This is a genomic window from Polynucleobacter sp. MWH-UH35A, from assembly GCF_018687075.1.
Classification (GTDB): Bacteria; Pseudomonadota; Gammaproteobacteria; order Burkholderiales; family Burkholderiaceae; genus Polynucleobacter.
Window position 1 is genome coordinate 1 of sequence record NZ_CP061285.1, and the last position, 57,671, is coordinate 57,671.

Below are 57,671 nucleotides of genomic sequence, written 5' to 3' on the forward strand. Positions count from 1 at the left end.
AGCATCGCTACAATGGATCCTCCAAAAATATGAGCAACTTACACAATCCCCCCGCCTTGAATTCAATTAGCCCACTGGGATTTTGGGATGATGCTATTGGCATTTTATCCCGTGAACTGTCGCCCCAACAGTTTAAAACATGGATTCAACCCCTTACATTATTGTCTTTTGTTGAGAGTGATGACTCACTAACAATTGGAGCTCCCAACCGCTTTAAGCTCGATTGGATTAAAAAGACATTCGCTGACCGCTTTCAAGAGCTGGCATCCCAGTATTTTGGGCGCCCCATTAACGTCGGCTTTACCTTAGCTGAGGGTGTCACCAACAACGTGGTGGCAGCCATAAGTGTTGGTGAGCCCATAGAAAAAGTTGTCTTGATCGAGGCCAATGAGCCCAATATTTCGGTTGAAGAAAGTGCTTTTGAGATTGAGGATCACTCAAAACTAAACCCAAACCTCACCTTTGAGACTTTTGTAACCGGTAAGGCCAATCAATTGGCTAGAGCGGCCTCTATTCAGGTAGCGCACAACCCGGGAACATCCTATAACCCCATGTTTTTGTATGGGGGTGTTGGGCTAGGCAAAACCCACTTAATTCATGCTATCGGCAATCACCTTTTAAAAGAAAAGCCAAACGCCAGAATCCGTTATATCCACGCAGAACAGTATGTGTCTGATGTGGTGCGCGCCTATCAACAAAAGGCTTTTGATCGTTTTAAGCGCTACTACCACTCCCTGGACCTATTGTTAATAGACGATATTCAGTTTTTTAGTGGTAAATCCAGAACGCAAGAAGAGTTTTTCTATGCTTTTGAGGCTTTATTAAGCAATAAGGCTCAGGTCATCATTACCAGCGACACCTACCCAAAAGAGATGGCGGGAATTGATGATCGCCTCATTTCTCGGTTTGATTCAGGTTTAACGGTTGCTATTGAGCCACCCGAACTTGAAATGCGTGTAGCTATTTTGATGAAGAAAGCTATTAACGAGGGGATTCCAATGAGCGAGGATGTTGCCTTCTTTGTAGCAAAACACCTGCGATCAAATGTTCGTGAATTAGAGGGGGCTTTAAGGAAAATTTTGGCTTTTGTGCGCTTTCATGGGCGCGAGGTAACGATTGAGGTTGCAAGGACCGCATTGAAAGATCTCCTCTCTATCCAAAACCGTCAAATCTCGGTCGAAAATATCCAAAAAGCTGTAGCCGATTTTTATAGCATCAAGGTTGCGGACATGTACTCCAAAAAACGTCCGGCCAATATTGCAAGGCCCCGTCAAATAGCTATGTTTATGGCTAAAGAACTCACTCAAAAGAGTCTCCCAGAGATTGGAGAGTTATTTGGGGGTAGGGACCACACTACCGTTTTGCATGCCGTTCGAAAGATTGCTGATGAACGCGCTCACGATGGACAACTAAACCATGAAATTCATGTGATTGAGCAAACTTTAAAGGCGTAATTTTTGTTTGTGGATAAGTTTGTGGACAACCCCTAGGATAAGTTTGTGAATTAGATGTGGATAAATTGTGGAAACCGTCGGCTTCATGCAAAAATAGGGTGTTAGTAAAAAGTTATCCCCTTTTTATACAGCGTTTATACAAGAGTTTTCCACAGGTTTTTTGGTCTTCAAGATTTTGTTTTATAGGGAGTTTTTGACTTATCCACGGAACTTCAAACCCTTATTACTATTACTACTAAGATATATACAAGGATTTAAAAGCAATGCAACTCGTTAACACTTCTCGCGATAGCCTACTTAAACCACTTCAGGTTGTTAGTGGAATTGTTGAACGTAGGCATACGCTACCTATTTTGGCGAACTTGTTGTTTAAAAAAGTCGGTGAAAAGGTTTCGTTTATCTCTACCGACATTGAAATCCAGATTACAACAAATGCTAATTTTGGTGTTGGTGCTGAAGATGTCACCACTACTGTTGCTGCAAGAAAATTACTTGATATCTTGCGCGCTTTACCAGAGGGCCCGGTATCTTTAAATCTTAAAGACAATAAGATGGTTGTTCAAAGCGGTAAAAGCCGCTTTTCTTTACAAACCCTGTCTGCAACTGAATTCCCTGTGATGCAAAGCGTTGGTGAAGTAACTGCTGCATGGAAGATGTCTCAAAAAAGCTTCCGACAATTAATTAGTCAAGTGCATTTTTCAATGGCCCAACAAGATATTCGCTACTACCTTAATGGTATGTTGCTAGTGATCGAGGGTAAGGAAGTTGTTGCGGTTGCAACTGATGGTCACCGCCTTGCTTATTCTCAGGTGGAGCTGGCTGAGGCCCCATCTGGCTCTGGTCAAAAACAAGAAATTATTATTCCCCGTAAAACAATTCTAGAGTGCCAACATTTATTGGAAGATTCTGATGAGCTGCTAGAAATTAGCTTGACTGCAAATCAAGTGAAACTTTCATTTGGCGATATTGAGTTAATTTCAAAATTGGTTGAAGGAAAGTTCCCTGACTTTCAGAGGGTGATTCCAAAGGGACAAAAAAATGCATTAGTGGTTGGTCGCGATACTTTGCAATCTGCCTTGCAGCGCGCCGCAATCCTGACGACTGATAAATTTAAAGGTGTTCGTTTCTCTTTGTCGCCCAATCGCATCACAATTCAGTCAACCAACGCCGAGCAAGAAGAGGCGCAAGAGGAGATTGAAACCGAGTATGCCGGCGATGCTGTGGAGATAGGGTTTAACGTTAGTTATTTGTTGGATGTTTTATCAAACCTCAAAAACGAAAAAATTCAAATTAGTTTAGGTGATGCAAATAGCAGCGCTGTAATTACTCTGCCTGGCTCAGAGAGCTTTAAGTATGTTGTTATGCCAATGCGTATTTAACTTAGAAAAAAATGACTGAAGAAAAAAAAGTAGTAGAGCAGTATGGCGCCGCATCGATTCAAATCCTAGAGGGTCTTGAAGCTGTTCGTAAACGTCCTGGCATGTACATTGGAGACACCTCTGATGGAACTGGCTTGCATCACCTTGTGTTTGAAGTTTTAGATAACTCCATTGATGAGGCTTTAGCGGGATATTGTTCTGAGATTACGGTAGTTATTCAAACCGATAATTCCATTTCTATTGTTGATAACGGCCGAGGCGTTCCCACAGGCATTAAATATGATGACAAGCACGAGCCAAAACGCAGTGCTGCTGAAATCGTAATGACAGAGCTTCATGCAGGTGGTAAGTTTGACCAAAATAGTTATAAGGTTTCTGGTGGACTACATGGTGTAGGTGTGAGTTGTGTAAATGCACTATCCAAATGGCTCAAGCTAACTATTCGTCGGAATGGTAAGGCGCATTACATGGAATTTGCGCGCGGGGTTATTCAAAACCGTAATGTTGTCGATGAAGACGGTGTCTTAGTTTCTCCTATAACGGTTACTGGTGATACCGAGCTTTCTGGAACTGAAGTTCATTTTTTAGCTGACGAAGAAATTTTTGGAAACGTTGAGTTTCATTATGAAATCTTAGTTAAGCGTATTCGTGAGCTGTCATTTCTTAATAATGGTGTTCACATCAAACTCATTGATCAACGTACTGGTCAAGAAGAGGATTTCGCCTTTTCTGGAGGTGTTAAAGGGTTTGTTGAATACATCAATCAAACCAAAAACGTTTTACACCCAAACATTTTTTATGCTGAAGGTGTTCGTTCCTCTGATTTGGGCGGGCAAATTACCGCTGAAGTATCAATGCAGTGGAATGACAGTTTTAGTGAGCAAGTGCTTTGTTTTACCAACAATATTCCCCAGCGCGATGGTGGTACACACTTAACCGGATTGCGTGCGGCAATGACCCGGGTCATTAATAAATATATTGATGAAAACGAGGTTGCTAAAAAAGCAAAGGTAGAAATTTCCGGTGACGACATGCGTGAAGGCTTAGCATGTGTTTTATCTGTAAAAGTACCTGAACCAAAATTTTCCAGCCAAACCAAAGACAAATTGGTATCCAGCGAGGTTCGGGGACCGGTTGAGGAAATTGTTGCTGAAGCTTTGAGTACATATCTCCAGGAGCGCCCAGCAGACGCCAAAATTTTGTGCGGGAAAATTGTCGATGCTGCCCGCGCTCGTGAGGCAGCTCGCAAAGCGCGCGATATGACTCGCCGTAAGGGCGCATTAGATGGTTTGGGTCTACCCGGTAAGTTGGCGGATTGCCAAGAAAAGGACCCATCCAAATCCGAATTGTTTATTGTCGAGGGTGACTCTGCGGGGGGTTCTGCAAAACAGGGGCGTGATCGCCGTTTTCAAGCAATTCTTCCATTAAAAGGAAAAATTCTGAACGTTGAAAAGGCGCGCTTTGACAAAATGTTGGCCAGCCAAGAGGTGGTTACTTTAATTACTGTTCTTGGCACCGGTATTGGAATTGAAGAATATAAGGCGGATAAGTTGCGCTATCACCGCATCATCATTATGACCGACGCGGACGTCGATGGCAGCCACATTCGAACGCTGTTATTAACTTTCTTCTATAGACAAATGCCAGAATTGATTGAGCGCGGACACATTTATATTGCTCAACCACCCCTTTATAAAGTGAAGTTTGGCAAAAGCGAGCAGTATATTAAAGACGACAATGAGTTAAATCAATTGCTATTAAAAATTGCCTTAGAAACTGCATCTTTGCAGACACCAGCGGGTGAGGTGATTGAGGGTGAAGCGCTAAATGAGTTGGCAAAACATTACCAAGTGATTCAATCTATTGTGGACCGACTATCGCGGACTATAGATGAAGACGCTTTGCGTGCCATTGCCTCGGGAACACCGCTAAATTTAGATACAGAAAAATCAGCCAACGAATCTGCTAATCGTTTAAGGCAGGCGCTAGCGGACTCTTTAAATCCTCTAGCTTTGCCACCAGAAATTATTGTGCAAAAAGAGGATCGTACGGAACGATTCCGCCTGTTATTGTCACGTCGCATCCACGGAAACCTAAAGTTGTCCACCATTAACTCTGACTTTGTTCACGGCGATGACTATCAAAGCCTTGCGAATGCTGCGGCAGTTTTATCTGGCAAAGTGGTTGCGGGCTCCAAGATCCGTCGCGGTGATCCAGATAAAAATCAAAAAGAACAAACGGTTAGTGACTTTAGGGCTGCCTTTGCATGGTTGTTGTCTGAAGCGGAGCGTGTATTAAGTCGTCAGCGTTACAAAGGCCTTGGTGAGATGAATCCATCCCAGTTGTGGGAAACCACCATGGATGCAAACTCTAGAACGTTATTGCAAGTCAAAATTGAAGATGCAATTGCTGCCGACCAAGTCTTTACAACACTTATGGGGGATGAGGTTGAGCCTCGTCGTGCGTTCATTGAACGGAATGCCCTTATTGCTCGCAACCTAGACGTTTAAAAATGACAGCTAAAAAACTAAAGCCACCAAAGGTGGATCGCTCTTCTATTGTTGTTAAATCCTCCCCCATTCATGGCAAAGGAGTTTTTGTTGCAAAGCCAATTAAAAAGGGCCAAGCAATCATTGAGTACAAAGGGGAGCGTATTAGTTGGAAGTTAGCCCAAAAGCGCCATCCACACGACCCCAAAGACCCAAATCACACCTTCTATTTTTCACTAGAAGATGGCCGTGTGATTGATGCGAAATACGGCGGAAACGCTGCGCGCTGGATTAACCACTCTTGTAAACCTATTTGCGAAACTCGTGAAGATAGTTTTGATGGTGAACCAAGGGTGTTTATTTATGCTAAACGCGCCCTCAAGGTTGGGGAAGAGTTGTTTTATGACTACTCTCTCGATATTGAGGGAAAAATTACCAAGCAAATGAAAAAAGATTACGAGTGTCGTTGCGGCGCTAAAAAATGCCGCGGGACCATGCTAGCAATTAAAGAAAAATAAAAGCAGTTTCTATGTTGTTTGTAACAATCCAAGAATTGGAAGCTGCGATTAATTACTGGCGCAGCCAGTCTCCCTCGGCGGGTGATGAGCTACGCCTCTGTCCAGAGGCGGCGGCGCTAGCTAAACCATATGCACTCATGATTGTTCAAGGCGCCCAGCGAGTGCCGGTGGATGTATTGGATGAATTGGCTCGATCGGCAATCCAACAATTTCAAAAAATCTCCCAATAAGCCGTCTTTCGTAAGTATTAATTGTTTAGGGTTATTGCTATATATAGCAAAGCTATCTTGGGGTATCCTCATATTCTTGCTCCCAATTAGGAGCTAGAGGGTATGAGATTGCAAGAAACAATATTAAAAACAATAGGACTAGGAAAATCCTTTAAGGGGTTTTCTGCTGTTACCGATGTGAACTTGAATGTCACGCGGGGAACTATCCACGCTTTGATTGGGCCTAATGGGGCGGGTAAGACCACCTGCTTTAATTTGCTAACCAAATTCTTGGAGCCAAGTAGTGGACAAATCTTGTTTAATGGGTTTGACATTACCAATGAGGCCCCTGCCCAAATTGCCCGTCGTGGGGTTATTCGCTCTTTTCAAATTTCAGCTGTATTCCCGCACTTGACCGTCCTTGAAAATGTTCGTGTTGCACTGCAGCGAGGATTGGGCACAGAGTTTCATTTCTGGAAATCTGGCAGTTCATTAAACATACTTAATGAGCGTGCTTTGGAGCTCCTACATGAGGTTGGCTTAGAGGGTTTTGCCAATGAGGAAACCTTAAACCTGGCTTATGGCCGTAAAAGGGCGCTCGAGATTGCGACAACTTTGGCAATGGAGCCCGAGTTGATGCTTTTAGATGAGCCCACACAAGGCATGGGCCACGAGGATGTGGAGCGCGTAACCGAATTGATTGATCGTGTAGCCAAGGGCCGTACTATTTTGATGGTTGAGCACAATATGAAGGTGGTTTCTTCAATTGCTGATCGCATTACTGTTTTGCAGCGAGGTTCGGTTCTTGCTGAGGGCTCTTATCACGAGGTTTCAAACAACCCATTGGTTGTTGAGGCTTATATGGGTAGCCATGGGGGAGACAACCTATGAGCACCATGGCGCTAGAGGTTAAAAATTTAGAATCTTGGTATGGCGAATCTCATATATTGCACGGCGTGAATTTTGCAGTGCGTGATGGTGAGGTTGTTACTCTGTTAGGAAGAAATGGTGCTGGACGAAGCACTATTCTAAAAACGATTTTGGGTTTAACCAGCAAGAGAACTGGTTCGGTAGAGATTTACGGCACACAAACAATTTCAATGCCCACTTACAAGATTGCGCGCTTGGGTGTTGGGTTTTGCCCAGAAGAGCGTGGAATTTTTGCTAGCTTAAGTACCGAAGAGAATTTATTGCTTTTGCCGGAAATTGCTCCTGGTGGTATGGGCTTGGATGAGATTTATGAAATGTTCCCCAATCTCTACGAGAGAAGAAATAGCCCGGGTACACGCTTATCTGGCGGTGAGCAGCAAATGCTCGCAATGGCTCGAATCCTAAGAACTGGTGCCAAATTATTGTTGTTGGACGAGATTACTGAAGGCTTGGCCCCTGTGATTGTCCAAAAACTCGGCGAGGTTGTTACCAGCTTGCGCAACAAAGGCTTCACAATTGTGTTGGTTGAACAAAATTTCCGTTTTGCAGCGCCTTTGGCTGATCGACATTATGTGGTTGAGCACGGAAATGTGGTTGAGGTGGTAAATCAAAGTGAGTTAGCTGAAAAAGCGGCTTTATTAAATGAGTATCTTGGTGTTTAGTGGATTTCTATAGGAGACAGCAATGAAGTTAAAGCAGATAACCGCAGGTCTGGTTGCAGCGACCATGTTCGCTTCAAACCCAGTGTTTGCACAAAGCGCACCAAAAGTTAGTGGTGATGTGATTAAGATTGGTGTCTTAACCGATCTTTCTTCCACTTATTCTGATTTAGCCGGTCCCGGCGCTGTAATTGCCGCAAAGATGGCAATTGCCGATTTTTCCAAAGATGGAACGGTGATTGGCAAAAAGATCGAGCTCGTTAGTGCTGACCATCAAAATAAAGCCGACATTGCTGCTAATAAAGCGCGTGAATGGTATGACAAAGACGGCGTAGACGTTATTGTTGAATTGGTTTCAACCAATGTTGCTTTGGCTGTAATGGAAGTTGCCGAACAAAAGAACAAGATCACCTTGGTTTCTGGTGCGGCCTCTTTGCCAATTACCAACGAGAAATGCACTGCCAATAACGTTCATTGGACCTATGACACCTATGCGCTATCAAATGGTACGGCGAAGGCTGTTGTAAAACAGGGCAAAAAGAACTGGTACTTTATTACTGCTGACTATGCCTTTGGCGCTGCGCTTGAGAAAGACTCAACTAACGTTGTTAATGCCAATGGCGGTAAGGTTTTGGGAACCAGCAAGCACCCATTTCCAAATAGCGACTTTTCTTCCTACCTCTTGAAGGCTCAAGCCAGTGGCGCTGATGTTGTTGCATTGGCAAACGCCGGTCAAGACACGATTAATAGTGTTAAACAAGCCTCTGAGTTTGGTATTAACAAGAAACAAACCGTTGTGCCTTTGTTAATGTTTATTACTGATGTTCACTCACTAGGTTTGAATGCCGCCCAAGGTATGTACCTCACAGAGGGCTTCTACTGGGATAAAGATGACAAGACTCGCGCTTTTGCAAAACGTTTCATCTTGCAACACAAGCGTATGCCTTCTAGCGTTCAGGCTGGCGTTTACTCATCCGTTCTTGCCTATTTAAATGCTGTGCAAAAAGCGGGCACTGATGATACCCAAGCTGTTATGAAGGCTTTGAAGTCTACCAATATTGATGACGGTCTTTTCAAAGGCAAGATTCGTGCTGACGGTAAGTTTGAGCATGACATGTATTTGCTAGAAGTGAAGAAGCCAGCGGACTCTAAGAGCCCATGGGACTATTACAACGTTAAGGCTGTGATTCCTGCTGCCGAAGCAACACAACCACTTTCATTGTCACGATGCAAGTTGGTTACTAACAAGTAATTGATCTCTATCTAGTATGTTTGAACTTCTTGGAATTACCCCTCAAGGGCTGGTTGCCCAGCTCTTGGTGGGGCTTATTAATGGCTCTTTTTATGCCATATTAAGTTTGGGATTGGCCATCATTTTTGGCCTTCTCAACATTATTAATTTTGCACATGGCGCTCAATACACCATGGGCGCATTTATTGCCTGGATTGGGCTTACCCAGATTAGCCAATGGCTTGGCTTTCCAGAGCTATCTATTAATTATTGGTTTGCGCTTATTGTTGTGCCGCTAGTGTTGGCGGGATTTGGTTTGATCCTCGAACGCACTATGTTGCGCCGCTTGTATCACCTGGATCACTTATATGGCTTGTTGCTGACATTTGGTTTGGCGCTCATTATTGAGGGCATGTTCCGTCACTGGTATGGAATTTCTGGCGAGAGCTATCCAGCCCCAGAGATTTTGCAGGGCGCCATCCCGCTAGAGTCTATCGGCATTATCTTGCCAAAGTATCGTGTTTGGGTTGTGATTGTTTCTTTGGTGGTTTGTTTCTCAACTTGGTATGTTATTGAGCGAACCAAATTGGGCGCCTACCTTCGCGCTGGAACCGAAAACCCCAAATTACTTCAGGCATTTGGCATTAATGTTCCGCTCATGATTTCTTTGGCCTATGCCTACGGCGTTGGTCTTGCTGGTTTTGCTGGTGTTTTAGCCGCCCCAATTTTTCAAGTTAATCCATTGATGGGTTCGAACTTGATCATCGTAGTTTTTGCGGTGGTGGTGATTGGTGGAATGGGCTCTATTATGGGCGCCATTCTTACTGGTCTGGCTTTGGGCCTTGTTGAAGGTCTCACTAAAGTCTTTTATCCAGAGGCATCTGGAGTCGTGATTTTTGTGATCATGGCAATTGTTTTATTGATTCGTCCTGCTGGACTATTTGGGCGGGAGAAATAAGCATGAATCCAAAAACAAAACTTCTATATGGCATTTTGGTTTTAATTGCTCTGTTGTTGCCGTTTCAGGATTTCATCTATTTAGTGTTTGCAATGAAGGTCTTATGTTTCGCCCTTTTTGCCTGTGCATTTAATTTACTCCTTGGGTTTACCGGCCTATTGTCTTTTGGACACGCTGCTTTTTTTGGAACCGCAGCCTACATCACCGCTTATCTTTGCAAAGAAGCGGGTCTTTCCCCTGAGTTGGGAATTGTGTTGGGCGTTGTTGGTTCTGGCGTTCTCGGATTCTTAATTGGTTCATTGGCCATTCGCAGACAAGGTATTTATTTTGCGATGGTAACTCTGGCCCTCTCCCAAATGGTTTACTTCTTGGCTGTTCAACTTCCATTTACTGGCGGTGAAGACGGTATTCAGGGTGTGCCGCGTGGCATGTTATTTGGCCTGATTGATTTAAAGAATGACGTTGCAATGTATTACTTTGTTCTGGCCATTTTCCTTTTTGGTTTCGCCTTGATTATGCGTGCGGTGCACTCCCCCTTTGGGCAGGTTCTCAAGGCAATTCGCGAGAACGAGCCCCGCGCAATTTCTTTGGGCTACGACGTTGATCGATTCAAGTTAATGTCCTTTGTTATCTCTGCTGCACTTTCGGGTTTGGCTGGATCCATGAAATCTTTGGTGTTCCAGTTGGCCACCTTGACTGATGTTCATTGGCATATGTCTGGCGAGGTGGTGTTGATGACTTTGCTTGGCGGTATGGGAACCATTTTGGGTCCGGTGGTTGGCGCAGGTATTGTTGTTGGCTTGCAGAACTATTTGGCAAACATTGGATCTTGGAGCACGATTGCAACGGGATTCATTTTTGTGATTTGCGTTTTAGCATTCCGTCGCGGCGTTGTTGGCGAAGTTGTTGCGTACTATAAAAACAAAAACTAGTTTTTGTTTATCTTTTATTATTTGGTTTTTGGTGTGGCGCGTTTAGCGCCACACTCATTTAAATAAAAAGAAAACAAAGAGACTCTCATCGAATTTTCAATTTTCATTTGGCCGTTGCTTTTAGCAATGGCTTTCTTTGCCGGCTTAGTGGACGCTGTAGCTGGCGGTGGCGGCTTGATTCAAGTGCCTGCGCTGTTTGCCGCTTACCCCGAGGCCCCGCCAGCAACACTGCTTTCTACCAATAAGGTTTCTGCGGTTGGCGGAACCTTAAATGCCGCAAGAAAATATTTACGACACGTCTCTTTGCCTTGGGCGATTGTTTTGCCGGCAATCATTGCAGGTTTTGTTGGGTCTCTTGCCGGTGCTAATGCGGTTAGCAACTTCCCTGCAGAACCTTTGCGTAAGGCGTTACCATTTGTTTTGTTATTTCTCTTGTTGTACACCTGGTTTCAGCCCTCGCTCGGTGAGGCGCATGCACCAAAAATCCTTGGACGTTTTCAGCAAGCAAAGGCCGTATTTCTCGGATTAATAATTGGCTTTTATGACGGCTTCTTTGGCCCCGGTACCGGCAGCTTTTTGCTATTTGGATTCGTGCGCTTTTTTAGTTTTGATTTCTTGCATGCCTCCGCTGCTACGAAATTGGTGAATGTGGCGACTAATCTGGCGGCAATCCTAATGTTGGCAAGTCTGGGGCAAATTAATTGGACTCTTGGCTTCGTAATGATGATCGCCAATGTTGCAGGCAGTCAGTTTGGAAGTCGACTTGCAATTAAGCATGGCAGTTCCTTTGTGAGAAAGGCTTTTTTGCTTATTGTTAGTGTGTTGATATTGAAGTCGGCCTGGAATGCTTATTTTATCAATTAAATCAATAAGTTATAAATAAACTACTGATTTTCTTAAAATTTTCTTATTTTTTGTTTCACGTGAAACAAACAAAATGCTATGATCATCGCCCTATTAGAGGCAAATCATGCGTTATTCCAAAAGTTTTGATGTCATCGTAGTTGGCGGCGGTCATGCTGGGACCGAGGCCGCCCTTGCATCTGCTCGCATGGGTTGTGACACTCTATTAATAACTCACAGTATCGAAAATTTGGGCGCCATGAGTTGTAATCCCTCTATTGGGGGGATTGGTAAAGGCCATCTCGTTAAAGAAATAGATGCGATGGGTGGTGCCATGGCTGCCGCTACAGATGAGGCTGGCATTCAGTTCCGCATTCTCAACTCGAGTAAAGGGCCTGCAGTCCGTGCGACCCGCGCCCAGGGCGATCGTATTCTATATAAAGCCGCAATCCGTCGCCGCCTAGAAAACCAGCCCAACTTAAGTCTGTTTCAGGCGGCTGTGGATGATCTTTTGGTCAAAGGCGATCAAGTTCAGGGTGTTGTAACCCAAATGGGTCTAGAGTTTATGGCCAAGAAAGTGGTCCTTACTGCGGGCACCTTCTTGGACGGAAAGATCCATGTTGGCCTAAATAATTACGCGGGTGGTCGCGCTGGCGATCCTGCTGCAGTTTCTTTGTCGGCCAGGCTAAAAGAGTTAAAGCTCCCTCAGGGTAGATTAAAGACGGGCACCCCTCCCCGCATTGATGGTAGAACGATTGATTTTTCAGTCATGCAGGAGCAGCCAGGAGATCTAGATCCTGTTCCGGTATTTTCTTATTTAGGGCGCCCAGAGCAGCACCCTAAACAGGTTCCCTGCTGGATTTCACATACAAACGAGCGTACCCACGACATTATTCGTGGTGGTTTGGATCGTTCACCGATGTATACAGGTGTGATTGAGGGCGTTGGCCCTCGGTACTGCCCATCTATTGAAGATAAGATTTACCGATTTGCCTCCAGAAACAGTCACCAGATTTTTTTGGAACCAGAGGGTTTAACAACCAATGAGTTTTACCCCAATGGAATTTCGACCAGCCTCCCCTTTGATGTTCAGTGGGATTTGGTTCGTAGTATTCGGGGCATGGAGTCTGCGGTTATCGTGCGACCGGGTTATGCGATTGAGTATGATTTCTTTGATCCACGCCAATTGCGCCATAGCCTAGAGACCAAAGTTATTGGCGGTTTGTATTTTGCCGGCCAGATTAATGGCACTACCGGTTATGAAGAGGCTGCCGCCCAAGGCATGTTGGCCGGAATTAACGCAGGTTTGGCTGCCAAGGGTAAAGAGCCTTGGTTGCCTAAGCGCAGTGAATCCTATATTGGCGTTTTGGTCGATGACCTGATTACTCGCGGGGTTCAAGAGCCCTATCGCATGTTTACGAGCCGTGCTGAATATCGCCTGAGCTTACGGGAAGACAATGCCGATATGCGCTTGACCGCTCTTGGGCGCGAGTTGGGTCTGGTCGATGACTATCGTTGGGGGGTGTTTTGTAGAAAACAGGACGCTGTTTCACGTGAAACATCCCGCTTGCAAAATATTTGGGTGGGCCCTAAGAGCGAGGCCGCTCCTTTTGTTTCTCAATTATTGGGGCAAGATCTTTCCCATGAATGTAGTTTGGCGGAGCTTTTAAGGCGCCCAGGCGTTACTTATGAGGCAATTACTGCCTTGGGTGATGGAATGTGGGCTCCAGTGGCTTTAGATGAAGATCTTGGGCTGGCTGCGCAAATAAGCGACCAAGTAGAGATTTCTGTGAAATATCAGGGCTACATTGAGCGTCAAGCGACCGAAATTGCTCGTCAAGAACACAATGAGACGTTCCCGTTGCCAGGCTGGCTGGATTATTCCCAGGTTGTTGGCTTGTCCAAAGAGGTTCAACAAAAGCTCAATTTGCATAAGCCTGAAACATTAGGCCAAGCCGGACGCATTTCAGGAGTTACTCCCGCAGCCCTCTCTCTTTTGTTGGTGCATTTGAAAAAAGGTTTGGGGCGCCCCCAAGAGGCTCATGAGTAAGGGGCTTCTTGCTTTAGGAATTGAGGATCTTGGCCTTGAATTAAGCTCAGCCAATATTGCTGATTTAGAGCTGTTTTTACAAGAGATGGGCCGCTGGAATCAGGTGCATAACCTCACAGCAATCGAGGGTGAAAACGACTCTGTTCGCTTGCACCTTATTGATTCTATTGCTGTTTTACCTGTACTTAGGCAGTTTTTGTTGGGCCCCTCACCCAAGATTGCCGATCTCGGCTCAGGTGGTGGCTTGCCAGCAATTCCGGTTGCGATTATTCAGCGGGAGTGGCAGCTTTCACTGATTGAAGCCATACGTAAAAAGACGGCATTCTTGCAGCATGTGCGCGGAAAGTTAAAGTTAAAAAACATTGAAGTGCTTTGTGAGCGAGTAGAAGATGCTGCAGTGCAGCAACCAGCGCAGTTTGATGCTGTCATTTCGCGTGCATTTACTAACCTGGCACGCTTTTTAGAGTTGTCACTGCCTTTTCTAAAGCCCGATGGCTTGGTATTTGCCATGAAGGCTAAGCGTGCAGACGATGAAATGAAAGATGTTTCTATGGAGGAATGGCGCTTGGTCGCTGATGAGCCCCTGCGTATTCCTAATTTAGCGGTGGAGAGACGCCTTTTGGTGCTAGCCCCCATGAGAAAATCCACCCTCACCTCTTAAGTAAACGCAAAAGTAGCTATGGCAAAAATATTCTGTATCGCAAATCAAAAAGGTGGCGTTGGCAAGACCACAACCGCCGTTAATTTGGCCGCAGGCTTGGCTGGATTGAAACAGCGTGTTTTGTTGGTTGATTTAGACCCCCAGGGCAATGCAACCATGGGTTCTGGAGTTGAAAAGGCAGATTTAAACACCAGCGTCTATCAAGTCTTAATTGGCATGGCAACCGTCAAAGAATGTGCACAGCGTTGTGAGAGCTCTGGCTACGATGTCTTGCCTGCTAATCGCGATTTAGCGGGGGCTGAAATTGAGTTGGTAGATTTAGATTTGCGTGAAGTGCGTTTGAAGGATGCGCTTGCGCATGTGGCTGATGACTACGATTTTATTTTGATCGACTGTCCACCCGCCTTGTCTTTGTTAACCCTTAATGGGTTGTGCGCAGCAAATGGTGTGATTGTTCCGATGCAGTGTGAATATTTTGCATTGGAGGGTTTGTCAGATTTGGTGAACACCATTAAGCAAGTGCACGCAAATTTAAATCCAGATTTAGTCATTATTGGTTTGCTGCGCGTCATGTTTGATGCGCGCATGACATTGCAACAACAAGTCTCAGATCAACTGCTTGAACACTTCGGCGACAAAGTTTTCAAGTCCATTATTCCGCGCAACGTACGTCTGGCCGAGGCTCCATCTTATGGGCTTCCTGGAGTTGTTTTTGATAAGTCTTCGCGCGGTGCAAAAGCCTATTTAGAGTTTGGCGCCGAGATGGTTGAGCGCATCAAACACATGTAATTTGTAGAAAGAAAAAAATCATGGTTGCTATTAAGAAAAAAGGATTGGGTAGAGGCCTCGAAGCTTTGCTTGGAGAAAAGACTCAAGTAGCAAGTCCGTCTACTGATATCAATCGTTTGCCGCTCACAGCGTTGCAAGCAGGTAAATATCAACCACGACAAAAAATGGAAGCGAGTGCTTTACAAGAATTGGCAGAAAGTATTCGCGAACAAGGTGTGATGCAGCCGTTGCTGGTTCGCTTGGTTGCGCCCGGCAAATATGAAATTATTGCGGGCGAAAGACGTTTTCGTGCGGCCACAATTGCTGGCTTAAAAGAGGTTCCAGTTTTGGTGTCTGGTGCAGATGACCAAGCTGCTGCTGCAATGGCCTTAGTTGAAAATATGCAGCGTGAGGACTTAAATCCCCTTGAAGAGTCTCAAGGCTTGGCGAGGCTGATTGAAGAGTTTGGTTTTACTCACGAGCAGGCAGCTAAGGCGGTCGGTAAGTCTCGAAGTGCGATTACGAATTTATTGCGCCTCGCGCAGTTGGCAAAGCCTGTTCAAGCAATGCTATTGGCTGGTGATATCGATATGGGTCATGCCCGCGCGCTCTTGCCGCTCCCAGGCTCTAGTCAGGTTGCCTTAGCCCAAAGAATTTCTGCTCAAGGCTTGTCGGTTCGTGAGGCAGAGCGCATGACCGCTGCCTTGGTGATTGCGGGTGGTCAAATTGGCGATAAAAAAACAAAAAGTAAGCCAGGGGCGTCATCTCCAAGCAGCGATCCAGATATGCAGCGTTTAACACAAGAAATAGCGGATTTAATTGGTTTGAGCACCGAATTTAAGTTAAAAGGTAAGGGCGGAGAGCTCAGAATTCGTTTTAGCCAATTCGATGAGCTGGATTCTTTGTTGAAAAAGTTGGGCGTTGAGTCATAAATTAGGTAGAAAAAATGTCCCCAAATCCTTTGACATATTGCACTGCACACATTAAACTTTTGGGGCTAAATTGATTCCTCAAAAAAATCAATTTTCCGAGGTGGATGATTGGGATGAGCCCGAAGAGGCCATTCGGGTATACAGTAAGGCCGAGATTGCTGCTATGCAGCAAAGGAATGCGGCTAGATACCGAGCTTTATCGCCATGGAAAATTATTTTGGCCCAGGTGCTGATTACAGCTATCAGCATGGTGTTTTGGTCAATTTTTGGGGAGCCGGTAGGGGTAAGCCTTTATACTCAGTCGGCCTTTTTAGGTGGTTTAATTAGCGTCTTGCCTACAACTTTGTTTTTAATCAGACTAGAGTTGGCAAAAAAATCGCAAAGATTGAATCCAGGAAGATTTTTGGCAGCATTAGTTTCCGGTGAATTTATCAAAATCGCCGTGACCCTGATGTTGTTTATAGGGATTGCGTTTTATGTCCCTGGCGTGCTTTGGGTCCCTTTATTGGTGACTTACCTGCTTGCCTTGAAGTGTGTATGGCTGGCGTGGTTGTGGCGCTAAGCAGTGACAATTGAGTTTGAAACAAAGGACTAGTGAAGAGATGTCTAGCGAAGTACACCAAGCCCACGGGGCAGCAGAGCAAATGACGCCAACAGCGTATATTTCTGAGCACTTACAAAATCTCACCAATTCTGGTGGACCTCAAGGATCCATTATTGATTTCAGCGTAATTAATTTAGATACTATTTTTTGGGCCTCTTTAATGGGCTTCTTAGCAGTATTTATTTTGTTGATTGCAGCGCGTCGCGCAACCCCTGGCGTTCCTGGCCGCTTCCAATGCTTGGTGGAAATGATTGTTGAAATGGTGGACACACAAGCCAAGAGCATTGTTCATGGCAACCGCACTTTCATTGCGCCACTCGCACTCTTCGTGTTTTTCTGGATCATTCTTTTAAATACTCTCGACCTAATTCCAGTGGACTGGGTTTTGGGTGTAAATCATTTCATTGAAAGCTTTGGCGTGCATGTGCCACACCACAGATTGGTTCCTACGACGGATTTGAATGCCACTATGGGCATGTCGCTTTCAGTATTGGTATTGGTGTTCTTTTACAGCTTCAAGGTAAAGGGTGTTGGCGGCTTCTTGCATGAACTCATTTCTGCCCCATTCGGCGCAAAGTGGTATTTGGCCCCATTCAACCTTGCTTTGAACATCATCGAATATTTGGCGAAAGGCGTTTCATTGGGAATGCGACTTTTCGGAAATATGTACGCCGGCGAATTGGTTTTCTTGTTGATCGCCTTGCTCGGAAGCGTATGGACATTTAATTTAGATTTATCCCTGTTCGGATTGGTGGGCCACGTTATTGCTGGATCAGCTTGGGCCATCTTCCACATTTTGGTTATTTTGTTGCAGGCCTTTATTTTCATGATGCTGACTTTGGTCTACATCGGGCAAGCACATAGCCACCACTGAGATTTTATTTTTAACTTACCTCTTTTAACTTCAGGAGTCAGCAACATGCAAGCATTTTTAGCAACTATTCAAGGTTCAACAGCAATCTGTATCGGCATCATCATCGGCCTCGGCGCGATCGGTGCTTGTTTGGGTATCGCATTGATGGGCGGCAAATACATCGAAGCTTGTGCACGTCAACCAGAATTGATGGAGCCACTCCAAACTAAGATGTTCCTTTTGGCTGGTTTGATCGACGCTGCGTTCTTGATCGGCGTTGGTGTTGCAATGTTGTTTGCTTTCGCAAATCCACTGCTCGCAGTTATTAAGTAATTGTTTTGGCGTGGATGACCAGCGGGTCATCCAACTGTTCTCAACAATACTGAAAGGAATATCGTGAATCTGAACGCGACCCTATTCGCGCAAATGATCGTTTTCTTCGTCTTATGGTGGGTTGTTGCACGCTTTGTGTGGCCACCGCTAGTAAAGGCGTTAGATGAGCGTTCAAGCAAAATTGCTGACGGTTTAGCTGCTGCCGAGCGCGGTAAAGAAGCTCTCGCATTGGCCAGCAATGAAGCTGAGCAAGAATTAACTAAAGCACGCCAAGAAGGTGTTCAACGCGTTGCCGAAGCTGAAAAACGTGCACAAATGTCAGCCGAAGAAATTCGCGCTAACGCACAAGCCGAAGCCGCTCGAATCATTTCTCAAGCGCAGCAAGATGCAGCTCAACAAGTTACTCGCGCACGTGAAGTGCTGCGTGCTGAAGTTGCCCTGCTTGCTGTTAAAGGTGCTGAGCAAATTTTGCGTCGTGAAGTTGATGCAAAAGCGCACGGCCAATTGCTTGATCAACTAAAGGCAGAACTCTGATATGGCTGATTTAGCCACCATTGCACGTCCTTATGCGGAAGCGCTTTTTCAAAGCGCTAAGCCAGCTGAGCTTGCTGGATGTTTGGAGCAATTAAACGAACTGGCACAGCTTGCTGCTTTGCCAGAAGTTGCTGCTTTATCAAACAACCCAAAAGTTTCTGCTGATGATTTGAGCAAGCTCCTTGCTGGCATGGTGAAAACCAAGCTAGACCCAAAAGTAGCTAGCTTTTTAAATCTTGTGAATCAAAACCACCGCTTGGCAGCCGTTCCAGAGATTGCTCATCAGTTTGAAGCAATGAAGAATAAGAGCGAAGGTGCAGCAGAAGTAATGATTACTAGCGCATTCCCTTTAGAGGGTTCTGCGTTATCTGATTTGTTGTCAAGTTTGAAGAAGCGCTTTGGGGGTAAAGAATTGCGCCCAACTATTCAAGTTGATCCAGCATTGATTGGCGGTGTCCGCATTCAAGTTGGCGATGAAGTGATGGATAGTTCTGTCAAGGCACAGCTGGCTCAAATGCAAGCAAGTCTTGGCGCATAAGTTATCCCATTAAGAACATACGAAATAAGACCCAGGAGTAAGTAATGCAACTCAACCCTTCCGAGATCAGCGAACTGATCAAAAGCCGAATTAGCGAATTGGGCGTTGACTCCCAAGTTCGCAACGAAGGCACTGTTATTTCAGTGACCGACGGTATTTGCCGCGTACATGGCTTGTCAGGCGTTATGCAGGGCGAAATGTTGGAGTTTCCTAACAACACTATCGGCCTCGCATTAAACCTTGAGCGTGATTCTGTTGGTGCCGTAGTGTTGGGTGAATACACCCACATTAAAGAAGGCGATCCAGTTAAATGTACGGGCCGCATTTTGGAAGTTCCAGTTGGTCCAGAATTGCTCGGTCGCGTTGTAAATGCACTCGGTCAGCCGATTGATGGCAAAGGTCCGATCAACACCAAATTGACAGACTTTATCGAAAAAGTTGCTCCTGGCGTTATCGCACGTCAGTCCGTTAGTCAACCAGTACAAACTGGTTTGAAAGCGATTGATGCGATGGTTCCAATTGGCCGTGGTCAGCGTGAGTTGATCATTGGTGACCGCCAAACAGGTAAGACAGCTGTTGCGGTTGATGCGATCATCAACCAAAAAGGTAAAGGCGTTTATTGCGTTTACGTAGCTATCGGTCAAAAAGCTTCTACCATTGCTAACGTTGTTCGCAAGCTCACAGAATTGGGCGCGATGGAGTACACCGTTGTTGTTGCAGCGAGTGCTTCTGAGTCTGCAGCGATGCAGTACCTCTCTGCATATGCAGGTTGCACCATGGGTGAATACTTCCGCGACCGCGGTGAAGATGCTTTGATTGTTTACGATGACTTGACTAAGCAAGCGGTTGCTTATCGTCAAATCTCTTTGTTGCTCCGCCGCCCACCAGGCCGCGAAGCTTATCCTGGCGACGTTTTCTACCTCCACTCACGCTTGCTTGAGCGCGCTGCTCGTGTAAATGCTGAGTATGTTGAGAAGTTCACCAACGGTGCAGTAAAAGGCAAAACCGGTTCTTTGACCGCGTTGCCAATTATTGAAACTCAAGCTGGTGACGTTTCTGCATTCGTTCCAACCAACGTGATTTCGATTACTGACGGTCAGATCTTCTTGGAAACTGACTTGTTCAACGCAGGTATTCGTCCTGCGATTAACGCCGGTATTTCTGTGTCCCGTGTTGGTGGTGCCGCTCAAACTAAAGTGATTAAGAAGTTGTCTGGTGGTATTCGTACCGACTTAGCGCAATATCGTGAATTGGCAGCGTTCGCTCAGTTCGCGTCTGATCTTGACGAAGCAACTCGCAAGCAGCTCGAGCGTGGTCGCCGCGTTACTGAATTGTGTAAGCAAGCGCAATACAAGCCACTCCAAGTTTGGGAAATGGCCGCTTCTCTCTATGCCGTGAATAATGGCTTCTTCGATGATCTCGAAGTGAAGAATGTATTGGCCTTCGAAAAAGGTTTGCAAGATCATTTGAAATCTAAGTACGCTGACTTAGTTGCGCGTATCGAAGAAACCAAAGACTTGAGCAAAGATGACGAAGCTGCTTTGCGCGCCGCTATTGAGGATTACAAGCGTTCTGCCTCTTTCTAAGAGGGCTCGCATAAATCATGGCAAGCACAAAAGAGATACGATCTAAGATCAAGAGCGTGCAAAACACGCGCAAGATCACGAAGGCAATGGAGATGGTCGCCGCATCCAAGATGCGTCGCGCCCAGGAGCGTATGCGTAATGCGCGCCCCTATGCTGAAAAAATTCGTGAGATTGTTGCCAATCTTTCAAAAGCAAACCCCGAGTTCCGCCCTGCTTACATGGCAACTCGTGAAGTGAAGAATGTTGGCACGATTTTGGTTACTACAGACAAAGGCCTGTGCGGTGGTTTAAACACCAACGTCTTGCGTTTGATTGCTAACCAAGTGCGCGATTTGCAGGAAAAAAATGTTGAGATTGCGTACACCGCAATTGGTTCAAAAGGTTTGCAGTTTTTGAATCGCTCAAAAGCAAAACTCATTTCTCAAACAATTCAAATTGGCGATACGCCGCATTTGGATGTTTTGATTGGCGCCATTACCGCCCAATTAGAAGCGTTTGAGCGAGGCGAGATAGATGCTGTTTATTTGGCTTACACCCGCTTTGTAAATGCAATGAAACAAGAGCCTGTTTTAGAAAAACTCTTGCCTTTGGAAGCAGAAGCTTTGACTCCAGAAGAAAAAACAGGCAATTCTTGGGATTACATCTACGAGCCTGACGCAGAGTCCATTTTGAATGGTCTGCTTAAGCGTTACGTTGAAGCAATGATTTATCAGGCTGTTGCTGAAAACATGGCTTCTGAGCAGTCTGCACGGATGGTCTCTATGAAGGCCGCTTCAGATAATGCGAAGAACGTAATTGGCGAATTGCAATTGGATTACAACAAGACACGACAGGCTGCTATTACCAAAGAGTTGTCAGAGATTGTTGGTGGAGCGGCTGCGGTTTAAGCGGTCAGCATTTAGGAATACGAAAGAATTTACGGAATTAAAAGCGGAGAAATGCGATGAGTAACGGAAATATCGTGCAGTGTATCGGTCCAGTGGTGGACATTCAGTTCCCACGCGACAAAATGCCAAACATTTATGATGCATTGACATTAGTTGATAGCGGTGAAAAATCATTTGCTGAAAAAGGTTTGACCTTTGAAGTTCAGCAACAAATCGGCGACGGTGTAGTTCGCGCGATTGCCATGGGTGCGAGCGATGGCTTGCGTCGTGGCATGGAAGTGCAATCTACAGGTAAGCCAATTTCTGTACCAGTTGGCCCAGCAACTTTGGGTCGCATCATGGACGTTTTGGGTCGCCCAATTGACGACGCAGGTCCGATTGCTACGGAAGAGCGTCGCGCCATTCACCAACCAGCACCGAAGTTTGATGAACTCTCCCCTTCTGTTGACTTGCTCGAAACCGGTATTAAGGTTATCGACTTAGTTTGTCCCTTCGCTAAAGGCGGTAAGGTTGGCTTGTTCGGTGGTGCGGGTGTTGGTAAGACCGTGAACATGATGGAATTGATTAACAACATCGCTAAGCAGCACTCAGGTTTGTCGGTGTTTGCTGGTGTTGGTGAGCGTACTCGTGAGGGTAATGACTTCTACCACGAGATGAAAGAATCTAACGTTATCGACAAAGTGGCGATGGTGTTTGGTCAGATGAACGAACCTCCGGGCAACCGTTTGCGCGTTGCGTTGACTGGTTTGACAATGGCTGAAGCTTTCCGTGACGAAGGTCGTGACATCTTGTTCTTCGTTGACAACATCTACCGTTACACATTGGCTGGTACGGAAGTTTCTGCGTTGCTCGGTCGTATGCCTTCTGCTGTGGGCTACCAGCCTACATTGGCTGAAGAGATGGGTAAATTGCAAGAGCGTATTACCTCTACCAAGACTGGTTCCGTTACTTCTATTCAGGCCGTTTACGTTCCTGCGGATGACTTAACCGATCCATCACCAGCTACAACCTTCTTACACTTGGACTCCACAGTTGTGTTGTCACGTGACATCGCTGCATTGGGTATTTACCCAGCGGTTGACCCATTGGATTCAACCAGCCGTCAGCTCGACCCGCAAGTGGTTGGTCAAGAGCACTATGAAGTTGCTCGTGACGTACAGATGACATTGCAACGTTATAAAGAATTGCGCGACATTATTGCGATTTTGGGTATGGACGAATTGTCTCCAGAAGACAAATTGGCTGTATCACGTGCTCGTAAGATTCAGCGTTTCTTGTCACAGCCTTTCCACGTTGCTGAAGTGTTTACTGGTTCACCAGGCAAATACGTTCCGCTGAAAGAAACTATCCGTGGTTTCAAAATGATCTGCAGCGGCGAATTGGATCACTTGCCTGAGCAAGCGTTCTACATGGTGGGCTCAATTGATGAAGCCATCGAGAAAGCCAAGAAGCTTTAATCTAGGGAAATTATGTCAACCATACGCGTCGATGTAGTAAGTACTGAGCAGTCTATTTTTAGCGGGGAAGCCAAGTTTGTTGCGCTTCCTGGCGAAAGTGGTGAGCTCGGCATTTTGCGCGGCCACACTCCTTTGATTACACGTATTCGTCCAGGCTCAGTTCGTATTGAAAAAGCAGATGGTGACGAAGAGTTTGTTTTCGTAGCAGGTGGCTATTTAGAGGTTCAGCCAGATCACGTTACTGTTTTGGCAGATACTGCTATTCGCGGTCATGATCTTGATGAAGCGAAAGCTATTGAAGCTAAGAAGCGTGCAGAAGAAGCAATGCAAAATCGTGGCACCGACTTTGATTTGGCTCTCGCCCAATCTGAGTTCGCCATGGCGGCTGCGCAGTTGGCAGCTATTGCTCGCTTCCGTCGTAAAAAGTAATAGCCGGTCATCTCCTTGCTGTTAAATGATCGGTTTTTAAAGGCCTGCCTGGGCGAAGCGGTTGATCAAACACCGCTTTGGCTCATGCGCCAAGCCGGCCGATATCTCCCCGAATACAATGCTACGCGCGCTAAAGCGGGAAGTTTTTTAGGTCTCGCAAAAACCCCCGCTTATGCTACTGAAGTAACCCTTCAGCCTTTGGATCGCTATCCATTGGACGCGGCAATTTTGTTCTCTGATATTTTGACCATCCCCGATGCAATGGGGTTGGGCCTCAAATTTACTGCCGGCGAAGGCCCAAGTTTTGACCACCCTCTTCGTACTGAAGAGGCCGTGAAGAAATTGCGTGTCGCTGATATGGAGCAGCTCAAATATGTATTTGATGCTGTCTCTGAAATTCGTAAAGCATTGATTCAGGATGGCAAGCAGCGCGTTCCATTGATTGGTTTTTCGGGAAGTCCGTGGACATTGGCTTGCTACATGGTTGATGGCTCCAGCGCAGACGATTTTCGCCATGCCAAAACCATGATGTTTAGTCGCCCTGATTTGATGCGGCACATTCTCGATATCAATGCGCAATCTGTTGCCACTTATTTAATTGAGCAAGTAAAAGCAGGTGCGCAAGCGCTGATGATTTTTGATACTTGGGGCGGAATGCTTCCAGATGGTTGGTATCAAAAGATGTCTTTGGCGTCTATGCAAAAAGTGATTGCTATGTTGCCGCGCGAACATGAAGGCCGAAAAATTCCGGTGATTATGTTTACTAAAGGCGGCGCAATTTGGCTAAATGATATGGCGCAAGTTGGTGCTGATGTGATTGCCATTGATTGGACCGTATCACTAAGTCGCGCAAGAAAACAACTGCTATCTTTGAACAAGCCTTTGGGATTACAGGGTAATTTGGACCCTCTAATTCTGTTCGCAGAGCCAAAACAAATTGCAGAACAAGCAAACCTTCTTCTCGAAGATTTGGCGAGCGCCCCCGCCCTTAAACCTGGCCTGCATCCTTTGGATGGCCATGTTTTTAACTTGGGCCACGGCATTTCTCAATTTACCCCCCCTGAAAGTGTTACTGCACTGGCTGATGCGGTTATTAATCGCTCTAGGGCAATCAGGGCAAAGCCTTAATACTGAGTGATTGCTAACTTCCTGCCAAAATTTTTAGCGAAAGTTATGCACAGATAGCGACAAAATTCGAAAGTCAGTGAGATTGCGGGTAAAGATAAAATTTCACTTTCGGATAATGCTGTAAGTAACTGATTTATATATAAAATATCAAAAAAGCTTTAAAGGGGTGCAGAAACCGAAAGCTGATAAATTAGCTTATAAATCAGAATCCTTGGATGATATCCACAGACTTATCCACAAGCTAAATAGAAATTTGACGTAAGCCATGCCCTCTCCAATCGTAGTTCAGGTCGTTGTTGATAAGCCCCTTGCGCAGGGCTTTGATTACTTATGGGACGAAAGTGTTCTGGGGGGCTTGCCGGAGGTGGGCGCCTTAGTCGAAGTGCCTTTTGGTCGTAGTTCTTCGGTTGGGGTTGTTATTAAAGTAAGTGCTCACTCTGATTATGAGGTCGATAAATTAAAAAGAGTTTCTAGGGTTGCCCCTTTACCCCCATTAGATCCTGCAGTTTTGCGCCTAATGAATTTTGCGAGTCAGTATTACGTCCACGCACTTGGGGAAACTATTATTCCGACTATTCCGCTGATGTGGAAAAAGCCAAGTGAGTGGGAAAAGATTCCCAAAAAATTGGCAGCCGATGAAGAAAAGAAAAAGAAAAAAAGTGCCAAAGAGTTGAGCGAAGGGTTCATTGATGAAAGTCATTTGAATGAAGGACAAAAGTTCGCGTTGGAAAAATTGCGCACCTGCCCTTCGCATGAATTCAAGACAATTCTTTTGCAAGGACAAACGGGCAGCGGAAAAACGGCAGTCTTTCTGAATTGGCTGAGCGGAATTTTGGGCGACATAAATGCGCAAGTGTTGCTCTTGGTTCCTGAAATCAATTTAACGCCTCAACTAGAGCGCAGAGTGCGCGCATATTTTCCAGACAAAAAAATGGTTGTGCTGCACAGTGGCGTTAGTGAAAAGGTCAGAGGAATTGCATGGCACGATGCAATGACTGGCAAAGCCCAAATTATTTTAGGCACACGCTTGGCGGCATTAACACCGCTGCCCAACTTACGTGCGATCGTTGTTGATGAGGAGCATGATTCATCTTATAAACAGCAAGATGGCATTCGCTACTCTGCACGTGATCTTGCCATCTGGCGCGCCCACGACCTGAAGATTCCAATCCTGTTGGCATCTGCAACTCCTTCGCTTGAAACTTGGATGGCTGCAAAAGCAGGCCGTTATGACCACATTCGCCTGGATCATCGCGCGCAAGGTGCAAGCTTGCCAAAAGTTTATTTGGTAAATACGCGTGACCCACAAACGCAATTTAGCCCTGGAGATGCTGATCAACTTAAGACAAAGAGTCTGATTACAAAAACTTTGGCAAATGCAGTAAGCCGGGGTTTAGGGGACAAGCAGCAAAGCTTGATTCTCATTAATCGACGTGGTTATGCACCGGTGTTGAGTTGTAGTGCTTGCTCCTGGCTTTCTAAGTGTGAGCAATGTAGTTCATACATGGTGCTTCATAAGGCTGGTGCCTTGGCCAGAAAATCGGTTTTAAGTTGTCATCACTGCGGCCTGGCTAAGAGCATCCCCAGTCATTGTCCTGATTGCGGCAATGCTGATCTCAAGACTTTGGGACAAGGCACTCAAAAGATTGAAGATGCTATTGAAGAGATGTGGCCTAGCGCACGAGTGCTTCGGGTTGATACGGACTCCAGCAGAAAGAGCAAGGGTGCCGAAGAGCTCTTTCAGGAGATCCATACAGGAAATGTCGATATTGTTGTTGGCACTCAAATGATTGCCAAGGGGCACGATTATCAAAACATTGGGCTAGTTGCCGTATTAGATGCAGACAGTAGGCTGTTTTCTCAAGACTTCAGGGCGTCGGAGAGATTGTTTGCACAACTTGTTCAAGTAGCGGGGCGAGCTGGACGCTCGAACAAGGATGGTGAAGCAGGCGGAGCAATTTATATCGAAACACAGTTTCCAGAGGCCGCTGTTTTTCAGTTTCTATTACGTCATGACGTCGATGGCTTTTTAGCCTTTACGGCGAATGAGAGAAAAGAAGCTGGCTTGCCTCCATTTGTTTATCAGGCATTAGTTCATGCCGAAGCCAAAAGCCTGGATAAGGCAATCCAGTTTTTAAGTGCCTTAAAGGCATATCTGAAAGCGCAGGGCCTTATATCTATTGGCCTGAGAGCCTATGATCCGGTGCCAAAAGCTGTGATGCGGGTGGCTGGTTCTGAACGTGCTCAGCTACTTTTAGAGTCTGATGATCGTAAAAACTTGCAAGAAATTTTGGAAGTAATCGATCGTTATTTACGCGACCAATCCCAGGGCCGCATTAGCAAGGAGGGCCGTATTCGTTGGCTCATTGAGCGCGACCCTCTTTCAATTTAATGATTAGGTGCCAGGACCCGCAGCATAGTTTTCTAGAGTTAAAAGTTGATTTAAATCAGAAACAAGACTGTCGTTAGAGCTAGGCTTGATTTTGAATAACCAAACGCCGTAAGGTTTTTCATTAACGATCTCAGGTGATGCATCTACTTCTTCATTAAGCGCAACAATTTCACCGCTCACAGGTGCGTGAATATCGCTCGCTGCTTTTACTGACTCAATCACGGCAATAGCCTCGCCCTGCCGTACTTGCTGTCCAAGTTTTGGTGCCTGAAAGAACATCACATCTCCCAGTGCCTCTTGCGCATGATCGCTGATGCCTACCCAAACCAGTCCATCGCTTTCTAGATCGGCCCATTCATGGGTTTCTGCAAATTTAAATGTATCTTGCGTATTCATTTTTCATCCTTTGGTTTCATTTTATGCCCACCCTCATAAAATGATTGATCATCTCATTATGAATTTTTATTCTGGATATATATGCCGATTAAATTAGGAATTGTTCCCGTTACTCCCTATGAGCAAAACTGCTCAATTTTGGTTTGTCAGGATACTGGAGACGCTGCAGTGGTCGACCCGGGCGGAGATATAGAGAAGATTCTGGAAGGCGTTGCACAGATGGGCGGCAAGGTTAAAAAGATTTTGCTTACCCATGGACATTTAGATCATTGTGCGGCCGCTAAAGATTTGGCTGATCAGCTGGGCGTGCCCATTGAGGGGCCCCAAGAAGATGAGCGTTTTTGGATTGATCAATTGCCAGAGCAAACAGTGCGTTTTGGTTTTGGGCACGCCAAAGTTTTTGAGCCAGATCGCTGGTTAAATAACGGTGATCATGTACAGGTTGGCAATGTGGATCTTGAAGTGTTTCATTGCCCCGGACACACACCTGGCCACGTTGTATTTTTTGATAAAGAAGATCGCTTGGCAATTGTTGGCGATGTTTTATTTGCCGGATCAATTGGAAGAACAGATTTTCCACGTGGTAACCATGCAGATTTAATTCATGCGATTAAATCGAAGTTGTGGCCTCTTGGCGATGATGTGCAATTTGTTCCTGGTCACGGACCTATGTCCACATTTGGCCAGGAACGAAAGACCAACCCCTACGTTGGGGATGGCGCTTAAAACTTTTACTTCAATTGAATTTAGGTTTTTGCAGAACCGGTACGATGTGTACGGTTGTATAAACAGCTAGCGCAGATCCAGCGCTGCTTGCGATTGCTTGTTGGAATCCATGTGCCACCCTCAAGTCGTTTTTCACGGCTGCAAGAAGAGCAAAATTTGAGGCTCTGAGAGGTTTCTTGGGTAGCTGCTGGAGTCGAGGTAGTCATGGGCAATCCGGGTAAGGCAAATCTTATACAGAAGATCTATTTTACCCGTTTTGTCCCGCTGGGGCTGGGCTGAGCACAACCCTGACTGAATCTGCCGTTTTATTGCCGTCAAAGTCTAGCCAAGCTTTGTTTTCAAAGTCGTATAGCTTGCACTTGCGGGCAGTATCAAAATACCAGCTCCAGGAGAACTTTTGCACAAAAATACGCTCTGGAAGGATGGTTTCTAGGGTCTGCTGAGCTTCTGGCAGACGATAAAGCGGGACGCTCATGTCCACATGGTGCGCTGTGTGCTCCATGATGTGGTGCATTAATTTGCCCCAAATCCAGTTAAAAGTTAGATGAACAGTCGTTGATACAAAAGGCTGGGCGCGCAACCATTCAGACTTCTTGTCGTACCAAGAAACCTTTGGATGGGTGTGATGAACGTAGACCACAAATCCGATCATGCCGTTCCAGAATAAAAATGGAAGTGCAAAACCAGTAAGCAAGCCAACCAAAATCGATTGACCGGTAGCAACGGCGCCTGCAATTAAACAAGCAATCCAAACGATTGCAAATGCAGTAACCAACAAATTATCTTTTAAGAAAATTGGGCGATCACCAGGTTTGTTTTTTGCATTTGGGAAGTACTCACGTCTCCACCAAATTTCAATTAGGTAGTAGAAAACAGGACCCCAGCCGCTACGGTAAAGGCGCTCTAAAGCCTTACGCCACGGGGGAAGTGCGTCGTATTCTGATTTTGATAAGGGCGCCCAAACGAAGTCGAAGCCCTTCAGATTTGTCTGTCCGTGGTGAACAACGTTGTGACCAACATCCCACAGGCTGTAGGGTGTTAGCGAAGGCAAGAATGCAATGCGCCCCAAAACTTTATTGAGTTCGCGATTGGGTGTGTAGCTTTGATGGCAAGCATCATGACCCAAGATAAAAATACGTCCGGTAACGAAGCCAGCAATTACACCGAAAACGATCTTGAGAAGAATGCTTTCAACAAAAATAGTTCCTGCAATGCATCCAAGCCACAAAATGGCGTCAATGACTAAAAGCAGAATTGCGCGCCCAGTTTCACCCTGCGCCATCGGAATTAGCCAGCTTCGAATGATTTTTCGATGCGGTAATGGTGCCTCTGGCGGCAACGGGTTAGTCAATGAAGGCTCTGAAAGGGCGGTATTTAGATGTGTAGACACGATAAGAATCAATAAGTTAGGTGCAAATGATAGCGGTTTTCGCAATTTTCCGCATGATGTAAGTCAAAAATCCCTTGATTTTTGGTGCGCCCGGCAGGAATCGAACCTGCGACCCTTGGCTTCGGAGGCCAATACTCTATCCACTGAGCTACGGGCGCCATAAAAAACCAGCTACCCGCCTATTGTAAGTGCCTATATCCCCACTCTCTAGTTATAATCACGGCAAAACAACCCTAAAACCCGTCAAACGATAAATTCTTATGAGCAACGAGCACGGAAGTCTGATTAAGTCCCCAAAACAACTCATCATCATGGTGTTTGCAAGCTTTTTTGTGCCCCTCATCATCATATTGTTGTTAATGGTGTTTGTGAACAATGGCAAGCGTGGTGATGCCACAACCACTACTGAGCAGTTAATTAAGCCAGTTGCTCAACTGAACTTCAAAGATGCCAGCACCCCAAAAGAGTTGCAAACTGGCGAACAGGTTTACAAAGCCGTTTGTTCTTCATGTCATGCAACTGGTGCTGCAGGCGCTCCTAAATTTGGAGATGCAGGTGCTTGGGCCCCACGTTTAGGCAAGGGCTATGATGGTTTGCTGACATCCGTACTTAAAGGTAAAGGCGCTATGCCTGCTCGTGGTGGAGCTGCTCCTGCTGATGTGAGTGACTACGAGTTGGGTCGTGCAGTGGTATACATGGCCAATGCTGCCGGTGGAAAATTACCTGAGCCCAAGGCTCCGGCGGCAACTGCTGCAAAATAATTTTGACTGCATTCGTTTAAAAGCTGGCCTAGGCCAGCTTTTTTATTTTTGTCTATTCGTTTTTTGCGTCCAACGCAATTTGGTAGGCCTCTTTTTTTGTGAGACCCAAAGTTTGTGCGAGAACGGCAGCAATTTCTTTACTGCCAAGATAAGGGCTCAGTGCATTAGCCCACAGCAGAAGAGATGCATGTTCAGGAGTCTCGTCACCATTGCCTGCGCGCCCTGAAACCACAATAACAAATTCCCCTTTAAGACTTTCGGTTACCTCAAGCCAATTGGTAATCTCTTGCGCCTGTAGCGTGACAAGCTGTTCAAATTTCTTGGTTAACTCACGACAAACCAAGAGTTGACGCTCTGGCTCTAAATTATTCGCAAGCATCGCAAGCGTCTCTTTGATGTGGTGTGGGGACTCAAAAAAGATGCTTGCTTTGTTGCTATTAAAAATATCCTGAATAAATGCATCGCGCTCTTTAGTTTTGTTGGGCCAAAACCCCAAAAACTGAAAGCGTCCATCTGAGTTATGCATTACAGATCCCGCCGCTGAGATGGCGCTGGAAACTGCGCTGGGACCAGGAATCGGAATAACTCGAAGTCCTGCTTTTCGCACCTCATTTACTAGCTTTGCACCTGGATCAGATACTCCTGGCGTACCCGCATCTGAAATGTAGGCCCAACGCTCATGACTAGAGAGATGCTGAATAACTGTTTGGGCGCCACTGATTTCATTGTGCTCATGAAGCGCTAAACATTTTTTATGTATGCCAAATTGCTGCAGTAAAGCTGAGCTATGCCTAGTATCTTCACAAGCGATCCCATCGACGGCATTTAAAACATGTAAGGCGCGTAAAGTAATGTCGCCTAAATTGCCAATTGGTGTGGCAACCATGTAAAGAGCCCCAGCAGGTAAATCCTGCTGCTTTAAAAAATCAAATGAGCCAATTTCCATGTGGGTTGCCTGAAAAAGTTAAACAATTACTAAGAGGATACGTTGCTTTTGGGATATGCTGTTTGCTACTGAAATTAAGGCATCTTTGGCGCATAATATTGCTATGGAAAAAGAGATCAACGAACGTTTGCGCAAGCGCGCATCCCAGCACTTTCTAGATAGTATTGCTGTGAAGCAAGAGGCTGAAAAACTCTTGCCCGAGTCTGTTGCCAAGGGCGTTTTGGCAATGGTGGATTGTTTGCGTGCTGGGGGCAAGGTAATGGCCTGTGGCAATGGCGGATCTGCAGCGGATGCTCAGCATTTCGCAGCAGAGCTTGTTGGTCGATTCGAGAGAGAGCGCCAAGAATTGGCGGCGATTGCTTTGACAACAGATACCTCTATTCTGACGGCGATTGGAAATGACTATAGCTACGATGAGATTTTTAGTAAGCAAGTTCGTGGACTTGGTAAAACAGGCGACATTCTTTTGGGAATTTCAACTTCAGGAAATTCAAAGAATGTGATTAAAGCAATAGAGGCCGCAAAAAAGCTGGGAATGAAAATTATTGCATTTACAGGTAATGGTGGCGGGAAGATTGCGCAGCTATTAGATAAAGATGATATTCATTTGTGCGCGCCATCAACACGAACAGCTCGTATTCAGGAAACCCACTTGGTTTTACTACATGCTTTATGTGATGGCGTTGATCATGTACTGCTCGACTAAAAATAACTTGTCACTCCAATAAAGAAATTAGCTAAATGAAAACTGCATTCTTCAGAACATTATTCCTCGCCATCCTCATTGCCTCGCAATTGTCAGCGTGTGCAGTGATTGCTGTTGGTGGTGTGACAGCGGGCGCGGCTGTCATGGCAGATCGCCGTACGCCAGCAGTGCAAGCTATTGATAAGGGGATTGAGCTAGAAGCAGAGAATGCATTAGCAAAACGATTTGGCGATAACGCGCACATTAATGTGACATCCTTCAACCAAAAAGTATTGTTGACTGGTGAAGTAAAGGATGCTGATATTAAGGGCGAGGCAATGGCGTATGTAAAGGCAATGAAAAATGCACGCTCCGTGTTTAATGAATTAATTATCGGACCGAATAGCACATACACATCACGTGCAAACGATTCATATCTTGAGTCTAAGATCAAAACACAAATGATTTTTACTGATCAACTGCCATCAAACTCTATGGCTATAGTTGCAGAGGGAAGCAGTGTTTATCTGATGGGTATCTTGACTCAAAATGAAGCCAATCTTGCAAAGAAAGTTGCAAGCAATACTAATGGCGTGAAAGATGTTTATGTTTACTTCGACATCATTTCAGATGAAGAAAAGAATCGTCTAGAGAAGCAAGGTAAGGCCGATCAAACACAGCCAAGTACGCCTCCAAAATTTCAGTAATTTGTTGAGGGCTGTTGATGTCTAAAAAGCGAGCGACTGTAAAAATATTTTTTTTGTTTGCAGCAATCGTGCATTTCATGCCTGTCGCACAAGCTAGTGCTGAAGATGAAAAAGCATTTGCAATTGCAAAACAAAATGCATGTTTAGGTTGCCATGCTATTGATAAAAAAATTGTTGGACCCAGCTTTCGATCGGTTGCTGACCGATATAAAAGTGATCCAAATGCTCAGGCGTTTTTAAAAAATAAAATTGCTAAGGGCGGCTCAGGCTCTTGGGGTGTTGTACCTATGCCTGCGAATGGAAAATTAAGCGAGACTGATATATCGGCCTTGACTAGCTGGATATTGCGTGGCGCACCCAACAAAAATTAATGTTGGTAGTTGTTTGAAGAACTAACGCGCCAAGTCAGGTCTACCCAAGAACCACCACCACGCTTGATTAGAGCGCTTCAAGTTTGCCTTTAGAGCGTAATCCATATCAGCCCATTGCTCATTAGCCGCTTCTTCCACAATGGTTGCTGTGCTTGCCGGAGGTAATTTCAGGCAAGCATCTGCATCACCGTATGCATATTCAACGGTCATGCCAGCCTTTTGTGCCAAATGCATCATTGCTTTGTTGTTTGCAAGGCAATGAACGTAAAGAGTCTCGATACGGGTATTGCGGGAATGCACGGCGGAACGCTGTAATAGCGCTGTCCCAATGCCCTGGGAGCGCCCTGCTGGTAATACGGACACCCCAAACTCGGCTTCACGTGCATGGCCTTTGTGCACTGGCAAATAGGCTAAATGCGCCATGCCAATAAGCTTGAGGTTTAAATCAAACACGCCAAAAATGGCATCTTTATTGAAATCGAGATGCTCAACATAGTGATGAATGACTTCATCAGGAGTCTGTGTACCAAAGCGTAAGCGTCTATCTTCATCATTGAGTTGCAACAAATGATTCAGAATTTCCTGTCTATACCCAGCATGAAGTTCGCGAACGGGTACGGCCTGCCCAGCCGTATATGGGCTCGCAGGTAAGTGACTATTCGCTAATTTATTGTGCATAGCAATATTTTAGCAGAAACGAGGATAAATTTCAGGGTTTTCCCTTACTTGTGGTTAAAACGCCATTGGAGGCTCAAAAAAGCATTAAAAAAGTTGGCCGGCTTGACCCGAAGTGCTAAAAAACACGAAAAAAAGAAAAAAATAGGAAAAAATTTGAAATTTTTTTTGAAAACTAAACCATTGTTTTTATTGGATTAATTTTTAAAGTAGGAAAAAACCCTGCCTTTTTTGAGTAAAAGAGTACGAAAGGTGTTGACGACCCTTAAAAAGTGGGATATAGTCTCACCTCTCTGCTGAATGTTTTTTGAAACAAGAAACAAATCAGCCCTCTTTAAAAATTAGTCAACCGATAATTGTGGGTACTAAGTGAAAGCATCCAGTCCTTCGGGACAGATGTAAATAAATAGTACTCATAGACAGTAAAGATTTGGTTTTTTACCAAGTCGATTTCTTGAATGAGTGCGACGATCCGCAAGGATCACAGGAATTGAACTGAAGAGTTTGATCCTGGCTCAGATTGAACGCTGGCGGCATGCCTTACACATGCAAGTCGAACGGCAGCACGGGTGCTTGCACCTGGTGGCGAGTGGCGAACGGGTGAGTAATACATCGGAACGTACCTTATCGTGGGGGATAACGCAGCGAAAGCTGTGCTAATACCGCATACGCCCTGAGGGGGAAAGCGGGGGATCGAAAGACCTCGCGCGATTAGAGCGGCCGATGCCTGATTAGCTTGTTGGTGGGGTAAAAGCCCACCAAGGCAACGATCAGTAGCTGGTCTGAGAGGACGATCAGCCACACTGGGACTGAGACACGGCCCAGACTCCTACGGGAGGCAGCAGTGGGGAATTTTGGACAATGGGGGCAACCCTGATCCAGCAATGCCGCGTGAGTGAAGAAGGCCTTCGGGTTGTAAAGCTCTTTTGTCAGGGAAGAAACACCGGCTCTAACACAGTCCGGGAATGACGGTACCTGAAGAATAAGCACCGGCTAACTACGTGCCAGCAGCCGCGGTAATACGTAGGGTGCGAGCGTTAATCGGAATTACTGGGCGTAAAGCGTGCGCAGGCGGTTATACAAGACAGGCGTGAAATCCCCGGGCTTAACCTGGGAATGGCGCCTGTGACTGTATAGCTAGAGTGTGTCAGAGGGGGGTAGAATTCCACGTGTAGCAGTGAAATGCGTAGATATGTGGAGGAATACCAATGGCGAAGGCAGCCCCCTGGGATAACACTGACGCTCATGCACGAAAGCGTGGGGAGCAAACAGGATTAGATACCCTGGTAGTCCACGCCCTAAACGATGCTGACTAGTTGTTCGGGATTTACATCCTGAGTAACGTAGCTAACGCGTGAAGTCAGCCGCCTGGGGAGTACGGTCGCAAGATTAAAACTCAAAGGAATTGACGGGGACCCGCACAAGCGGTGGATGATGTGGATTAATTCGATGCAACGCGAAAAACCTTACCTACCCTTGACATGTCACTAACGAAGTAGAGATACATTAGGTGCTCGTAAGAGAAAGTGAACACAGGTGCTGCATGGCTGTCGTCAGCTCGTGTCGTGAGATGTTGGGTTAAGTCCCGCAACGAGCGCAACCCTTGTCTTTAGTTGCTACGCAAGAGCACTCTAAAGAGACTGCCGGTGACAAACCGGAGGAAGGTGGGGATGACGTCAAGTCCTCATGGCCCTTATGGGTAGGGCTTCACACGTCATACAATGGTGCATACAGAGGGTTGCCAACCCGCGAGGGGGAGCTAATCTCAGAAAATGCATCGTAGTCCGGATCGTAGTCTGCAACTCGACTACGTGAAGCTGGAATCGCTAGTAATCGCGGATCAGAATGTCGCGGTGAATACGTTCCCGGGTCTTGTACACACCGCCCGTCATACCATGGGAGTGGGTTTTGCCAGAAGCCGTTAGCCTAACCGCAAGGAGGGCGACTGCCACGGCAGGGTTCATGACTGGGGTAAAGTCGTAACAAGGTAGCCGTATCGGAAGGTGCGGCTGGATCACCTCCTTTCTAGAGAAAAGATGCTGGATCTATAGTGCCCACACTTATCGGTTGACAATAAAAGCCACGGGTCTGTAGCTCAGCTGGTTAGAGCACTGTGTTGATAACGCAGGGGTCGTAGGTTCAAGTCCTACCAGACCCACCACCAGCCAGAAACAAACTTAGTGGACGTTGGGGGATTAGCTCAGCTGGGAGAGCACCTGCTTTGCAAGCAGGGGGTCGTCGGTTCGATCCCGTCATCCTCCACCAACATATAAATGTCAAAACTAAGCAATTGTTAATTGTTTAGTTTTGCCATTTATGGCTGTTCTTTAAAAATTTGAGTAAGCAAAGTGTCAAACGTATCTTTGAGAGTGCGTTTGACAATGTAATAAGGGTAAAGATTGAATCATCAATCAGTAATATCAAACGAGTTTTACAAAGTTCTTAACAAGTACTTACAGTTTGGATTACGGCAAACATGTCAGAAGTAGAAGTAAAACCTGTAACAGGTACTAGCAATGGTGCTCGTTATAGGATCAAGTGAATAAGTGCACATGATGGATGCCTTGGCGATTACAGGCGACGAAAGACGTTATAACCTGCGATAAGCCCCGGGGAGCTGGTAAATAAGCTTTGATCCGGGGATTTCTGAATGGGGAAACCCACCACTTTTGTGGTATCCATACCTGAATACATAGGGTATGAGAAGCGAACCTCGTGAACTGAAACATCTAAGTAGCGAGAGGAAAAGACATCAACCGAGATTCCCAAAGTAGTGGCGAGCGAAATGGGAAGAGCCTTCTAGTGATAGCTCAGTAATTAACAGAATGGAATGGAAAGTCCAACAATAAAGGGTGATAGTCCCGTATGTGAAAATTATTGAGTGGTACTAGGCTAGAGACAAGTAGGGCGGGACACGTGAAATCCTGTCTGAATATGGGGGGACCATCCTCCAAGGCTAAATACTCGTAATCGACCGATAGTGAACAAGTACCGTGAGGGAAAGGCGAAAAGAACCCCGGGAGGGGAGTGAAATAGATCCTGAAATTGTGTGCATACAAACAGTAGGAGCCTCGTAAGGGGTGACTGCGTACCTTTTGTATAATGGGTCAGCGACTTACATTCAGTAGCAAGCTTAACCGAATAGGGAAGGCGTAGCGAAAGCGAGTCCGAATAGGGCGCTAGTTGCTGGGTGTAGACCCGAAACCAGTTGATCTATCCATGGCCAGGTTGAAGGTGCGGTAACACGTACTGGAGGACCGAACCCACTAACGTTGAAAAGTTAGGGGATGAGCTGTGGATAGGGGTGAAAGGCTAAACAAAACTGGAAATAGCTGGTTCTCTCCGAAAACTATTTAGGTAGTGCCTCGTGTATCACCGTAGGGGGTAGAGCACTGTCATGGTAGTGGGGTCCATTGCGGATTACTGCGCCATAGCAAACTCCGAATACCTACGAGTGCGAGCACGGGAGACAGACATCGGGTGCTAACGTCCGGTGTCAAGAGGGAAACAACCCAGACCGCCAGCTAAGGTCCCTAATATATGCTAAGTGGGAAACGAAGTGGGAAGGCTAAAACAGTCAGGAGGTTGGCTTAGAAGCAGCCATCCTTTAAAGAAAGCGTAATAGCTCACTGATCGAGTCGTCCTGCGCGGAAGATGTAACGGGGCTAAGCATATAACCGAAGCTGCGGATCACGTAAGTGATGGTAGGAGAGCGTTCTGTAAGCCTGTGAAGGTGTCTTGTAAAGGATGCTGGAGGTATCAGAAGTGCGAATGCTGACATGAGTAGCGATAAAGGGGGTGAAAAGCCCCCTCGCCGTAAGCCCAAGGTTTCCTGTTCAACGTTCATCGGAACAGGGTGAGTCGGCCCCTAAGGCGAGGCAGAGATGCGTAGCTGATGGGAACAAGGTTAATATTCCTTGACCATTGTTAGATGCGATGGGGGGACGGATCGCGGAAAGTTGTCCGGGTGTTGGATGTCCCGGTTCTTGCGTTGGAGATGGCTATTAGGTAAATCCGGTAGCGTAATTCAAGGGCGTGAGACGAGCGAATTTATTCGCGAAGCAATTGGAAGTGGTTCCAAGAAAAGCCTCTAAGCTTCAGTCTAACAAGACCGTACCGCAAACCGACACAGGTGGGCGAGATGAGTATTCTAAGGCGCTTGAGAGAACTCAGGAGAAGGAACTCGGCAAATTTGTACCGTAACTTCGGGATAAGGTACGCCCTGGTAGTTTGACCGTGAACAACGGAAGGACGAAAGGGTTGCAATAAAAAGGTGGCTGCGACTGTTTAATAAAAACACAGCACTCTGCAAACACGAAAGTGGACGTATAGGGTGTGACGCCTGCCCGGTGCTGGAAGATTAAATGATGGGGTGCAAGCTCTTGATTGAAGTCCCAGTAAACGGCGGCCGTAACTATAACGGTCCTAAGGTAGCGAAATTCCTTGTCGGGTAAGTTCCGACCTGCACGAATGGCGTAACGATGGCCACACTGTCTCCTCCTGAGACTCAGCGAAGTTGAAATGTTTGTGATGATGCAATCTACCCGTGGCTAGACGGAAAGACCCCATGAACCTTTACTGTAGCTTTGCATTGGACTTTGAATCGGTCTGTGTAGGATAGGTGGGAGGCGTTGATAACAGGATGCTAGTTCTGTTGGAGCCAACCTTGAAATACCACCCTGATTTATTTGAGGTTCTAACCTTGGCCCGTTATCCGGGTCGGGAACAGTGCATGGTAGGCAGTTTGACTGGGGCGGTCTCCTCCCAAAGTGTAACGGAGGAGTACGAAGGTACGCTTGGTACGGTCGGACATCGTACCTAAAGTGCAATGGCAAAAGCGTGCTTAACTGCGAGACCGACAAGTCGAGCAGGTGCGAAAGCAGGTCATAGTGATCCGGTGGTTCTGTATGGAAGGGCCATCGCTCAACGGATAAAAGGTACTCTGGGGATAACAGGCTGATACCGCCCAAGAGTTCATATCGACGGCGGTGTTTGGCACCTCGATGTCGGCTCATCTCATCCTGGGGCTGTAGCCGGTCCCAAGGGTATGGCTGTTCGCCATTTAAAGAGGTACGTGAGCTGGGTTTAAAACGTCGTGAGACAGTTTGGTCCCTATCTGCCATGGGCGTTGGAGATTTGACGGGGGCTGCTCCTAGTACGAGAGGACCGGAGTGGACGTACCGCTGGTGTACCTGTTGTTTCGCCAGAAGCATCGCAGGGTAGCTATGTACGGAAGAGATAACCGCTGAAAGCATCTAAGCGGGAAACTTGCCTGAAGATGAGATCTCCCGTAGGTTTAACCTACATAAAGGGTCGTTGAAGACCACAACGTTGATAGGTCGGGTGTGGAAGCGCAGTAATGCGTTAAGCTAACCGATACTAATTGCCCGTTAGGCTTGATCCTATAACCAGCACTATTGTGTTGGATGTTTGCCAGATTTAATCTGCATCCTTAATTACATGCTTACTCAAATAGAGTTGTTGATTTATCAGCAACTCAACCCTCTACGCCCGGTGACCATAGCGAATTGGAACCACTCCTTCCCATCCCGAACAGGACAGTGAAACGATTCTACGCCGATGATAGTGCGGATTACCCGTGTGAAAGTAGGTAACTGCCGGGCACCAATGCGACGCCCAGACCCTTTTAGGTCTGGGCGTTTTTACTTGTGCAAAGCGTTTAGAGAGATTGACAGAAACTCCATTTGGAGTCAGAATATTGGGTTCGCGGAGGGGTGTCCGAGCGGCTAAAGGAGGCAGACTGTAAATCTGTTGGCTACGCCTACGTAGGTTCGAATCCTACCCCCTCCACCAGATGTGCGGGATTAGTTTAATGGTAAAACAGCAGATTTCCAATCTTCGGTCAAGAGTTCGATTCTCTTATCCCGCTCCAGAATTTGTTGCATTAGATTACGCCCATGTGGCTCAGTGGTAGAGCACTCCCTTGGTAAGGGAGAGGTCGGCAGTTCGATCCTGCCCATGGGCACCATGTTGGTTTTATTAATTGTGTATTTCGTGTTTGGTTTAAGAGTTAACTAAAGGCAGATTAAAAATGGCAAAAGAAAAATTCGAGCGGACAAAACCGCACGTAAACGTAGGCACCATCGGTCACGTTGACCACGGTAAAACTACTTTGACAGCAGCAATCGCAACCGTGCTTTCTAAAGCATTCGGTGGCGAAGCAAAAGCATACGATCAGATCGATGCTGCTCCAGAAGAAAAAGCCCGTGGTATTACGATTAATACTGCACACGTTGAGTACGAGACTGCAAATCGTCACTACGCTCACGTTGACTGCCCAGGACATGCTGACTACGTCAAGAACATGATTACTGGTGCTGCTCAGATGGACGGTGCTATTTTGGTATGTTCTGCTGCTGACGGCCCAATGCCACAAACTCGTGAGCACATCCTCTTGGCACGCCAAGTGGGCGTTCCTTACATCGTCGTGTTCTTGAACAAGTGCGACATGGTTGATGACGCTGAATTGTTAGAACTCGTTGAAATGGAAGTTCGTGAGCTTTTGTCTAAGTACAACTTCCCTGGCGATGACACACCAATCATCCAAGGTTCTGCTAAGTTAGCCTTAGAAGGCGACGAAGGCAAATTGGGTAAAGAAGCCATCATGAAATTGGCTGAAGCCCTTGACTCTTACATCCCAACTCCAGAGCGTGCTGTTGACGGCGCGTTCTTGATGCCAGTAGAAGACGTGTTCTCTATCTCCGGTCGCGGTACTGTAGTAACCGGTCGTATCGAGCGCGGCATCATCAAAGTGGGCGAAGAGATCGAAATCATTGGTATCAAACCAACCCTCAAGACCACTTGTACTGGTGTTGAAATGTTCCGCAAATTGCTCGACCAAGGTCAAGCAGGCGATAACGTGGGTATCTTGTTACGCGGTACAAAACGTGAAGAAGTTGAGCGCGGCCAAGTATTGGCTAAGCCAGGTTCAATCACTCCACATACTCACTTTACAGCCGAGGTTTACATCTTGGGTAAAGATGAAGGTGGCCGTCATACTCCATTCTTTAACAACTATCGTCCACAGTTCTACTTCCGCACTACGGACGTAACTGGTTCAATCGAGTTGCCAAAAGACAAAGAAATGGTGATGCCTGGTGATAACGTAACCATTACCGTAAAACTCATCGCTCCTATCGCGATGGAAGAAGGTTTACGTTTTGCGATCCGTGAAGGTGGCCGTACTGTTGGCGCCGGCGTGGTTGCAAAGATTTTGGCTTAAGTAGTTTTTATAAAGGGGTGTAGCTCAATTGGCAGAGCGTTGGTCTCCAAAACCAAAGGTTGGGGGTTCGATGCCCTCCGCCCCTGCCACGATTTGAACTGAAAGTAATATGTCTCATCAAACAGCAAGTCAAACTGAAGAAAAAAGCAGCTGGGTCTCTGGACTCGCTGCTTTAATCGTCGTTGCAGCGTTAGTTCTTTACTACACGTTAGCGGACCAATCCATGTTGGTTCGTTTGGCTGTTTTGTTCGGCGGTATTGCAGCTGCAGTTTTGATTGTGGCGATTTCTCCGGATGGGCGTCGTTTTATCGCCTACGGAAAAGATTCTTGGTATGAAGTAAAAAAGGTTGTTTGGCCAACTCGTAAAGAGACAACCCAAATGACTCTAGTCGTATTTGGCTTTGTTCTGATCATGTCCTTGTTTTTATGGATTGCAGACAAATTGATTGAATGGCTAGTTTTTTCAGTCTTTTTGGGCTGGAAGTGAGTAAAAAATGATTGATTCTGAAGTAGCCGCAAATCCACAAGCTACCGGCAATATGCGCTGGTACGTTATTCACGCTTATTCCGGAATGGAAAAGAGTGTCAAAAAAGGTCTTGAAGAGCGTATTGCACGCTCTGGCATGCCTGAAAAATTTGGCCGTATTTTGGTCCCCTCCGAAGAGGTTGTGGAGATCAAATCCGGCACCAAGTCCGTTTCTGAGCGTCGTTTCTTCCCAGGATACGTCCTGATTGAGATGGAAATGACTGACGAAAGCTGGCACTTGGTTAAAAACACGCCAAAAGTAACTGGTTTCGTAGGCGGTGTTCGCAATCGCCCAAGCCCGATTTCGACTGCAGAAGTTACCAAAATCATGGATCAAATGCAGGCTGGGGTCGATAAACCCAAGCCTAAGACCCTGTTTGAGGTGGGCGAGATGGTTCGTGTCAAGGAAGGTCCATTTACAGACTTCAACGGAAACGTTGAAGAAGTGAACTACGAGAAGTCAAGATTACGCGTTTCTGTTACAATTTTTGGCCGCGGTACCCCAGTTGAGCTGGAGTTCGGCCAAGTAGAAAAGATGTAAAAACAAGGACTTAGTCCAGTTTTGCAGTGCAGTAGTAGAAGTAAAAGCAGTTTTAGATGGTTATTTCGTTTTTGTATTTAACCGAGGAGCGGAGCTAGAAAGCCAAAAACTAGCGAAGCGTTTACTCAACAGCGGTCTTTCCTAATGAGGTTAGGCGCGCTTTAAGGAGCAACACATGGCAAAGAAGATCATTGGCTTTATTAAGCTGCAGATCCCTGCAGGTAAAGCAAATCCATCACCTCCCGTAGGTCCAGCATTGGGTCAACGTGGCCTCAACATTATGGAATTCTGTAAGGCGTTTAATGCTCAAACTCAGAGCATGGAACCTGGCCTACCAATTCCAGTTGTGATTACAGCGTTCGCTGATAAGAGCTTCACATTCATCATGAAGACTCCTCCAGCAACCATCATGATTAAGAAAGCTGCGAAGATCGAAAAAGGATCACCACGTCCCCATACCGATAAGGTTGGTTCAATTACTCGTGCTCAAGCGGAAGAAATCGCTAAAGCAAAAATGCCAGACTTGACAGCAGCCGATATGGACGCAGCTGTTAGAACTATCGCTGGTAGCGCCCGTTCCATGGGCATCACTGTGGAAGGTCTCTAATCATGACTAAGTTATCTAAACGCGTTAAAGCAATTCAATCTAAAGTTGATCGCAACAAGTTCTATTCATTAGACGATGCATTGAACCTTGTTAAAGAGTGTGCAACTGCTAAGTTTGATGAGTCTATCGACGTTGCAGTTCAGTTGGGTATTGACGCTAAGAAATCTGACCAAGTTGTGCGTGGCGCAGTAGTGCTCCCAGCTGGTACAGGTAAGCATGTTCGTGTAGCTGTTTTTGCTCAAGGCGAGAAGGCTGAACAAGCTAAAGCTGCTGGTGCAGAAATCGTTGGTATGGAAGATCTTGCTGAACAAATTAAAGGCGGCAAAATTGATTTCGATATTTTGATCGCATCCCCAGACACAATGAAAATTGTTGGTACTTTAGGTCAAGTATTGGGCCCACGTGGTTTGATGCCAAATCCAAAAGTAGGAACCGTTACTCCTGACGTTGCTACTGCAGTTAAAAATGCAAAAGCAGGTCAAGTTCAGTTCCGTGTGGACAAAGCCGGTATCGTGCACGCAAGCATTGGCCGTCGTTCATTCGAGCCAACAGCATTGAAATCGAACTTGCTCGCATTGCTTGAGGCTTTGAATAAAGCAAAACCTCCTGCATCTAAGGGCGTTTATTTAAAGAAGGTTGCCGTAAGCAGCACCATGGGTGCAGGCGTACGTGTAGACCAAGCATCGTTACAGGCAGCAGCTTAATTAGCCTGTAACAAAAAAGAACTTTGGGTCGACTCCCACTCTTTGAGTGAGAGTCGAACATCAAAGACCGTTGGTGAATTAGTTGCTAATAAAGAGTTAATTCTTAATCGTTACGAAAGTAATAGCCAGCGCAGATGGCGACCCTGAAAAGATACTCACAAGATCTCTTGTGATGAAACGATCAGACGCTGGTGTGTAACCCCAACTGGAAACAGTTGGTTTTTATGGAGTTAAACCGTGCCTTTGAATGTACAAGACAAAAAAGCGATTGTTGCTGATGTCGGCGCTCAATTGGCTGGAGCCCAAACTGTCGTGCTCGCTGAATACCGTGGTATTCCAGTAGAGCAATTGACAAAGCTACGTGCTAGCGCACGTGACCAAGGTGTATATCTTCGCGTTTTGAAGAACACATTGGCACGTCGTGCTGCACAAGGCACTCAGTTTGAGCCCCTTGCTGATTCGATGGTTGGCCCCTTGATTTATGGCATCTCTGCTGATCCGATTGCTTCGGCAAAAGTATTGCAGAACTTTGCTAAAACTCAAGATCAGCTAGTCATTAAAGCTGGCTTATATAACGGCAAATTGTTAGATGTTGCAGGCGTAAAAGCCCTCGCGACAATTCCAAGCCGCGACGAGTTGTTATCTCAGTTGTTAGGTGTGATGTTGGCACCGGTATCTGCGATGGCTCGCGTATTGGGCGCAGTAGCAGCACAAAAGGCAGTTGGAGCACCTGCTCCCGTAGCCGAAGCCCCAGCACCTGCAGAAGCAGCAGCCCCAGCAGCAGTAGCCGCTGAAGCCGCTCCAGAAGCAGCCGCTGAGCCTGCAGCCGCAACCCCAGAAGCTGGAACAGAAGCAAACGAAACCCCTGCCGCTGAATAAGCGACAGATCAACTATTTAAGTATTAGGAGCTAAAAATGGCGATTACTAAAGAAGAAATCATTGATGCAGTAGGTAGCATGTCCGTTATGGATTTGAACGACTTGGTTAAAGCGTTCGAAGAGAAGTTTGGTGTTTCAGCTGCAGCGATGGCTGTTGCTGGTCCTGCAGGTGCTGGCGGTGGTGATGCTGGTGGTGCAGAGCAAACTGAGTTCACAGTGAACCTCGTTGAAGCCGGCGCAAACAAAGTTTCAGTAATTAAAGCAGTTCGCGAAATTACTGGTCTTGGCTTGAAAGAGGCTAAGGACTTGGTTGACGGTGCACCGAAGCCAGTTAAAGAAGGCGTTGACAAGAAAACTGCTGAAGAAGCTAAGAAGAAGCTTGAAGAAGCTGGCGCTAAAGCAGAACTCAAGTAATACATACAATGCTGGCGCCTCCCACAAAGGGGCGTTAGCCATGTTGGGTTTGACCTCTAGAGGTCAAACCCGATTTCATTTCTGATTGAAATCGGGTTTGCCTTCTGATACGACTGCAGAATGCAAGTTTGGTCGGACACTAGATCGAAACGGTTTAGTGTTGTCCGCCAGTGATTGGTAGTGGCCAATCGCCAAATCTTTGTACAGTCGCTGAATTCGGAGATGAAATGAACTATAGCTTCACCGAACGCAAGCGAGTCCGTAAAAGCTTTGCTAAGCGAGTAAACAACCACCAGGTTCCTTACCTGATCGCAACGCAGCTGGAGTCCTACGCTAAATTTTTACAGGCTGATAAGCCGGCTACTTCTCGTATTAATGAGGGATTACAAGCCGCCTTTACTTCAGCATTTCCAATTGTGTCCAACAACGGTTATGCACGTATGGAATACGTGTCTTATCAGTTGTCACAGCCACCGTTTGACGTTAAAGAATGTCAACAACGCGGTTACACATACCACTCTGCCTTACGCGCAAAAGTTCGCTTGATTATTTATGATCGCGAAGCGCCTACTAAGGTTAAAGAGGTAAAAGAGAGCGAAGTCTACATGGGTGAAATTCCACTCATGACAGAAAATGGCTCTTTTGTGATTAATGGCACTGAGCGCGTGATCGTTTCTCAGTTGCATCGTTCCCCAGGCGTGTTCTTTGAACACGATAAGGGTAAGACACATAGCTCAGGTAAGTTGCTGTTCTCAGCACGCATCATTCCTTACCGTGGTTCATGGCTCGATTTCGAGTTTGATCCAAAAGACATTCTCTATTTCCGCGTTGACCGTCGTCGTAAGATGCCTGTCACCATTTTGCTCAAAGCAATTGGTTTAAACAACGAACAGATTCTTGCGAACTTCTTTAACTTTGACCATTTCTCCTTGACTGCTAATGGCGGCTCAATGGAATTTGTGCCAGAGCGTTTGCGTGGCCAGTTGGCTAGCTTTGATGTGCTCGATAAGAATGGCGTTGTAGTCATTCAAAAAGACAAGCGTATCAATGCAAAACACATCCGCGAACTCGAAGCTGCAAAAACAAAAACAATCGCTGTACCAGATGACTATTTAATTGGTCGTGTAGTTGCACGCAATATTGTTGATCCTGATTCCGGTGAAATCTTGGCCTACGCTAATGATGAAATCACTGAAGAGTTGTTGGCGACATTGCGCGATGCAGGTATCAAGCAATTAGAAACCATCTACACCAACGATTTGGATTCTGGTGCGTACATTTCACAGACATTGCGTACTGATGAAACTGCTGATCAAATGGCTGCTCGTATTGCCATCTACCGCATGATGCGCCCTGGTGAGCCTCCAACAGAGGATGCTGTTGAAGCCTTGTTCCAGCGCTTGTTCTACAGCGAAGATACTTACGATTTGTCACGCGTTGGCCGTATGAAGGTCAACAGCCGTTTGAACCGTCCAGAAATGGAAGGCCCAATGGTTCTGTCAAACGAAGATATTCTCGACACCATTAAATCCCTCGTAGATTTGCGTAACGGCAAAGGCGAAGTAGATGATATCGATCACTTAGGTAATCGTCGTGTGCGTTGCGTTGGCGAATTGGCAGAAAACCAATTCCGTGCTGGTTTGTCACGTGTTGAGCGTGCGGTTAAAGAGCGTCTCGGCCAAGCCGAAACAGAAAACCTCATGCCGCATGACTTGATTAACAGTAAGCCAATCTCTTCTGCGATTCGTGAGTTCTTCGGTTCTTCACAGCTGTCCCAGTTTATGGACCAAACCAACCCACTCTCAGAGATCACGCACAAGCGTCGTATCTCTGCATTGGGACCTGGTGGCTTGACACGCGAGCGTGCAGGTTTCGAAGTGCGCGACGTGCATCCAACTCACTACGGACGTGTTTGCCCGATCGAAACTCCAGAAGGACCAAACATTGGTTTGATCAACTCACTCGCCTTATTTGCGCGTTTGAATGAGCATGGTTTCCTTGAGACTCCATACCGCAAGGTTTCCAATAGCAAGGTAAGCGATGAAGTGGTTTACCTCTCTGCAATTGAAGAAGCGAAGTATGTGATTGCGCAGGCGAATGCAACGATCGACAAGAGCGGTAAATTGGCCGACGAATTGGTTTCAGCGCGTCAAGCTGGTGAAACCATGATGGTTAGCCCAGAGCGCATCGATTTCATTGACGTTGCTCCTAGCCAGATCGTTTCTGCCGCTGCTTCACTCGTTCCATTCTTAGAGCACGATGATGCGAACCGTGCGTTGATGGGTGCGAACATGCAGCGTCAAGCAGTTCCTTGCTTGCGTCCAGATAAGCCGTTAGTTGGTACTGGTTTAGAGCGTATTGTTGCGGTTGACTCCGGCACTGTTGTATTAGCAGCCCGTGGCGGTATTGTTGATTACGTTGATGCGAATCGTGTTGTGATTCGTGTGAACGATGACGAGACTGCAGCCGGTGAGGTTGGTGTGGATATTTACAACCTCATCAAGTACACCCGTTCAAACCAAAACACCAACATCAACCAACGTCCAATCGTGAAAGTTGGCGATCGTGTTGCCCGTGGCGACGTAGTTGCTGACGGTGCCTCTACCGATTTGGGCGAATTGGCTTTGGGTCAAAACATGACTGTGGCATTTATGCCATGGAACGGTTACAACTTCGAAGACTCCATCTTGATCTCTGAGAAAGTTGTTGCTGACGACCGCTACACCTCTATTCATATTGAAGAGTTGTCAGTAGTTGCTCGTGATACCAAGCTTGGTTCAGAAGAAATTACTCGCGATATCTCCAATTTGGCTGAGTCACAACTCTCCCGTTTGGATGAGAGCGGTATTGTGTACATCGGTGCGGAAGTTGAAGCTGGTGACGTATTGGTTGGTAAGGTAACTCCAAAGGGTGAGACAACTCTCACTCCTGAAGAGAAGCTTCTCCGTGCGATCTTCGGTGAAAAAGCATCTGACGTAAAAGACACTTCTTTGCGCGTTCCATCAGGCATGATCGGTACTGTTATTGACGTTCAAGTCTTCACCCGTGAAGGTATTGAGCGCGATGCCCGTGCCCAGTCCATTATTCAGGAAGAATTGCAACGCTATCGTTTGGACTTAAACGACCAGTTGCGTATTGTTGAAGGCGACGCCTTCATGCGTTTAGAAAAACTGTTGATTGGCAAAGTCGCCAATGGCGGTCCTAAGAAATTAGCTAAAGGCACCAAGATCGACAAGGATTACCTTGCTGATTTGGATAAATACCATTGGTTTGATATTCGTCCAGCAGATGATGAAGTTGCTTCACAAGTTGAAGCGATTAAATCTTCTATCGAAGCGAAACGTAAACAGTTTGATGAAGCCTTCGAAGAGAAGCGCACCAAACTTACCCAGGGCGATGATTTGCAACCTGGTGTAACGAAGATGGTTAAGGTGTACTTGGCTGTTAAGCGTCGCTTGCAGCCTGGCGATAAGATGGCCGGTCGTCACGGTAATAAGGGTGTGGTTTCTAAAATCGCTCCAGCGGAAGACATGCCATTTATGGCTGACGGACGCCCTGTTGACATCGTCTTGAACCCATTGGGTGTTCCTTCCCGTATGAACGTTGGCCAGATCTTGGAAACCCACTTAGGTTGGGCTGCTCAAGGTATTGGTAAGCGTATCGACGAGATGGTTCGTCAACAAGCTAAACAAGCTGAGTTACGTAAGTTCCTCAAGCAGCTTTACAACGAAACAGGCCGCATTGAAGATATCGACAACTTCACTGACGAGCAAATCACAGTATTGGCTGAGAATCTCCGCCAGGGCTTGCCATTTGCAACTCCAGTGTTTGACGGTGCTACAGAAGCCGAAATCGGACGCATGCTCGAGTTGGCTTATCCAGAAGAGGTAGCAACTTCTTTGAAGATGACTCCTTCACGTCAGCAAATGATTTTGTGCGACGGTCGTACTGGCGATCAGTTTGAGCGTCCAGTAACTGTTGGCGTAATGCACGTCTTGAAACTCCACCATTTGGTCGATGACAAGATGCATGCACGTTCAACAGGACCATACTCCTTAGTAACGCAACAGCCATTGGGCGGTAAAGCTCAGTTCGGTGGTCAGCGCTTTGGTGAGATGGAAGTCTGGGCCCTCGAAGCATACGGTGCTTCATATGTCTTGCAGGAAATGCTGACAGTGAAGTCCGATGACGTCGCAGGCCGTACCAAGGTTTACGAAAACATCGTCAAGGGCGAGCACACGATTGATGCTGGCATGCCCGAATCCTTCAACGTGCTGGTAAAAGAAATCCGTTCGTTGGGTATTGACATTGACATGGAGCGCAACTGATATGAAAGCATTGCTCGATTTATTTAAGCAAACGCAGGGTGATGAGCAGTTTGATGTCATCAAAATTGGCCTCGCATCTCCTGAGAAAATTCGCTCATGGTCTTTTGGTGAAGTACGCAAACCAGAAACCATCAACTACCGGACTTTTAAGCCCGAGCGTGATGGTTTGTTCTGCGCCAAGATTTTTGGACCTACCAAAGACTACGAGTGCTTATGCGGCAAGTACAAGCGCTTAAAGTTCCGTGGCGTTATCTGCGAGAAGTGCGGCGTTGAAGTTACTCTCGCTAAGGTACGTCGTGAGCGCATGGGCCACATTGAATTGGCAGCCCCTGTTGCGCACATCTGGTTCTTGAAGTCGCTCCCATCCCGTTTGGGTATGGTTCTCGATATGACATTGCGTGATATCGAGCGCGTTCTTTACTTTGAAGCATATGTTGTAGTTGATCCTGGCATGACTCCTGAGGGCGCAATGAAGCGCGGTCAGATCATGTCTGAAGATGAGTACATTGCTAAGACTGAAGAGTATGGTGACGGTGCATTTACTGCCATCATGGGCGCTGAAGGTATTCGTGATCTCTTGCGTTCGATTGATATCGATCGCGAAGTTGAGACCATTCGTGCTGACTTGAAAGCGACTGGTAGTGATGCCAAGATCAAAAAATACGCTAAGCGCTTAAAAGTGCTTGAGGCGTTCCAGACTTCAGGCATTAAGCCTGACTGGATGATCATGGAAGTATTGCCAGTATTGCCTCCTGAATTGCGCCCATTGGTGCCATTGGATGGCGGTCGCTTTGCAACCTCCGATTTGAACGACCTCTATCGTCGCGTGATTAACCGTAACAACCGTTTGAAGCGTTTGTTAGAGTTGCGCGCTCCAGAGATCATCGTTCGTAACGAAAAACGTATGTTGCAAGAAGCGGTTGACTCATTGCTCGACAACGGTCGTCGCGGTAAGGCTATGACTGGCGCTAACAAGCGTCCTCTCAAGTCCTTGGCTGAGATGATTAAAGGTAAGAGCGGTCGTTTCCGTCAAAACTTGTTGGGCAAACGCGTTGACTACTCTGGACGTTCAGTCATCGTGGTTGGCCCTACATTGAAATTGCATCAATGCGGCTTACCAAAATTGATGGCTTTGGAATTGTTCAAGCCATTCATTTTCAACAAGCTTGAAACTTTAGGTATCGCAACCACGATTAAGGCTGCGAAGAAAGAAGTTGAAAGTCAGACGCCAATCGTTTGGGACATTCTCGAAGAAGTGATTCGTGAACATCCAATCATGTTGAACCGTGCGCCTACATTGCACCGTCTCGGTATTCAGGCTTTCGAGCCAATGCTGATTGAAGGTAAAGCAATCCAATTGCACCCATTAGTCTGCGCAGCATTTAACGCCGACTTTGACGGTGACCAAATGGCGGTTCACGTTCCTTTGTCGCTCGAAGCGCAAATGGAAGCACGTACATTGATGTTGGCTTCCAACAACGTATTGTTCCCAGCTAACGGCGAGCCATCTATTGTTCCTTCGCAGGACGTGGTGTTGGGTCTGTACTACGCTACGCGTGACAAGATCAACGGTAAAGGCGAAGGCATGGTTTTCGCCAACATTACTGAAGTAGTGCGTGCATACGAAGCGGGCCAAGTTGAATTGGCTTCTCGTGTTGCAGTACGTATTACTGAGTATGAGGTGGTGGACAAGAAGGCAGAAGGCGATGCGCGTTTTGCTGAAAAGACCAAGATCTATCAAACATCCGTTGGCCGTGCAATCTTGTCTGAGATTTTGCCTAAAGGCATGTCTTTCGAGGAAATTAACAAGCCTTTGAAGAAAAAAGAAATCTCCCGCTTGATTAACACATCATTCCGTAAGTGCGGTTTGCGTGAAACAGTGATTTTTGCTGACCGCCTCTTGCAGTCTGGTTTCCGTTTGGCAACGAATGCTGGTATCTCTGTTGCGATCGACGATATGTTGATTCCAACGTCTAAAGATCACATCATTACTGAAGCTTCATCAAAGGTTAAAGAGTATGACAAGCAGTTCATGTCAGGCTTGGTAACCAATCAAGAGCGTTATAACAACGTGGTTGATATTTGGGGCGCTGCCGGTGACCAAGTTGGTAAGGCGATGATGGACGAGTTGTCACACGTTGACGTACTCGACCGTAACGGCAAAACTGTGCGTCAAGAATCCTTTAACTCCATCTACATGATGGCGGATTCCGGTGCGCGTGGATCTGCGGCGCAGATTCGTCAGTTGGCTGGTATGCGTGGTTTGATGGCTAAGCCTGATGGTTCCATCATTGAAACCCCAATTACTGCGAACTTCCGCGAAGGTTTGAACGTGTTGCAGTACTTCATTTCAACTCACGGTGCTCGTAAAGGTCTAGCTGATACAGCGTTAAAGACAGCAAACTCTGGTTACTTAACACGTCGTTTGTGTGACGTAACTCAAGACCTCGTGGTTATTGAAGAAGATTGCGGCGCAACTTCTGGCGTAACAATGAAAGCGCTTGTTGAAGGCGGCGAAATTATCGAAGCATTGCGTGACCGTATTTTGGGTCGTGTATGTATCGGTGACATCGTTCATCCTGACACACAAGAAGTTATCGTTCCTAACGACACCTTGCTCGACGAAGATCATGTTGATCAAATCGTGGCATTGGGTATCGATGAAGTTAAAGTTCGCACAGTATTGTCTTGCTTAACTCGCTTCGGCTTGTGCGCGAAGTGCTACGGACGTGACTTAGGTCGCGGCGGTTTGGTGAACGTTGGTGAGGCGGTTGGTGTTATCGCTGCTCAGTCCATCGGTGAGCCAGGCACACAGTTGACTATGCGTACCTTCCACATTGGTGGTGCAGCGTCACGTGCATTAGTTGCAAGCAATATTGAAGCTAAATCCAATGGTGCATTGAAGTTCTCCGGCACGATGCGTGTTGTGAAGAACGCGAAGGGTGAGCAGATCGTGATTTCACGTTCAGGCGAAGCCTTGATCGTTGACGAAAACGGTCGTGAGCGTGAGCGCCATAAAGTACCTTACGGTGCAACCCTCTTGTTGAAAGAGGATGCAGCGGTTAAGGCCGGCGCAAGCTTGGCAACCTGGGATCCATTAACACGTCCAATCATTTCTGAGTATGCTGGTATTGCTCGTTTTGATAACGTTGAAGAAGGTGTAACGGTTGCTAAACAGGTTGACGAAGTTACCGGCCTTTCCACTTTGGTGGTGATTGACGGTAAGCGTCGTTCTGCAGCAAGCAAAGGCGTTCGCCCAGTGATCAATTTGATTGATGACAAGGGCAATGACGTCATGATCGCTGGCACTGATCATCCAGTAAACATTGGCCTCCAAGTGGGCGCCTTGATTACTGTTAAAGATGGTCAGAAGGTCGAAGTGGGTGAAGTATTGGCGCGTATTCCAATCGAATCACAAAAGACTCGCGACATTACCGGTGGCTTGCCACGCGTTGCAGAATTGTTCGAGGCACGTTCACCAAAAGATGCAGCTGTATTGGCGAAAGTTACTGGAACAGTTTCCTTCGGTAAAGAAACCAAAGGTAAACAGCGTTTGGTAATTACCGATATGGACGGTGAAGCTAATGAATTCTTGATTCCTAAAGAGAAACAAGTTCTCGTTCACGACGGTCAAGTTGTGAACAAGGGCGAGATGATTGTGGAAGGCCCTGCCGATCCACATGACATCTTGACTCTCAAAGGTATCGAAGAGTTGGCCATCTACATCGTTGACGAAGTTCAGGACGTTTATCGTCTCCAGGGCGTGAAGATCAATGACAAGCACATTGAAGTGATCGTGCGTCAGATGTTGCGTCGTGTTCAGGTAACTGATCCAGGCGACACATCATTCATCACTGGTGAACAAGTGGAGCGTTCTAAGTTGTATGACGCTAACGACGCTGTGATTGCCCAAGGTAAGCACCCAGCTCAGTTCGATAACGTGTTGCTAGGTATTACGAAGGCATCCTTGTCGACCGACAGCTTCATTTCAGCGGCTTCTTTCCAAGAAACCACTCGCGTATTGACCGAAGCCGCAATTATGGGCAAAACCGATACGCTCCGTGGCCTCAAGGAAAACGTCATTATTGGTCGCCTGATTCCTGCTGGTACCGGCTTGTCTTATCGTCGTGCACGCAAGGTCAGAGAGCAATTTGAACGTGATCGCGCTCAAATGATTGCCGCTGAAGAGGAGGCAATGGCCAATATGCCTGTGGAAGTCGAGGCCGAAGTCGTTGCTCCTACTGGGGAGGCTGATCCGAGCTAATTTGGTAATTCTGGCCAGAAATGGCCAGTTTTTTCCTTCAAGGTTGACGGAAAAGGCTGGCCAAGCTAGAATGCTGAGTTCTACTGATTCAGAAGAGGGTCTTTTTGACCTAGGATTTGTCTAAGTCATTGATTTTCTTGAAGAAAGCAACAAAGAAGTACTAACCGAGCTATTTTATGCCAACAATTAATCAACTATTACGCAAGCCAAGAACAAGGCTTACCGTTAAAAGCAAGAGCCCTGCGCTGCAAAACAGCCCGCAGCGCCGTGGTGTTTGTACACGTGTGTACACCACTACTCCTAAAAAGCCTAACTCTGCGCTGCGTAAAGTAGCCAAAGTTCGCTTAACCAATGGTTTTGAAGTCATTTCATACATTGGTGGTGAAGGCCATAACCTCCAGGAACACTCAGTAGTGTTGATCCGCGGTGGTCGTGTAAAGGACTTGCCAGGTGTGCGTTATCACATCGTTCGCGGTTCTTTGGACTTACAAGGCGTTAAAGATCGTAAGCAGGCCCGTTCTAAATACGGTGCTAAGCGCGCTAAGAAAGCTGCTTAATTTTTCTGTCATTAAGCAGTTGTAGGATTGGTAGTAGGACAGTGCAGTAAGTCATTTTTGTCAGACTCAAAAGGCAAGTAAGTGGCTGTTCCGTTTAGAAATTTTTCTAAATAGTAGGACAGCCGGAGTGGGTGTTCCATGTTGGTCACCCCTAACTGAACTGAAGGAGTAGTTATGCCACGTCGTCGTGAAGTTCCCAAACGGGAAATTTTGCCGGATCCAAAATTCGGTAATGTAGAAGTAGCTAAATTCATGAACGTCCTCATGTTGGACGGCAAGAAATCGGTTGCAGAGCGTATCGTTTACGGTGCCTTTGATCACATCGAGAAAAAAGCAAATAAAGAACCACTAGAAATTTTTTCAACAGCCATGGGTAACGTTAAGCCAATGGTTGAGGTAAAGAGCCGTCGTGTTGGCGGTGCTAACTATCAAGTTCCTGTTGAAGTTCGTCCATCACGTCGTTCCGCTTTGGCAATGCGCTGGTTGCGTGAAGCCGCTAAGAAGCGTGGCGAGAAATCAATGGCTCAACGTTTAGCCAACGAATTATTAGAGGCTGCTGAAGGTCGTGGCGGCGCAATGAAGAAGCGTGAAGAAGTTCACCGTATGGCAGAAGCTAATAAAGCTTTCTCACATTTCCGCTTCTAATCAAATAGTCAAGAAAAGGCACCAACAGTGGCACGTAAAACCCCTATCGACAAATACCGCAATATCGGTATTTCTGCGCACATTGACGCAGGTAAAACAACAACTACAGAACGCGTTTTGTTCTACACCGGTGTTAATCACAAGATTGGTGAAGTTCATGACGGCGCTGCAACCATGGACTGGATGGAGCAAGAGCAAGAGCGTGGCATCACGATTACCTCTGCTGCTACTACAACATTCTGGAAGGGTATGGCAGGCAATATGCCAGAGCACCGTATCAATATTATTGATACCCCAGGACACGTAGACTTCACTATTGAGGTTGAGCGTTCAATGCGCGTTTTAGATGGCGCTTGCATGGTTTACTGTGCGGTAGGTGGTGTACAGCCTCAGTCTGAAACAGTTTGGCGTCAAGCTAACAAGTACCAAGTTCCACGTTTAGCGTTTGTTAACAAGATGGACCGTACTGGCGCGAACTTCTTCAAAGTTTACGAACAGATGAGAACTCGCCTCAAAGCGAATCCAATCTTGATTCAAATTCCTATCGGTGCTGAAGAAAACTTCAAAGGCGTTATTGATCTAGTAAAGATGAAGGCCGTCATTTGGGATGAGGCTTCACAAGGTACTAAGTTCACTTACGAAGATATTCCTGCTGAGTTGCAAGCGTCTGCTGAAGAATGGCGCGAAAAAATGCTCGAAGCTGCGGCAGAAAGCTCAGAAGAGTTGATGGAAAAATATCTCGGCGGCGAAGGCTTGACCGAAGAAGAAATCAAAAAAGCATTGCGTCAACGTACCATTGCAAATGAAATCGTTCCAATGTTGTGCGGAACAGCATTTAAAAACAAAGGCGTTCAGGCGATGTTAGATGCTGTAGTTGAGTTGCTGCCTTCCCCATTAGACGTTCCTCCAGTTCCATGTGAATTAGAAGACGGTACACCTGCAGTTCGTAAAGCATCTGACGATGAGAAATTCTCAGCATTGGCATTTAAGATCATGACCGACCCATTTGTTGGTCAGCTCATCTTCTTCCGCGTTTACTCAGGTGTAATGAAATCTGGCGATACGATCTACAACCCAATCAAGGGTAAAAAAGAACGTGTTGGTCGTTTGCTGCAAATGCACGCAAATGAACGTGAAGAGATTAAAGAAGTTTTTGCGGGCGACATCGCTGCAGCTGTTGGTTTGAAAGACGCAACTACTGGCGAAACATTGTGTGATCCAGACAGCATCGTTGTCTTGGAGCGCATGGTATTCCCAGAGCCAGTGATCTCCCAAGCTGTTGAGCCAAAGACAAAAGCTGACCAAGAGAAAATGGGCCTTGCTTTAAACCGTTTGGCACAAGAAGACCCTTCTTTCCGCGTGAAGACTGATGAAGAGTCAGGCCAAACCATTATTTCCGGTATGGGCGAGCTCCACTTGGAAATTTTGGTTGATCGCATGAAGCGTGAATTTGGTGTTGAAGCAACTGTTGGTAAGCCACAAGTTGCCTACCGCGAAACTATTCGCAAGGTTTGCGAAGAGATCGAAGGTAAATTCGTTAAGCAGTCTGGTGGTCGTGGTCAGTATGGACACGTGGTCTTGAAGCTCGAGCCACAAGAGCCAGGCAAAGGTTTTGAATTCGTTGATGCAATTAAGGGCGGTGTTGTTCCTCGCGAATATATCCCTGCAGTTGAAAAAGGCATTATCGAAACATTGAACTCCGGTATTTTGGCTGGCTACCCAGTTGTAGATATCAAAGCAACTTTGTTCTTCGGTTCATACCATGACGTTGACTCCAATGAAAACGCATTTAAGATGGCGGGTTCTATGGCATTCAAAGACGGTATGCGCAAGGCAGCCCCTGTGTTGCTTGAGCCGATGATGGCTGTTGAAGTAGAAACACCAGAAGATTTCATGGGCAACGTAATGGGTGACCTCTCATCACGTCGCGGTATTTTGCAAGGTATGGATGACATTCCAGGCGGCGGCAAGATCGTTCGTGCTGAAGTGCCATTGGCAGAGATGTTTGGTTACTCAACTGGCTTGCGCTCGTTGACCCAAGGTCGCGCTACTTACACCATGGAATTTAAGCATTATTCCGAAGCACCGAAGAACGTTGCTGAAGCAGTTATGGCTGCTAAAGCGAAGTAATTTATCCACATTAATTTTGAATATTGACTAGCTAAAGAAGGCAGACAAAAATGGCAAAAGAAAAATTCGAGCGGACAAAACCGCACGTAAACGTAGGCACCATCGGTCACGTTGACCACGGTAAAACTACTTTGACAGCAGCAATCGCAACCGTGCTTTCTAAAGCATTCGGTGGCGAAGCAAAAGCATACGATCAGATCGATGCTGCTCCAGAAGAAAAAGCCCGTGGTATTACGATTAATACTGCACACGTTGAGTACGAGACTGCAAATCGTCACTACGCTCACGTTGACTGCCCAGGACATGCTGACTACGTCAAGAACATGATTACTGGTGCTGCTCAGATGGACGGTGCTATTTTGGTATGTTCTGCTGCTGACGGCCCAATGCCACAAACTCGTGAGCACATCCTCTTGGCACGCCAAGTGGGCGTTCCTTACATCGTCGTGTTCTTGAACAAGTGCGACATGGTTGATGACGCTGAATTGTTAGAACTCGTTGAAATGGAAGTTCGTGAGCTTTTGTCTAAGTACAACTTCCCTGGCGATGACACACCAATCATCCAAGGTTCTGCTAAGTTAGCCTTAGAAGGCGACGAAGGCAAATTGGGTAAAGAAGCCATCATGAAATTGGCTGAAGCCCTTGACTCTTACATCCCAACTCCAGAGCGTGCTGTTGACGGCGCGTTCTTGATGCCAGTAGAAGACGTGTTCTCTATCTCCGGTCGCGGTACTGTAGTAACCGGTCGTATCGAGCGCGGCATCATCAAAGTGGGCGAAGAGATCGAAATCATTGGTATCAAACCAACCCTCAAGACCACTTGTACTGGTGTTGAAATGTTCCGCAAATTGCTCGACCAAGGTCAAGCAGGCGATAACGTGGGTATCTTGTTACGCGGTACAAAACGTGAAGAAGTTGAGCGCGGCCAAGTATTGGCTAAGCCAGGTTCAATCACTCCACATACTCACTTTACAGCCGAGGTTTACATCTTGGGTAAAGATGAAGGTGGCCGTCATACTCCATTCTTTAACAACTATCGTCCACAGTTCTACTTCCGCACTACGGACGTAACTGGTTCAATCGAGTTGCCAAAAGACAAAGAAATGGTGATGCCTGGTGATAACGTAACCATTACCGTAAAACTCATCGCTCCTATCGCGATGGAAGAAGGTTTACGTTTTGCGATCCGTGAAGGTGGCCGTACTGTTGGCGCCGGCGTGGTTGCAAAGATTTTGGCTTAAGTAGTAAACAGATTTAAGAAGTAGAAGTAAATAATATTTAGCGGTTTGCTAACCGGTGACATCAGTGCTGCTGATGTCACCGTGCTCTTTAGTTTTATAACGTGGCAGCACCACAACGCTCTTTGGAATTAATATGCAAAACCAAAAAATTCGTATTCGCCTTAAAGCATTTGATTACCGT

50 protein-coding genes, 7 tRNA genes and 3 rRNA genes (1 of these 60 running past the window's edge) are annotated in these 57,671 nt (G+C 46.4%); 54 read left to right on the plus strand and 6 right to left on the minus strand.

Features of this window, described 5'->3' with window-relative positions:
* The first annotated feature begins 29 nt into the window (after window positions 1-29).
* The 26 genes from dnaA to priA all read left to right on the plus strand — a co-directional run bounded on the left by dnaA (window position 30) and on the right by priA (window position 26,754).
* Window positions 30-1,454, plus strand: a complete 1,425-nt coding sequence (gene dnaA / locus ICV36_RS00005; protein ID WP_215400557.1) for a chromosomal replication initiator protein DnaA — start codon at window positions 30-32, stop codon at window positions 1,452-1,454.
* 263 nt (window positions 1,455-1,717) lie between these two features.
* The gene (gene dnaN, locus ICV36_RS00010) at window positions 1,718-2,833 is read left to right on the plus strand and encodes a DNA polymerase III subunit beta (RefSeq protein WP_215400558.1); all 1,116 of its coding nucleotides are present in this window, start codon (window positions 1,718-1,720) and stop codon (window positions 2,831-2,833) included.
* A gap of 11 nt (window positions 2,834-2,844) precedes the next feature.
* Window positions 2,845-5,343: a DNA topoisomerase (ATP-hydrolyzing) subunit B gene (gene gyrB / locus ICV36_RS00015; RefSeq protein WP_215400559.1), complete on the plus strand. Its 2,499-nt coding sequence runs from the start codon at window positions 2,845-2,847 to the stop codon at window positions 5,341-5,343.
* 2 nt (window positions 5,344-5,345) lie between these two features.
* Window positions 5,346-5,840 carry an SET domain-containing protein gene (locus ICV36_RS00020; RefSeq protein WP_215400560.1) on the plus strand — a complete coding sequence of 165 codons (495 nt, stop codon included), beginning with the start codon at window positions 5,346-5,348 and terminating at the stop codon, window positions 5,838-5,840.
* Window positions 5,841-5,851: 11 nt separating this feature from the next.
* Window positions 5,852-6,070, plus strand: a complete 219-nt coding sequence (locus ICV36_RS00025; RefSeq protein ID WP_215400561.1) for a DUF3717 domain-containing protein — start codon at window positions 5,852-5,854, stop codon at window positions 6,068-6,070.
* A 102-nt stretch (window positions 6,071-6,172) separates the two neighbouring features.
* A complete protein-coding gene (locus ICV36_RS00030; RefSeq protein ID WP_215400562.1) occupies window positions 6,173-6,940 on the plus strand; it encodes an ABC transporter ATP-binding protein in 768 nt (255 codons plus the stop codon).
* Window positions 6,937-7,641: an ABC transporter ATP-binding protein gene (locus ICV36_RS00035; protein ID WP_215400563.1), complete on the plus strand. Its 705-nt coding sequence runs from the start codon at window positions 6,937-6,939 to the stop codon at window positions 7,639-7,641. The genes ICV36_RS00030 and ICV36_RS00035 overlap by 4 nt, the downstream gene beginning before the upstream one ends.
* A 22-nt stretch (window positions 7,642-7,663) precedes the next feature.
* Window positions 7,664-8,890 (plus strand): ABC transporter substrate-binding protein, encoded by a 1,227-nt coding sequence (locus ICV36_RS00040; protein WP_215400564.1) that lies wholly within the window; start codon window positions 7,664-7,666, stop codon window positions 8,888-8,890.
* 16 nt (window positions 8,891-8,906) lie between these two features.
* Entirely contained in the window at window positions 8,907-9,827 is a 921-nt protein-coding gene (locus ICV36_RS00045) for a branched-chain amino acid ABC transporter permease (RefSeq protein WP_215400565.1), read from the plus strand.
* A 2-nt stretch (window positions 9,828-9,829) separates the two neighbouring features.
* Window positions 9,830-10,759, plus strand: coding sequence for a branched-chain amino acid ABC transporter permease (locus tag ICV36_RS00050; protein ID WP_215400566.1), 930 nt, complete (start codon window positions 9,830-9,832; stop codon window positions 10,757-10,759).
* Window positions 10,760-10,885: 126 nt separating this feature from the next.
* Entirely contained in the window at window positions 10,886-11,623 is a 738-nt protein-coding gene (locus ICV36_RS00055) for a TSUP family transporter (RefSeq protein ID WP_215400567.1), read from the plus strand.
* Window positions 11,624-11,729: 106 nt separating this feature from the next.
* Window positions 11,730-13,652, plus strand: a complete 1,923-nt coding sequence (gene mnmG / locus ICV36_RS00060; protein WP_215400568.1) for a tRNA uridine-5-carboxymethylaminomethyl(34) synthesis enzyme MnmG — start codon at window positions 11,730-11,732, stop codon at window positions 13,650-13,652.
* The gene (gene rsmG / locus ICV36_RS00065) at window positions 13,645-14,313 is read left to right on the plus strand and encodes a 16S rRNA (guanine(527)-N(7))-methyltransferase RsmG (protein ID WP_215400569.1); all 669 of its coding nucleotides are present in this window, start codon (window positions 13,645-13,647) and stop codon (window positions 14,311-14,313) included. The genes mnmG and rsmG overlap by 8 nt, the downstream gene beginning before the upstream one ends.
* A gap of 18 nt (window positions 14,314-14,331) precedes the next feature.
* A complete protein-coding gene (locus ICV36_RS00070; RefSeq protein WP_215400570.1) occupies window positions 14,332-15,102 on the plus strand; it encodes a ParA family protein in 771 nt (256 codons plus the stop codon).
* Window positions 15,103-15,122: 20 nt separating this feature from the next.
* The gene (locus ICV36_RS00075) at window positions 15,123-16,013 is read left to right on the plus strand and encodes a ParB/RepB/Spo0J family partition protein (protein ID WP_215400571.1); all 891 of its coding nucleotides are present in this window, start codon (window positions 15,123-15,125) and stop codon (window positions 16,011-16,013) included.
* Between the two features lie 70 nt (window positions 16,014-16,083).
* Window positions 16,084-16,575, plus strand: coding sequence for an ATP synthase subunit I (locus ICV36_RS00080; protein ID WP_215400572.1), 492 nt, complete (start codon window positions 16,084-16,086; stop codon window positions 16,573-16,575).
* A gap of 40 nt (window positions 16,576-16,615) precedes the next feature.
* Window positions 16,616-17,491 (plus strand): F0F1 ATP synthase subunit A, encoded by an 876-nt coding sequence (atpB, locus tag ICV36_RS00085; protein ID WP_215400573.1) that lies wholly within the window; start codon window positions 16,616-16,618, stop codon window positions 17,489-17,491.
* A 45-nt stretch (window positions 17,492-17,536) separates the two neighbouring features.
* The gene (atpE, locus tag ICV36_RS00090; RefSeq protein WP_011901869.1) at window positions 17,537-17,803 is read left to right on the plus strand and encodes a F0F1 ATP synthase subunit C; all 267 of its coding nucleotides are present in this window, start codon (window positions 17,537-17,539) and stop codon (window positions 17,801-17,803) included.
* 63 nt (window positions 17,804-17,866) lie between these two features.
* On the plus strand, window positions 17,867-18,337 hold the full coding sequence (locus tag ICV36_RS00095) for a F0F1 ATP synthase subunit B (RefSeq protein ID WP_128112914.1): 471 nt from the start codon (window positions 17,867-17,869) through the stop codon (window positions 18,335-18,337).
* A gap of 1 nt (window position 18,338) precedes the next feature.
* Window positions 18,339-18,875: a F0F1 ATP synthase subunit delta gene (locus ICV36_RS00100; RefSeq protein ID WP_215400574.1), complete on the plus strand. Its 537-nt coding sequence runs from the start codon at window positions 18,339-18,341 to the stop codon at window positions 18,873-18,875.
* A gap of 44 nt (window positions 18,876-18,919) precedes the next feature.
* Window positions 18,920-20,461, plus strand: a complete 1,542-nt coding sequence (gene atpA, locus ICV36_RS00105) for a F0F1 ATP synthase subunit alpha (protein ID WP_215400575.1) — start codon at window positions 18,920-18,922, stop codon at window positions 20,459-20,461.
* Window positions 20,462-20,478: 17 nt separating this feature from the next.
* Window positions 20,479-21,348 carry a F0F1 ATP synthase subunit gamma gene (gene atpG, locus ICV36_RS00110; RefSeq protein WP_215400576.1) on the plus strand — a complete coding sequence of 290 codons (870 nt, stop codon included), beginning with the start codon at window positions 20,479-20,481 and terminating at the stop codon, window positions 21,346-21,348.
* Between the two features lie 56 nt (window positions 21,349-21,404).
* Window positions 21,405-22,805 (plus strand): F0F1 ATP synthase subunit beta, encoded by a 1,401-nt coding sequence (atpD, locus tag ICV36_RS00115; protein WP_215400577.1) that lies wholly within the window; start codon window positions 21,405-21,407, stop codon window positions 22,803-22,805.
* Window positions 22,806-22,817: 12 nt separating this feature from the next.
* Window positions 22,818-23,234, plus strand: coding sequence for a F0F1 ATP synthase subunit epsilon (locus ICV36_RS00120; RefSeq protein WP_215400578.1), 417 nt, complete (start codon window positions 22,818-22,820; stop codon window positions 23,232-23,234).
* A gap of 9 nt (window positions 23,235-23,243) precedes the next feature.
* Window positions 23,244-24,362, plus strand: coding sequence for a uroporphyrinogen decarboxylase (gene hemE, locus ICV36_RS00125; protein WP_215401495.1), 1,119 nt, complete (start codon window positions 23,244-23,246; stop codon window positions 24,360-24,362).
* Window positions 24,363-24,627: 265 nt separating this feature from the next.
* Entirely contained in the window at window positions 24,628-26,754 is a 2,127-nt protein-coding gene (priA, locus tag ICV36_RS00130; RefSeq protein ID WP_215400579.1) for a primosomal protein N', read from the plus strand.
* Window positions 26,755-26,757: 3 nt separating this feature from the next.
* Here the strand turns inward: priA and gcvH are convergent, their stop codons facing one another.
* The gene (gene gcvH, locus ICV36_RS00135; RefSeq protein ID WP_215400580.1) at window positions 26,758-27,150 is read right to left on the minus strand and encodes a glycine cleavage system protein GcvH; all 393 of its coding nucleotides are present in this window, start codon (window positions 27,148-27,150) and stop codon (window positions 26,758-26,760) included.
* An 81-nt stretch (window positions 27,151-27,231) separates the two neighbouring features.
* Here gcvH and ICV36_RS00140 point away from each other — a divergent pair, with 81 nt between their 5' ends.
* Entirely contained in the window at window positions 27,232-27,876 is a 645-nt protein-coding gene (locus ICV36_RS00140) for an MBL fold metallo-hydrolase (protein WP_371743203.1), read from the plus strand.
* A gap of 20 nt (window positions 27,877-27,896) precedes the next feature.
* Here the strand turns inward: ICV36_RS00140 and ICV36_RS00145 are convergent, their stop codons facing one another.
* From ICV36_RS00145 to ICV36_RS00155, 3 genes are all read right to left on the minus strand, one after another.
* On the minus strand, window positions 27,897-28,082 hold the full coding sequence (locus ICV36_RS00145; protein WP_041396810.1) for a hypothetical protein: 186 nt from the start codon (window positions 28,080-28,082) through the stop codon (window positions 27,897-27,899).
* Window positions 28,083-28,123: 41 nt separating this feature from the next.
* Complete coding sequence (locus tag ICV36_RS00150; protein WP_251375025.1) at window positions 28,124-29,266, minus strand: fatty acid desaturase; 1,143 nt, start codon at window positions 29,264-29,266, stop codon at window positions 28,124-28,126.
* Between the two features lie 82 nt (window positions 29,267-29,348).
* Window positions 29,349-29,424, minus strand: a tRNA-Arg gene (locus ICV36_RS00155).
* Between the two features lie 102 nt (window positions 29,425-29,526).
* On the opposite strand from ICV36_RS00155, the gene ICV36_RS00160 reads away from it, so the two are divergent.
* Complete coding sequence (locus tag ICV36_RS00160) at window positions 29,527-30,027, plus strand: cytochrome c5 family protein (RefSeq protein ID WP_215400581.1); 501 nt, start codon at window positions 29,527-29,529, stop codon at window positions 30,025-30,027.
* 52 nt (window positions 30,028-30,079) lie between these two features.
* Here ICV36_RS00160 and rsmI read toward each other — a convergent pair whose 3' ends face one another.
* Window positions 30,080-30,973 (minus strand): 16S rRNA (cytidine(1402)-2'-O)-methyltransferase, encoded by an 894-nt coding sequence (gene rsmI / locus ICV36_RS00165; RefSeq protein WP_215400582.1) that lies wholly within the window; start codon window positions 30,971-30,973, stop codon window positions 30,080-30,082.
* Between the two features lie 103 nt (window positions 30,974-31,076).
* Between rsmI and ICV36_RS00170 the strand changes: the two genes are divergently transcribed.
* The 3 genes from ICV36_RS00170 to ICV36_RS00180 are packed head-to-tail and all read left to right on the plus strand — an operon-like array spanning window position 31,077 to window position 32,736.
* Window positions 31,077-31,679 (plus strand): phosphoheptose isomerase, encoded by a 603-nt coding sequence (locus tag ICV36_RS00170; protein ID WP_215401498.1) that lies wholly within the window; start codon window positions 31,077-31,079, stop codon window positions 31,677-31,679.
* A 35-nt stretch (window positions 31,680-31,714) separates the two neighbouring features.
* Window positions 31,715-32,365, plus strand: coding sequence for a BON domain-containing protein (locus tag ICV36_RS00175; RefSeq protein ID WP_215400583.1), 651 nt, complete (start codon window positions 31,715-31,717; stop codon window positions 32,363-32,365).
* Window positions 32,366-32,382: 17 nt separating this feature from the next.
* A complete protein-coding gene (locus ICV36_RS00180) occupies window positions 32,383-32,736 on the plus strand; it encodes a c-type cytochrome (protein WP_215400584.1) in 354 nt (117 codons plus the stop codon).
* 21 nt (window positions 32,737-32,757) lie between these two features.
* Here ICV36_RS00180 and ICV36_RS00185 read toward each other — a convergent pair whose 3' ends face one another.
* Window positions 32,758-33,414, minus strand: coding sequence for a GNAT family N-acetyltransferase (locus ICV36_RS00185; RefSeq protein WP_215400585.1), 657 nt, complete (start codon window positions 33,412-33,414; stop codon window positions 32,758-32,760).
* A 489-nt stretch (window positions 33,415-33,903) separates the two neighbouring features.
* Between ICV36_RS00185 and ICV36_RS00190 the strand changes: the two genes are divergently transcribed.
* The 23 genes from ICV36_RS00190 to rpsJ form a co-directional block, all read left to right on the plus strand.
* Window positions 33,904-35,436, plus strand: a 16S ribosomal RNA gene (locus tag ICV36_RS00190).
* A 59-nt stretch (window positions 35,437-35,495) separates the two neighbouring features.
* Window positions 35,496-35,572 (plus strand) — tRNA-Ile (locus ICV36_RS00195).
* A 28-nt stretch (window positions 35,573-35,600) separates the two neighbouring features.
* Window positions 35,601-35,676: transfer RNA gene (locus ICV36_RS00200), tRNA-Ala, on the plus strand.
* Between the two features lie 267 nt (window positions 35,677-35,943).
* Window positions 35,944-38,815 (plus strand): 23S ribosomal RNA (locus tag ICV36_RS00205).
* Window positions 38,816-38,921: 106 nt separating this feature from the next.
* Window positions 38,922-39,035, plus strand: a 5S ribosomal RNA gene (gene rrf, locus ICV36_RS00210).
* The 16S, 23S and 5S rRNA genes sit together here with 5 tRNA genes alongside, the layout of an rRNA operon.
* Window positions 39,036-39,140: 105 nt before the next feature.
* A tRNA-Tyr gene (locus tag ICV36_RS00215) sits at window positions 39,141-39,225 on the plus strand.
* 5 nt (window positions 39,226-39,230) lie between these two features.
* A tRNA-Gly gene (locus tag ICV36_RS00220) sits at window positions 39,231-39,304 on the plus strand.
* A gap of 21 nt (window positions 39,305-39,325) precedes the next feature.
* Window positions 39,326-39,400, plus strand: a tRNA-Thr gene (locus ICV36_RS00225).
* Between the two features lie 63 nt (window positions 39,401-39,463).
* Entirely contained in the window at window positions 39,464-40,654 is a 1,191-nt protein-coding gene (gene tuf / locus ICV36_RS00230) for an elongation factor Tu (RefSeq protein ID WP_068320082.1), read from the plus strand.
* A gap of 13 nt (window positions 40,655-40,667) precedes the next feature.
* Window positions 40,668-40,743, plus strand: a tRNA-Trp gene (locus ICV36_RS00235).
* A gap of 20 nt (window positions 40,744-40,763) precedes the next feature.
* Entirely contained in the window at window positions 40,764-41,141 is a 378-nt protein-coding gene (gene secE / locus ICV36_RS00240) for a preprotein translocase subunit SecE (protein WP_215400586.1), read from the plus strand.
* Between the two features lie 7 nt (window positions 41,142-41,148).
* Window positions 41,149-41,721 carry a transcription termination/antitermination protein NusG gene (nusG, locus tag ICV36_RS00245; RefSeq protein ID WP_114637484.1) on the plus strand — a complete coding sequence of 191 codons (573 nt, stop codon included), beginning with the start codon at window positions 41,149-41,151 and terminating at the stop codon, window positions 41,719-41,721.
* Window positions 41,722-41,896: 175 nt separating this feature from the next.
* Complete coding sequence (rplK, locus tag ICV36_RS00250) at window positions 41,897-42,328, plus strand: 50S ribosomal protein L11 (RefSeq protein WP_068320088.1); 432 nt, start codon at window positions 41,897-41,899, stop codon at window positions 42,326-42,328.
* A 2-nt stretch (window positions 42,329-42,330) separates the two neighbouring features.
* Window positions 42,331-43,032 (plus strand): 50S ribosomal protein L1, encoded by a 702-nt coding sequence (gene rplA / locus ICV36_RS00255; protein WP_068320090.1) that lies wholly within the window; start codon window positions 42,331-42,333, stop codon window positions 43,030-43,032.
* Window positions 43,033-43,269: 237 nt separating this feature from the next.
* Entirely contained in the window at window positions 43,270-43,911 is a 642-nt protein-coding gene (rplJ, locus tag ICV36_RS00260) for a 50S ribosomal protein L10 (protein WP_215400587.1), read from the plus strand.
* Between the two features lie 36 nt (window positions 43,912-43,947).
* Window positions 43,948-44,325, plus strand: coding sequence for a 50S ribosomal protein L7/L12 (gene rplL / locus ICV36_RS00265; RefSeq protein WP_215400588.1), 378 nt, complete (start codon window positions 43,948-43,950; stop codon window positions 44,323-44,325).
* A 227-nt stretch (window positions 44,326-44,552) separates the two neighbouring features.
* Window positions 44,553-48,653: a DNA-directed RNA polymerase subunit beta gene (gene rpoB, locus ICV36_RS00270; RefSeq protein WP_215400589.1), complete on the plus strand. Its 4,101-nt coding sequence runs from the start codon at window positions 44,553-44,555 to the stop codon at window positions 48,651-48,653.
* 1 nt (window position 48,654) lies between these two features.
* Window positions 48,655-52,917, plus strand: a complete 4,263-nt coding sequence (gene rpoC / locus ICV36_RS00275; protein WP_215400590.1) for a DNA-directed RNA polymerase subunit beta' — start codon at window positions 48,655-48,657, stop codon at window positions 52,915-52,917.
* Between the two features lie 176 nt (window positions 52,918-53,093).
* Window positions 53,094-53,474, plus strand: coding sequence for a 30S ribosomal protein S12 (gene rpsL / locus ICV36_RS00280; RefSeq protein ID WP_068947691.1), 381 nt, complete (start codon window positions 53,094-53,096; stop codon window positions 53,472-53,474).
* A gap of 174 nt (window positions 53,475-53,648) precedes the next feature.
* Window positions 53,649-54,119, plus strand: a complete 471-nt coding sequence (gene rpsG, locus ICV36_RS00285) for a 30S ribosomal protein S7 (protein ID WP_068320103.1) — start codon at window positions 53,649-53,651, stop codon at window positions 54,117-54,119.
* A 27-nt stretch (window positions 54,120-54,146) separates the two neighbouring features.
* Entirely contained in the window at window positions 54,147-56,249 is a 2,103-nt protein-coding gene (gene fusA / locus ICV36_RS00290) for an elongation factor G (protein WP_215400591.1), read from the plus strand.
* Between the two features lie 50 nt (window positions 56,250-56,299).
* On the plus strand, window positions 56,300-57,490 hold the full coding sequence (gene tuf, locus ICV36_RS00295; RefSeq protein ID WP_068320082.1) for an elongation factor Tu: 1,191 nt from the start codon (window positions 56,300-56,302) through the stop codon (window positions 57,488-57,490).
* Between the two features lie 133 nt (window positions 57,491-57,623).
* Window positions 57,624-57,671, plus strand: partial view of a 30S ribosomal protein S10 gene (gene rpsJ / locus ICV36_RS00300; RefSeq protein ID WP_011901899.1) — the beginning only. It continues 264 nt past the right edge of the window; the window shows 48 of its 312 coding nt (coding positions 1-48); its start codon is at window positions 57,624-57,626; its stop codon lies off the right edge, out of view.

What these genes read in the sequence shown, in the direction of transcription:
- gyrB (WP_215400559.1), top strand. Translation starts at nt 2,845, where the DNA reads ATGACTGAAGAAAAAAAAGTAGTAGAGCAGTATGGCGCCGCATCGATT.
- rplL (WP_215400588.1), top strand. Translation starts at nt 43,948, where the DNA reads ATGGCGATTACTAAAGAAGAAATCATTGATGCAGTAGGTAGCATGTCC.
- secE (WP_215400586.1), top strand. Translation starts at nt 40,764, where the DNA reads ATGTCTCATCAAACAGCAAGTCAAACTGAAGAAAAAAGCAGCTGGGTC.
- ICV36_RS00185 (WP_215400585.1), bottom strand. Translation starts at nt 33,414, where the DNA reads ATGCACAATAAATTAGCGAATAGTCACTTACCTGCGAGCCCATATACG.
- atpE (WP_011901869.1), top strand. Translation starts at nt 17,537, where the DNA reads ATGCAAGCATTTTTAGCAACTATTCAAGGTTCAACAGCAATCTGTATC.
- priA (WP_215400579.1), top strand. Translation starts at nt 24,628, where the DNA reads ATGCCCTCTCCAATCGTAGTTCAGGTCGTTGTTGATAAGCCCCTTGCG.
- tuf (WP_068320082.1), top strand. Translation starts at nt 39,464, where the DNA reads ATGGCAAAAGAAAAATTCGAGCGGACAAAACCGCACGTAAACGTAGGC.
- ICV36_RS00180 (WP_215400584.1), top strand. Translation starts at nt 32,383, where the DNA reads ATGTCTAAAAAGCGAGCGACTGTAAAAATATTTTTTTTGTTTGCAGCA.
- ICV36_RS00025 (WP_215400561.1), top strand. Translation starts at nt 5,852, where the DNA reads ATGTTGTTTGTAACAATCCAAGAATTGGAAGCTGCGATTAATTACTGG.
- atpD (WP_215400577.1), top strand. Translation starts at nt 21,405, where the DNA reads ATGAGTAACGGAAATATCGTGCAGTGTATCGGTCCAGTGGTGGACATT.
- atpG (WP_215400576.1), top strand. Translation starts at nt 20,479, where the DNA reads ATGGCAAGCACAAAAGAGATACGATCTAAGATCAAGAGCGTGCAAAAC.
- dnaA (WP_215400557.1), top strand. Translation starts at nt 30, where the DNA reads ATGAGCAACTTACACAATCCCCCCGCCTTGAATTCAATTAGCCCACTG.
- rpoC (WP_215400590.1), top strand. Translation starts at nt 48,655, where the DNA reads ATGAAAGCATTGCTCGATTTATTTAAGCAAACGCAGGGTGATGAGCAG.
- gcvH (WP_215400580.1), bottom strand. Translation starts at nt 27,150, where the DNA reads ATGAATACGCAAGATACATTTAAATTTGCAGAAACCCATGAATGGGCC.
- ICV36_RS00045 (WP_215400565.1), top strand. Translation starts at nt 8,907, where the DNA reads ATGTTTGAACTTCTTGGAATTACCCCTCAAGGGCTGGTTGCCCAGCTC.
- tuf (WP_068320082.1), top strand. Translation starts at nt 56,300, where the DNA reads ATGGCAAAAGAAAAATTCGAGCGGACAAAACCGCACGTAAACGTAGGC.
- ICV36_RS00035 (WP_215400563.1), top strand. Translation starts at nt 6,937, where the DNA reads ATGAGCACCATGGCGCTAGAGGTTAAAAATTTAGAATCTTGGTATGGC.
- atpA (WP_215400575.1), top strand. Translation starts at nt 18,920, where the DNA reads ATGCAACTCAACCCTTCCGAGATCAGCGAACTGATCAAAAGCCGAATT.
- mnmG (WP_215400568.1), top strand. Translation starts at nt 11,730, where the DNA reads ATGCGTTATTCCAAAAGTTTTGATGTCATCGTAGTTGGCGGCGGTCAT.
- rplK (WP_068320088.1), top strand. Translation starts at nt 41,897, where the DNA reads ATGGCAAAGAAGATCATTGGCTTTATTAAGCTGCAGATCCCTGCAGGT.
- nusG (WP_114637484.1), top strand. Translation starts at nt 41,149, where the DNA reads ATGATTGATTCTGAAGTAGCCGCAAATCCACAAGCTACCGGCAATATG.
- rsmI (WP_215400582.1), bottom strand. Translation starts at nt 30,973, where the DNA reads ATGGAAATTGGCTCATTTGATTTTTTAAAGCAGCAGGATTTACCTGCT.
- atpB (WP_215400573.1), top strand. Translation starts at nt 16,616, where the DNA reads ATGTCTAGCGAAGTACACCAAGCCCACGGGGCAGCAGAGCAAATGACG.
- rpsL (WP_068947691.1), top strand. Translation starts at nt 53,094, where the DNA reads ATGCCAACAATTAATCAACTATTACGCAAGCCAAGAACAAGGCTTACC.
- ICV36_RS00070 (WP_215400570.1), top strand. Translation starts at nt 14,332, where the DNA reads ATGGCAAAAATATTCTGTATCGCAAATCAAAAAGGTGGCGTTGGCAAG.
- ICV36_RS00145 (WP_041396810.1), bottom strand. Translation starts at nt 28,082, where the DNA reads ATGACTACCTCGACTCCAGCAGCTACCCAAGAAACCTCTCAGAGCCTC.
- ICV36_RS00030 (WP_215400562.1), top strand. Translation starts at nt 6,173, where the DNA reads ATGAGATTGCAAGAAACAATATTAAAAACAATAGGACTAGGAAAATCC.
- ICV36_RS00175 (WP_215400583.1), top strand. Translation starts at nt 31,715, where the DNA reads ATGAAAACTGCATTCTTCAGAACATTATTCCTCGCCATCCTCATTGCC.
- ICV36_RS00040 (WP_215400564.1), top strand. Translation starts at nt 7,664, where the DNA reads ATGAAGTTAAAGCAGATAACCGCAGGTCTGGTTGCAGCGACCATGTTC.
- ICV36_RS00075 (WP_215400571.1), top strand. Translation starts at nt 15,123, where the DNA reads ATGGTTGCTATTAAGAAAAAAGGATTGGGTAGAGGCCTCGAAGCTTTG.
- ICV36_RS00120 (WP_215400578.1), top strand. Translation starts at nt 22,818, where the DNA reads ATGTCAACCATACGCGTCGATGTAGTAAGTACTGAGCAGTCTATTTTT.
- rpoB (WP_215400589.1), top strand. Translation starts at nt 44,553, where the DNA reads ATGAACTATAGCTTCACCGAACGCAAGCGAGTCCGTAAAAGCTTTGCT.
- ICV36_RS00020 (WP_215400560.1), top strand. Translation starts at nt 5,346, where the DNA reads ATGACAGCTAAAAAACTAAAGCCACCAAAGGTGGATCGCTCTTCTATT.
- dnaN (WP_215400558.1), top strand. Translation starts at nt 1,718, where the DNA reads ATGCAACTCGTTAACACTTCTCGCGATAGCCTACTTAAACCACTTCAG.
- ICV36_RS00140 (WP_371743203.1), top strand. Translation starts at nt 27,232, where the DNA reads ATGCCGATTAAATTAGGAATTGTTCCCGTTACTCCCTATGAGCAAAAC.
- rsmG (WP_215400569.1), top strand. Translation starts at nt 13,645, where the DNA reads ATGAGTAAGGGGCTTCTTGCTTTAGGAATTGAGGATCTTGGCCTTGAA.
- rpsG (WP_068320103.1), top strand. Translation starts at nt 53,649, where the DNA reads ATGCCACGTCGTCGTGAAGTTCCCAAACGGGAAATTTTGCCGGATCCA.
- rplA (WP_068320090.1), top strand. Translation starts at nt 42,331, where the DNA reads ATGACTAAGTTATCTAAACGCGTTAAAGCAATTCAATCTAAAGTTGAT.
- ICV36_RS00055 (WP_215400567.1), top strand. Translation starts at nt 10,886, where the DNA reads ATGGCTTTCTTTGCCGGCTTAGTGGACGCTGTAGCTGGCGGTGGCGGC.
- ICV36_RS00170 (WP_215401498.1), top strand. Translation starts at nt 31,077, where the DNA reads ATGGAAAAAGAGATCAACGAACGTTTGCGCAAGCGCGCATCCCAGCAC.
- ICV36_RS00050 (WP_215400566.1), top strand. Translation starts at nt 9,830, where the DNA reads ATGAATCCAAAAACAAAACTTCTATATGGCATTTTGGTTTTAATTGCT.
- ICV36_RS00160 (WP_215400581.1), top strand. Translation starts at nt 29,527, where the DNA reads ATGAGCAACGAGCACGGAAGTCTGATTAAGTCCCCAAAACAACTCATC.
- ICV36_RS00100 (WP_215400574.1), top strand. Translation starts at nt 18,339, where the DNA reads ATGGCTGATTTAGCCACCATTGCACGTCCTTATGCGGAAGCGCTTTTT.